The 57,671-nt window shown below is 51.6% G+C and carries 55 protein-coding genes and 1 riboswitch (2 of these 56 cut by a window edge); of the genes, 49 read left to right on the forward strand and 6 right to left on the reverse strand.

Features of this window, described 5'->3' with window-relative positions:
- From cbiD to KTH89_RS08125, 21 genes are all read left to right on the forward strand, one after another.
- Nucleotides 1-505, forward strand: the 3' end of a protein-coding gene (cbiD, locus tag KTH89_RS08025) for a cobalt-precorrin-5B (C(1))-methyltransferase CbiD (protein ID WP_238721328.1). 647 nt of this gene lie to the left of the window's left edge; only the last 505 of its 1,152 coding nucleotides appear in the window; its start codon lies off the left edge, out of view; it ends in the stop codon at nt 503-505.
- 4 nt (nt 506-509) lie between these two features.
- Nucleotides 510-1,268, forward strand: coding sequence for a precorrin-4 C(11)-methyltransferase (cobM, locus tag KTH89_RS08030; RefSeq protein ID WP_238721329.1), 759 nt, complete (start codon nt 510-512; stop codon nt 1,266-1,268).
- Entirely contained in the window at nt 1,265-2,407 is a 1,143-nt protein-coding gene (locus KTH89_RS08035) for a cobalt-precorrin 5A hydrolase (RefSeq protein WP_238721330.1), read from the forward strand. The genes cobM and KTH89_RS08035 overlap by 4 nt, the downstream gene beginning before the upstream one ends.
- Before the next feature lie 24 nt (nt 2,408-2,431).
- A complete protein-coding gene (gene cobJ / locus KTH89_RS08040; RefSeq protein WP_238721331.1) occupies nt 2,432-3,163 on the forward strand; it encodes a precorrin-3B C(17)-methyltransferase in 732 nt (243 codons plus the stop codon).
- Nucleotides 3,150-3,938 (forward strand): precorrin-6A reductase, encoded by a 789-nt coding sequence (gene cobK / locus KTH89_RS08045; RefSeq protein WP_238721332.1) that lies wholly within the window; start codon nt 3,150-3,152, stop codon nt 3,936-3,938. The genes cobJ and cobK overlap by 14 nt, the downstream gene beginning before the upstream one ends.
- Nucleotides 3,935-5,152, forward strand: coding sequence for a precorrin-6y C5,15-methyltransferase (decarboxylating) subunit CbiE (gene cbiE, locus KTH89_RS08050; RefSeq protein ID WP_238721333.1), 1,218 nt, complete (start codon nt 3,935-3,937; stop codon nt 5,150-5,152). The genes cobK and cbiE overlap by 4 nt, the downstream gene beginning before the upstream one ends.
- A gap of 29 nt (nt 5,153-5,181) precedes the next feature.
- Nucleotides 5,182-6,543, forward strand: coding sequence for a cobyrinate a,c-diamide synthase (locus tag KTH89_RS08055; protein WP_238721369.1), 1,362 nt, complete (start codon nt 5,182-5,184; stop codon nt 6,541-6,543).
- Nucleotides 6,544-6,590: 47 nt separating this feature from the next.
- Entirely contained in the window at nt 6,591-7,736 is a 1,146-nt protein-coding gene (gene cobT, locus KTH89_RS08060; protein WP_238721334.1) for a nicotinate-nucleotide--dimethylbenzimidazole phosphoribosyltransferase, read from the forward strand.
- Nucleotides 7,733-8,362 (forward strand): bifunctional adenosylcobinamide kinase/adenosylcobinamide-phosphate guanylyltransferase, encoded by a 630-nt coding sequence (locus KTH89_RS08065; protein WP_238721335.1) that lies wholly within the window; start codon nt 7,733-7,735, stop codon nt 8,360-8,362. The genes cobT and KTH89_RS08065 overlap by 4 nt, the downstream gene beginning before the upstream one ends.
- A complete protein-coding gene (locus KTH89_RS08070; RefSeq protein WP_238721336.1) occupies nt 8,350-9,114 on the forward strand; it encodes an adenosylcobinamide-GDP ribazoletransferase in 765 nt (254 codons plus the stop codon). The genes KTH89_RS08065 and KTH89_RS08070 overlap by 13 nt, the downstream gene beginning before the upstream one ends.
- A 19-nt stretch (nt 9,115-9,133) precedes the next feature.
- Nucleotides 9,134-9,463, forward strand: coding sequence for a bifunctional adenosylcobinamide kinase/adenosylcobinamide-phosphate guanylyltransferase (locus KTH89_RS08075; protein ID WP_158345787.1), 330 nt, complete (start codon nt 9,134-9,136; stop codon nt 9,461-9,463).
- Entirely contained in the window at nt 9,460-10,074 is a 615-nt protein-coding gene (locus KTH89_RS08080; protein ID WP_238721337.1) for a histidine phosphatase family protein, read from the forward strand. Before KTH89_RS08075 ends, KTH89_RS08080 begins: the two co-directional genes overlap by 4 nt.
- On the forward strand, nt 10,071-11,030 hold the full coding sequence (cbiB, locus tag KTH89_RS08085) for an adenosylcobinamide-phosphate synthase CbiB (protein WP_238721338.1): 960 nt from the start codon (nt 10,071-10,073) through the stop codon (nt 11,028-11,030). The genes KTH89_RS08080 and cbiB overlap by 4 nt, the downstream gene beginning before the upstream one ends.
- A gap of 21 nt (nt 11,031-11,051) precedes the next feature.
- Entirely contained in the window at nt 11,052-12,188 is a 1,137-nt protein-coding gene (locus tag KTH89_RS08090; RefSeq protein WP_238721339.1) for a pyridoxal phosphate-dependent aminotransferase, read from the forward strand.
- Nucleotides 12,181-13,809, forward strand: a complete 1,629-nt coding sequence (locus tag KTH89_RS08095; RefSeq protein ID WP_238721340.1) for a cobyric acid synthase — start codon at nt 12,181-12,183, stop codon at nt 13,807-13,809. The genes KTH89_RS08090 and KTH89_RS08095 overlap by 8 nt, the downstream gene beginning before the upstream one ends.
- 52 nt (nt 13,810-13,861) lie before the next feature.
- Nucleotides 13,862-14,467, forward strand: coding sequence for a precorrin-8X methylmutase (locus KTH89_RS08100; protein ID WP_238721370.1), 606 nt, complete (start codon nt 13,862-13,864; stop codon nt 14,465-14,467).
- A complete protein-coding gene (gene cbiQ, locus KTH89_RS08105; protein ID WP_238721341.1) occupies nt 14,464-15,258 on the forward strand; it encodes a cobalt ECF transporter T component CbiQ in 795 nt (264 codons plus the stop codon). The genes KTH89_RS08100 and cbiQ overlap by 4 nt, the downstream gene beginning before the upstream one ends.
- 60 nt (nt 15,259-15,318) lie before the next feature.
- Nucleotides 15,319-16,167: an energy-coupling factor ABC transporter ATP-binding protein gene (locus KTH89_RS08110; protein WP_158345794.1), complete on the forward strand. Its 849-nt coding sequence runs from the start codon at nt 15,319-15,321 to the stop codon at nt 16,165-16,167.
- 118 nt (nt 16,168-16,285) lie between these two features.
- Nucleotides 16,286-16,495, forward strand: a riboswitch (cobalamin riboswitch).
- Nucleotides 16,496-16,637: 142 nt separating this feature from the next.
- Nucleotides 16,638-17,387, forward strand: a complete 750-nt coding sequence (locus KTH89_RS08115; RefSeq protein WP_158345796.1) for an energy-coupling factor ABC transporter permease — start codon at nt 16,638-16,640, stop codon at nt 17,385-17,387.
- Nucleotides 17,388-17,708 carry an energy-coupling factor ABC transporter substrate-binding protein gene (locus tag KTH89_RS08120; protein ID WP_158345798.1) on the forward strand — a complete coding sequence of 107 codons (321 nt, stop codon included), beginning with the start codon at nt 17,388-17,390 and terminating at the stop codon, nt 17,706-17,708.
- Nucleotides 17,709-18,323: 615 nt separating this feature from the next.
- Complete coding sequence (locus KTH89_RS08125; RefSeq protein WP_238721342.1) at nt 18,324-19,127, forward strand: alpha/beta hydrolase; 804 nt, start codon at nt 18,324-18,326, stop codon at nt 19,125-19,127.
- A gap of 17 nt (nt 19,128-19,144) precedes the next feature.
- On the opposite strand, the gene KTH89_RS08130 is transcribed toward KTH89_RS08125, so the two are convergent.
- Nucleotides 19,145-19,546 (reverse strand): hypothetical protein, encoded by a 402-nt coding sequence (locus KTH89_RS08130; RefSeq protein ID WP_158345802.1) that lies wholly within the window; start codon nt 19,544-19,546, stop codon nt 19,145-19,147.
- Nucleotides 19,547-19,733: 187 nt separating this feature from the next.
- Here KTH89_RS08130 and KTH89_RS08135 point away from each other — a divergent pair, with 187 nt between their 5' ends.
- Together KTH89_RS08135 and KTH89_RS08140 are read left to right on the forward strand one after the other, a co-directional pair.
- Nucleotides 19,734-20,441 carry a sigma-70 family RNA polymerase sigma factor gene (locus KTH89_RS08135; protein WP_238721343.1) on the forward strand — a complete coding sequence of 236 codons (708 nt, stop codon included), beginning with the start codon at nt 19,734-19,736 and terminating at the stop codon, nt 20,439-20,441.
- Entirely contained in the window at nt 20,442-21,293 is an 852-nt protein-coding gene (locus KTH89_RS08140) for an anti-sigma factor domain-containing protein (protein WP_158345804.1), read from the forward strand.
- 219 nt (nt 21,294-21,512) lie between these two features.
- Here KTH89_RS08140 and KTH89_RS08145 read toward each other — a convergent pair whose 3' ends face one another.
- Entirely contained in the window at nt 21,513-22,070 is a 558-nt protein-coding gene (locus KTH89_RS08145; protein ID WP_238721344.1) for an ECF transporter S component, read from the reverse strand.
- Between the two features lie 263 nt (nt 22,071-22,333).
- On the opposite strand from KTH89_RS08145, the gene KTH89_RS08150 reads away from it, so the two are divergent.
- From KTH89_RS08150 to KTH89_RS08195, 10 genes are all read left to right on the forward strand, one after another.
- A complete protein-coding gene (locus tag KTH89_RS08150; RefSeq protein WP_158345809.1) occupies nt 22,334-22,834 on the forward strand; it encodes a hypothetical protein in 501 nt (166 codons plus the stop codon).
- Between the two features lie 12 nt (nt 22,835-22,846).
- Nucleotides 22,847-24,031 (forward strand): iron-containing alcohol dehydrogenase, encoded by a 1,185-nt coding sequence (locus KTH89_RS08155; RefSeq protein WP_238721345.1) that lies wholly within the window; start codon nt 22,847-22,849, stop codon nt 24,029-24,031.
- Between the two features lie 22 nt (nt 24,032-24,053).
- A complete protein-coding gene (locus tag KTH89_RS08160; protein ID WP_238721346.1) occupies nt 24,054-24,488 on the forward strand; it encodes a 4Fe-4S binding protein in 435 nt (144 codons plus the stop codon).
- Nucleotides 24,485-26,374 (forward strand): aldehyde ferredoxin oxidoreductase family protein, encoded by a 1,890-nt coding sequence (locus KTH89_RS08165; RefSeq protein ID WP_238721347.1) that lies wholly within the window; start codon nt 24,485-24,487, stop codon nt 26,372-26,374. Before KTH89_RS08160 ends, KTH89_RS08165 begins: the two co-directional genes overlap by 4 nt.
- A 15-nt stretch (nt 26,375-26,389) precedes the next feature.
- Nucleotides 26,390-26,638: a MoaD/ThiS family protein gene (locus KTH89_RS08170; RefSeq protein ID WP_158345817.1), complete on the forward strand. Its 249-nt coding sequence runs from the start codon at nt 26,390-26,392 to the stop codon at nt 26,636-26,638.
- A 69-nt stretch (nt 26,639-26,707) separates the two neighbouring features.
- A complete protein-coding gene (locus tag KTH89_RS08175; protein WP_238721348.1) occupies nt 26,708-27,445 on the forward strand; it encodes a HesA/MoeB/ThiF family protein in 738 nt (245 codons plus the stop codon).
- Nucleotides 27,446-27,928: 483 nt separating this feature from the next.
- The gene (locus KTH89_RS08180) at nt 27,929-29,137 is read left to right on the forward strand and encodes an MFS transporter (RefSeq protein WP_238721349.1); all 1,209 of its coding nucleotides are present in this window, start codon (nt 27,929-27,931) and stop codon (nt 29,135-29,137) included.
- 131 nt (nt 29,138-29,268) lie between these two features.
- Nucleotides 29,269-31,011, forward strand: a complete 1,743-nt coding sequence (locus KTH89_RS08185; RefSeq protein ID WP_158345824.1) for a S8 family peptidase — start codon at nt 29,269-29,271, stop codon at nt 31,009-31,011.
- Between the two features lie 253 nt (nt 31,012-31,264).
- Nucleotides 31,265-32,242, forward strand: a complete 978-nt coding sequence (locus KTH89_RS08190) for a carbohydrate kinase family protein (protein ID WP_238721350.1) — start codon at nt 31,265-31,267, stop codon at nt 32,240-32,242.
- The gene (locus tag KTH89_RS08195; protein ID WP_238721351.1) at nt 32,223-32,639 is read left to right on the forward strand and encodes a DUF2752 domain-containing protein; all 417 of its coding nucleotides are present in this window, start codon (nt 32,223-32,225) and stop codon (nt 32,637-32,639) included. The genes KTH89_RS08190 and KTH89_RS08195 overlap by 20 nt, the downstream gene beginning before the upstream one ends.
- A 74-nt stretch (nt 32,640-32,713) precedes the next feature.
- On the opposite strand, the gene KTH89_RS08200 is transcribed toward KTH89_RS08195, so the two are convergent.
- A complete protein-coding gene (locus tag KTH89_RS08200; RefSeq protein ID WP_158345830.1) occupies nt 32,714-33,109 on the reverse strand; it encodes a DUF4190 domain-containing protein in 396 nt (131 codons plus the stop codon).
- A 333-nt stretch (nt 33,110-33,442) separates the two neighbouring features.
- On the opposite strand from KTH89_RS08200, the gene KTH89_RS08205 reads away from it, so the two are divergent.
- The 12 genes from KTH89_RS08205 (at nt 33,443) to prfA (ending at nt 48,468) form a co-directional block, all read left to right on the forward strand.
- Entirely contained in the window at nt 33,443-34,498 is a 1,056-nt protein-coding gene (locus KTH89_RS08205) for a tetratricopeptide repeat protein (RefSeq protein WP_238721352.1), read from the forward strand.
- Nucleotides 34,499-35,740: a GTPase HflX gene (gene hflX, locus KTH89_RS08210; protein WP_158345834.1), complete on the forward strand. Its 1,242-nt coding sequence runs from the start codon at nt 34,499-34,501 to the stop codon at nt 35,738-35,740.
- Nucleotides 35,741-35,887: 147 nt separating this feature from the next.
- Nucleotides 35,888-38,251, forward strand: coding sequence for a ribonucleoside triphosphate reductase (locus tag KTH89_RS08215; protein ID WP_158345836.1), 2,364 nt, complete (start codon nt 35,888-35,890; stop codon nt 38,249-38,251).
- A gap of 30 nt (nt 38,252-38,281) precedes the next feature.
- A complete protein-coding gene (locus tag KTH89_RS08220) occupies nt 38,282-38,626 on the forward strand; it encodes a phenylpyruvate tautomerase MIF-related protein (protein WP_158345838.1) in 345 nt (114 codons plus the stop codon).
- A 393-nt stretch (nt 38,627-39,019) separates the two neighbouring features.
- Nucleotides 39,020-40,489 (forward strand): L-fucose/L-arabinose isomerase family protein, encoded by a 1,470-nt coding sequence (locus KTH89_RS08225; RefSeq protein ID WP_158345840.1) that lies wholly within the window; start codon nt 39,020-39,022, stop codon nt 40,487-40,489.
- 24 nt (nt 40,490-40,513) lie between these two features.
- Nucleotides 40,514-41,551, forward strand: a complete 1,038-nt coding sequence (locus KTH89_RS08230; RefSeq protein ID WP_238721353.1) for a LacI family DNA-binding transcriptional regulator — start codon at nt 40,514-40,516, stop codon at nt 41,549-41,551.
- 24 nt (nt 41,552-41,575) lie between these two features.
- The gene (gene xylB / locus KTH89_RS08235; RefSeq protein ID WP_238721354.1) at nt 41,576-43,048 is read left to right on the forward strand and encodes a xylulokinase; all 1,473 of its coding nucleotides are present in this window, start codon (nt 41,576-41,578) and stop codon (nt 43,046-43,048) included.
- A 267-nt stretch (nt 43,049-43,315) separates the two neighbouring features.
- Nucleotides 43,316-45,154, forward strand: coding sequence for a transcription termination factor Rho (gene rho / locus KTH89_RS08240; protein ID WP_238721355.1), 1,839 nt, complete (start codon nt 43,316-43,318; stop codon nt 45,152-45,154).
- 110 nt (nt 45,155-45,264) lie between these two features.
- Nucleotides 45,265-45,474 (forward strand): 50S ribosomal protein L31, encoded by a 210-nt coding sequence (rpmE, locus tag KTH89_RS08245; protein WP_158345848.1) that lies wholly within the window; start codon nt 45,265-45,267, stop codon nt 45,472-45,474.
- A gap of 128 nt (nt 45,475-45,602) precedes the next feature.
- Nucleotides 45,603-46,610: a DUF1385 domain-containing protein gene (locus tag KTH89_RS08250; protein WP_158345850.1), complete on the forward strand. Its 1,008-nt coding sequence runs from the start codon at nt 45,603-45,605 to the stop codon at nt 46,608-46,610.
- On the forward strand, nt 46,552-47,391 hold the full coding sequence (gene prmC, locus KTH89_RS08255) for a peptide chain release factor N(5)-glutamine methyltransferase (RefSeq protein WP_238721356.1): 840 nt from the start codon (nt 46,552-46,554) through the stop codon (nt 47,389-47,391). Before KTH89_RS08250 ends, prmC begins: the two co-directional genes overlap by 59 nt.
- A complete protein-coding gene (gene prfA / locus KTH89_RS08260; RefSeq protein ID WP_158345854.1) occupies nt 47,392-48,468 on the forward strand; it encodes a peptide chain release factor 1 in 1,077 nt (358 codons plus the stop codon).
- A gap of 217 nt (nt 48,469-48,685) precedes the next feature.
- Here prfA and KTH89_RS08265 read toward each other — a convergent pair whose 3' ends face one another.
- Nucleotides 48,686-49,654 carry a hypothetical protein gene (locus tag KTH89_RS08265; protein WP_238721357.1) on the reverse strand — a complete coding sequence of 323 codons (969 nt, stop codon included), beginning with the start codon at nt 49,652-49,654 and terminating at the stop codon, nt 48,686-48,688.
- 297 nt (nt 49,655-49,951) lie between these two features.
- Between KTH89_RS08265 and KTH89_RS08270 the strand changes: the two genes are divergently transcribed.
- Entirely contained in the window at nt 49,952-50,674 is a 723-nt protein-coding gene (locus KTH89_RS08270) for a hypothetical protein (RefSeq protein WP_238721358.1), read from the forward strand.
- Between the two features lie 125 nt (nt 50,675-50,799).
- Entirely contained in the window at nt 50,800-51,693 is an 894-nt protein-coding gene (locus KTH89_RS08275) for a DMT family transporter (protein WP_238721359.1), read from the forward strand.
- Here KTH89_RS08275 and KTH89_RS08280 read toward each other — a convergent pair.
- Both KTH89_RS08280 and KTH89_RS08285 read right to left on the reverse strand, forming a co-directional pair.
- Nucleotides 51,610-54,333, reverse strand: a complete 2,724-nt coding sequence (locus KTH89_RS08280) for a cation-translocating P-type ATPase (RefSeq protein WP_238721360.1) — start codon at nt 54,331-54,333, stop codon at nt 51,610-51,612. The genes KTH89_RS08275 and KTH89_RS08280 overlap by 84 nt on opposite strands.
- Nucleotides 54,334-54,499: 166 nt before the next feature.
- A complete protein-coding gene (locus KTH89_RS08285) occupies nt 54,500-55,384 on the reverse strand; it encodes an AraC family transcriptional regulator (protein ID WP_238721361.1) in 885 nt (294 codons plus the stop codon).
- Nucleotides 55,385-55,517: 133 nt separating this feature from the next.
- Here KTH89_RS08285 and KTH89_RS08290 point away from each other — a divergent pair, with 133 nt between their 5' ends.
- Both KTH89_RS08290 and KTH89_RS08295 read left to right on the forward strand, forming a co-directional pair.
- Nucleotides 55,518-57,260 (forward strand): glycoside hydrolase family 13 protein, encoded by a 1,743-nt coding sequence (locus tag KTH89_RS08290; RefSeq protein ID WP_238721362.1) that lies wholly within the window; start codon nt 55,518-55,520, stop codon nt 57,258-57,260.
- Between the two features lie 58 nt (nt 57,261-57,318).
- Nucleotides 57,319-57,671: the 5' end (the start) of a carbohydrate ABC transporter permease gene (locus KTH89_RS08295; RefSeq protein ID WP_238721363.1), read on the forward strand. Its footprint extends 529 nt past the window's final position; 353 of the gene's 882 nt are visible here — the first part of the coding sequence; its start codon is at nt 57,319-57,321; its stop codon lies off the right edge, out of view.

Below are 57,671 nucleotides of genomic sequence, written 5' to 3' on the forward strand. Positions count from 1 at the left end.
GAATTACGGAAGGGACTTTGCCTCGGAACAGCTGGGAATTGACCTGGATCCCTGTGTGAAATGCAGTAATTTTATCGGGGATACTCTGGATATGGCCTGTCAGATGGATTTTCGCAGCCTGCTTCTCATCGGGCATATCGGAAAGCTGGTGAAGCTCGGAGCCGGGGTTATGAATACCCACTCCCGGTCTGCGGACGCCAGGATGGAGACGCTGGCCGCCTGTCTGCTGCAGGCGGGAGGAGACGCACAGACGGGAAGACAGATCCTTAGCTGTATCACTACAGACGAGGCGTTGGAGATTCTGCAGGAAGCGGGAATGAAGGAAGCCGCGATGAAAGTATTGGTAAACAAAATAGAGGTTCATCTGAACCACAGAACGGGCGGGGAACTGGAAACTGGCGTGATTCTATTTTCAAATGAATTCGGATTATTGGGACAGTCACAAAACGCGGACCGGATGCTGGAGCAGTTTCGTGACAAATCCACAAAAAAGGAGAGCAGGTGACAATATGATAAATTTTGTGGGAGCGGGTCCCGGCGCAAAGGATCTGATTACGGTACGGGGGCTGGAGCTGCTCCGAACGGCGGATATCATTATCTACGCCGGGTCGTTGGTGAATCCGGAGCTTCTTCAGGAGGCGGCTGTCGGCTGCCGGATATATAACAGCGCTTATATGACTCTGGACGAGGTCGTTAAGGTGATGATCGACGGGGAACGCTCCGGGTATAAAGTGGTACGCCTGCACACCGGAGATCCGTCCCTGTACGGGGCCATCCGGGAGCAGATGGACAGGCTTGAAGAGGCGGGAATCGGCTATCAGGTATGCCCCGGAGTCAGCAGCTTTTGCGCGGCGGCAGCGGCGCTGCAGGCAGAATATACGCTCCCGGCGGTTTCCCAGTCGGTGATCATTACCAGAATGGAAGGAAGGACGCCGGTACCGGAGAAGGAAAAGCTGCATCTGCTGGCGGGACATGGCTGCACCATGGTGATTTTCTTAAGCGTAGGCATGGTAGAAAAGGTACGGCAGGAACTGCTTGACGGCGCTTACTCGGAGGAAACGCCCTGTGCTATCGTATATAAGGCCAGCTGGAAAGAGGAGCAGATCGTTCGGGGAAAGCTTAAGGAGCTGCCTCAGATGGCGCTAAACCATGGAATCCGGAAAACAGCGCTGATCGTGGTGGGAGAATGCCTGGGAGATGACTATGAACTGTCGAAGCTGTATGACGCGTCCTTTACCACTGAGTTTCGAAAGGGGACGAAAGTATGAGGCGCACGGCCATCCTGTCATTTACGGAAAAAGGCACCGGACTGAATCTATGGCTTGGTGAGAAGCTCAGGGAGGCATTCCCGGAAACGGAGATCGAAAGTTATGCGGTCAGTCGGTTTGCGCAGGGAACATGCAGGCCGTTTACAAGTGTTTCGGATCTGATGCGAGAGCTCTTTCCCGGCATGGACGGGATATTGTTCATTGGAGCGATGGGCATTGCCGTGCGAAGCATTGCGCCGTTTATAGAGGGCAAGGACCGGGACCCGGCGGTGCTGGTGATGGATGAGCTTGGGAAATATTGCGTCAGTGTACTGTCCGGACATCTGGGGGGCGCCAACGAATGGTGCCGGGAAGTCGCCGTATGCGCCGGGGCCCGGCCGGTGATTACCACGGCTACGGACTGTGAACGCCGTTTCGCGGTAGATGTCTTCGCTGCGGAAAATTTTCTGAAGGTTACTGAGATCGGTAAAATAAAGGAGATCTCCGGCAGGATCCTGGAAGGGAAAATGGTGGGAGCGGTTGCGGAAGAGGAAATATCGGGACCGGTCCCGGATGGCTTACGGGTATATTCAATACCTGCCTCTTTGCCCGATGCGGCCGGGATTCCAGATATGGAGGCCGGGAACCCGGATATAGAGGCCGGGATCTATATCGGATACAATAAAACAGCGCAGCCGTTTCCGATCACCCTGCATCTGATCCCCCGGGATCTGTTCGTGGGGATGGGATGTAAAAAGGGAATTCCCTTCCATGAGCTGGAAGCGTTTTTGAACCGGACCCTGGAGCAGCGGGGAATGGATATAGAGCGGGTCCGGGGGATTTACTCCATTGACCGGAAAAAAGAGGAAGAGGGCCTTATTAGGCTGGCGTATAAACTGAGGGTCCCGTTTGTGACATTCTCAGAGGAAGCGCTTCGGAAGGTAAAAGGAGAGTTTCAGGGCTCCGCTTTCGTGGAGCATACGGTAGGGGTGGATAATGTCTGCGAGAGGAGCGCGGTGCTTGGAAGTGAGGGCGGAGAATTAGTGGTTCCCAAACAGGCGGAAAACGGTATGACCCTGGCCGTTGCACAGAAGAAATACCGAATCCGCTGGACATGGCAGGCGGAGAAGAGATCGGATAAAGATTCCGCAGAGGAATGATGAAAGATAGAAGGAGCGGTTGAAATGTTAAGAGTGATTGGATTTGGACCCGGAGGCTACGAATATATGACGATCGAAGCAAAGAAGGCGTTGGAAGCGAGCGATCTGATTGTGGGTTATACCGTCTATACGGATTTGATCCGGGAATATTTTCAGGAGAAAGAATATTATACCACGCCGATGAAGCAGGAGACCGAGCGGTGCCGGTATGCGCTTACGCAGGCCCGGGAGGGCCGGGAGGTGGCTGTGGTATGCAGCGGTGACAGCGGCGTGTATGGGATGGCGAGCCTGCTCTGTGAACTGGCCGGAGACGAGCCGGGAACCACGCTTAAGTTCATAGCCGGAGTAACGGCGGCCTGCAGCGGCGGTGCGGTACTTGGAGCCCCTCTCTCCCATGACTTCGCAGTGATCAGCCTGAGCGATCTGCTGACCCCTATGGAACTGATCCGGCAGCGCGTCGCGTTGTGCGCTCAGGCCGATATGGTTTTGTGCATTTACAACCCGTCCAGCCGCAAACGGAAAGATTATCTGAAGGAAGCCTGTGATATCATCCTGCAATATCAGTCGCCGGATACGGTCTGCGGATATGTGAAACAGATCGGCAGAGAAGGGGAGGAGGCTGTGATCTGCACCCTCCGGGAATTGCGGGAAACACAGGTGGATATGTTTACCACCGTGTACATAGGCAGCAGCCGGACGAAGAAAATCGGAAATTGGATGGTGACTCCCCGTGGATACCGTTATGCGTCGGTATAAAGTGATTCTGTTCGGCGGCACGTCGGAGGGACGGGAGCTGTGCGGATATTTAAAGGCGCAGGGGATTCCCTCTCTGATCTGTGTGGCCACGCCCTACGGCGAAGAAGTGATCCGGGAAATCCCGGGAATACCGGAAGTCCCGGGAATGCTGGATGTACGGACGGGCCGCCTGGATATGGAAGAGATGCGTGAGCTTTTTCTCCGGGAACAGCCGATGCTGGTGGTGGACGCCACGCATCCCTATGCCGGCGCCGTTACCCAAAATATCCGCACAGCCTGCATGAACGCGGGGATCTCCTATAGAAGGCTGCTCCGCCCTGCGCAGGCGGAAGCGCGTGCTGCGCATATCATCCATGCGGCGGACACAGACAGGGCCGCGCAGATACTGGCCGGCTCAGAAGGAAATATCCTGGTAACCACCGGCAGCAAAGAGTTAAAGCCGCTGTGCGCGATTCCAAATTATGAAGAACGGCTGTATGTGCGGGTGCTTCCTGCGCCGGAAGTGCTGGAGGACTGCCATGCCTGCGGTATCAAAGGAAGGCATCTGATTGCGATGCAGGGGCCGTTCTCCGAAGAGCTTAATTATGCCCTGATCCGGGAATTCGACATCCGCTGGCTGCTGACAAAAGAATCCGGCAAGCCGGGGGGATTTCAGGAAAAGATCCGTGCGGCCGAAAGAGCCGGCATCCGCGTTCTGTTGATCGACAGGCCGGCGCAGGAAAGCGGTTATTTCCTGGAAGAGATGAAAATACAGATAGGAGAATTGGTCGGATGAGAAAAGAGATCGCGTTGGTGGGATGTGGAATGGGCACGCCCGGCAGCCTGACCGTGGAGGGAAAATGCCGGATCGAAGAGGCGGAAGTGCTGATTGGGCCGGAGAGGCTGATCAAACCTTATTCGGACAGCAAAAAGGAGATATGGGTTCAGTACCGGGCGGAACAGATCCGGGAGATCATCGGGCACTCTCACAAACAGCGTTTTGCGGTTCTCCTGTCCGGAGATACAGGATTTTACAGTAATACGGAGAATTTGAAAAATGCGCTGGAAGGTTATCCAATAACGGTAATACCCGGGATCTCCTCCCTTTCGTATTTCTCCGCGAAAATCGGTATTCCATGGGAGGACGCCTTCATCCTCAGCCTGCATGGCAGGAGAGAGAGCCTGGTCACGGCCGTGCGCAGACACAGCAAGGTATTCGTGCTGACCGGGGAGGACGCGGCAGAGCATCTGCAAAGGCTTACGACTGCGGGCTTTGGCGGCTACGGGTTATGGATCGGGGAGAACCTGTCCTACCCGGAAGAGCTGATCAGCTCCGGCCGGGTGCGGGATTTTCTGGATAAGAAATTCGAGACTCTGTGCGTACTGATGATCCTGTGGGAAAATACAGATGCAAACATAGACCGTGAGAATAAATCCTGTGTGGGAATTCCGGAGGAACGGTTTATCCGGGGGGAAGTTCCGATGACCAAACCGGAGATCCGGGCCGTGGTCATGAGTAAGCTGGCGCTTAAGGAGACCGATGTAGTCTACGATATCGGCGCCGGAACCGGTTCCGTGTCGGTGGAGATGGCCATGGCGGCTGACCGGGGAAAGGTCTATGCGGTCGAGTGCAGGCAGGAAGCGGTGGAACTGATCCAAAAAAACGCGGATTACTTCGGTCTGATGAATCTGGAGGTGGTAGACGGCATGGCTCCCGAGGCATTGGAAGGCCTGCCGGCGCCGGACGCTGCTTTTATCGGAGGCAGCAAAGGCAGACTTTCTGAGATTCTTGCGAAGCTGTTCCGGCTAAACCCGCGGATGCAGGTCGTGTTGGATGCCATTGCTTTAGAAACGGTAACGGAGGTTCTTACAATATGTACACAGATGCAGTTACAGATGGATATGGTGCAGGTTCAAGTGAGCAAAACCCGTGCGGCGGGCCGGTATCACATGATGACGGGGCAGAATCCGGTGTTTATCATCACCGTGAAACAATCCCAGGAGTTTTAAAAGAGGGAGAACCGGTTCCCAGAATCCTGATCGCCGGTACCGGAAGCGGGTCCGGCAAGACATCTGTTACCTGCGGGATTCTCAACTGCCTGATCCGGCGGGGCCATTCGGCCGCGGCTTTTAAGTGCGGGCCGGATTATATCGATACCATGTTCCACAGCCGGGTGTTGGGAGTGAGCACGGGGAATCTGGACAGCTTCTTTGCAGACCCGGATACGCTTCGGCGTTTGATTCTAAAAAACGGCAGGGAGAAAGAGATCAGCATCGTGGAGGGTGTCATGGGGTATTATGACGGGATCGGGTTTACCGATGCGGGAAGCAGCTGTGACATTGCGAAGCTGACCGATACCCCCGTAGTTCTTCTGGTTAACTGCCGGGGGATGGGATGTTCTGCGCTGGCGGTGCTGAAGGGATTCGTTGAATTCCGGCAGCCGTCTATGATCCGGGGAGTCATCTTCAATATGATGTCGGAGAGTCTGTACCCGGAAGCAAAGCGTCTGGCGGAGGAGATGGGGCTTAGCGTATTTGGCTATGTACCCAGACAGAAACAGGAACTTCTCTTTCAGAGCCGTCATCTGGGCCTGGTTACGGCGCGTGAAATTGAAAATTTCAAAGAGATCGTAGACCGGTTTTCGGATCAACTGGAGCGGACCATTGATCTTGACGGCCTGCTGGCGCTGGCACAGTCCGCGCCCCCCGTCTATAGTAAGGCAGTATCCGGCGAAACGGTTTCTGCGCCGAAAGGCAATAAGCGAACAGGGCCGTTGAGGATCGCTGTGGCGAAGGATGAAGCTTTTTGTTTTCTGTACAGAGACAACATGGACTATCTGCGGGAGCATGGCTGTGAGATCGTATACTTTAGTCCGCTTCATGATTCAGGCCTGGGGGAGAATATCGGCGGACTGATATTGAGCGGAGGCTATCCGGAGCTCTATGCGGAAAAACTGGCATCCAACGAACCGATGCGCAGCCAGATCCGGCAGCAGATCGAAAACGGCCTGCCCTGTATTGCGGAGTGCGGCGGTTTTCTGTACCTGCATGAGGAGTTAGAGGGAGAAGACGGCGTATATTATCCCATGGCGGGCGTGATCCGGGGCCGCGGCTATAAGACCGAACGTCTGCAGCGGTTCGGTTACCTGGAGCTTAAGCCGGAGTCAGACTGCCTGTTGGGTGAACCCGGTGATGTCATCAGAGCTCACAGCTTTCATTACTGGGACAGTGAAGACAAGGGCAGCGCGTTTCAGGCCGTGAAGCCGGGTAAACGAAGTAAGTGGCGGGAAGGGATCGCATCCGATACCCTGTATGCAGGTTTCCCGCATCTGTATTTTTATGGAAATGCGAAGGCCGCGGACCGTTTTATTGCGAAGGCCGGAGAGTATCATAGAAGGTAGATTAAAAATCGATCAGTATAACTTAAGGCAGGGAAAGAAGGATTGGAATGAAGAAGATACCGGAGATTACACCGGAGCAGTATGTTTTGCAGCTGGCCGGGCAGATGCCATGCGGAATCGACGAGGCGGCGGCAGCCCGGGCGGCAGAACGGTGGGACAGCATAGCCAAACCGCTGAAAGGCCTGGGGAGGCTGGAAGAGCTGGTGACTCAGATCGCAGGCATTACCGGGAATGAAAATGTGCGGATTGGAAAACGCGCGGTTATCGTCATGTGCGCGGATAATGGGATAGTGGAAGAGGGGGTCACCCAGACGGACTCTGAAGTGACCGCTATCGTCTCGTTAAATATAGCCGGAGGAACCGCAAGTATCAACCGGATGTCGGACCGGGCCGGGATCGACGTGATTCCGGTGGACATAGGAATCGCCCGGGAGATCGCCCATCCAAATCTGCGGGCAATGAAAGCTGCCTATGGCACCAGGAATTTTCTGAAGGAACCTGCCATGTCGGAACAGGAAGTCTGCCGGGCTGTTGACGCAGGAATCCGCCTGGTGCGGGAATGCCGGGAGCAGGGGTACGAACTGCTGGCTACCGGAGAGATGGGCATTGGAAACACGACGACCAGCAGCGCGCTGATTGCCGCATATCTGGGACTTTCCGCCAAAGAGACCGTGGGAAGGGGGGCGGGCCTGAATGAGGAAGGCCTAGCCAGAAAACGCAGGGTCATTGCGCAGGCGCTTAAGACTTATCCCGTGGAGCGGATGAGCCCTTTGGAGATCCTTCGGACCTTGGGGGGACTGGATCTGGCAGGGATGGCAGGCGTCTTTATGGGAGGCGCTCTTTACCGGATTCCGGTGATCGTGGATGGGCTGATCTCCGCGGCCGCCGCGCTGGCGGCCGTCCGTATCTGCCCGCAGGTGAGGCCGTTCCTGCTGGCATCCCATCTGAGCCGGGAGCCTGCGGCGGAACCGGTGATGAAGGAACTGGGGCTTTCGCCTGTCATTGACGGCCACCTGGCATTGGGCGAGGGGACCGGAGCGGTGCTGCTTGTGCCGATGCTTGATATGGCCTTGGAAGTCTACCGGGAGAACGACAGTTTCGCTGAAATCGGGATCGAAGCGTATCAGGAATATGAAGACAGCGGGAAAAACGTGGATACGGCCGGATTAGAAAGCGCAGGGGAAATAAGATGAGATGCCTGGTTACCGGCGGAAGCGCCAGCGGGAAATCTGAATATGCGGAAAACTTTGCCGTAGAGCTCTCAAGAGGCGGGCCTCTCTATTACATAGCAACGATGGAGCCCTATGGCGAGGAGGCGGACAGGAGAATCAGCCGTCATCGCAGGCTCCGGGAAGCGAAGGGATTTCAGACGATCGAGTGTTACCGGGATATCCATCAGGCGCTTGCGTTCACGCCGGACCCGGCACGAAGCACCGGATCAGCTGCGGATGCCGAAGACGGAAGCGTTGCCCCGACAGTTCTCCTGGAATGCCTTTCGAATCTGCTGGCGAACGAGATGTATGCAGGATCAGCGCTTAAGGAAGAGCCGGAGGCGTTGGCACAGCGGATCTTCCGGCAGATTCAGGAGCTGGATCAGAGGTGCAGTCACCTGGTTATCGTGACCAATGAGATATTTTCCGACGGCCATCGTTATCCGCCTGAAACGGAAGCGTATATCCAAAGCCTTGGCCTTTTGAATACCATGCTGGGAGCCTGGACGGATCAGGTGTGCGAGGTCGTCTGTTCCATTCCGGTTCTGCTAAAAACGGCAGCAGCCGCAGCGGCCTTCGGGAAAGGGGAAGAACGTTGTCAATTCTGAAATCTTGTATCATCGCCTTTGGTATGTACAGTAAAATTCCGATGCCGGGTGTTGAGTGGTCCGAGAAAAACATGCGTTACAGCATCTGTTTTTTTCCGCTCGTCGGCGCGGTGCTGGGCCTGCTTATATTCGGATTTTATACGGTTTGCGGGCTGGCGGGATTTGGCCGGGCGTTTCTGGGAGCCGGGGTCCTGACTTTGTCGGTCCTCGTCACCGGAGGGATTCATCTGGACGGATATATGGATACGATGGATGCGCTCCACTCCTATCAGCCGAAGGAGCGGAAGCTGGAAATCCTGAAGGATTCCCATATCGGCGCGTTTGCGGTGCTCATGCTAATCCCGTATGTCCTGCTGACCTATGGAGCGCTGACGGAGCTTCAGGATCAGAGGGCCTGGATTTTGTACGGATGCAGTTTTGTCTGGTCCAGGACGCTGAGCGGCCTTTCCGTCGTATGGTTTCGGGGAGCCAGGAAGGACGGACTGCTATACTCATTTTCATCCACTGCTCATAAGAGGGTGGTACGGCTGGTCCTGCTGCTTGTGCTGGCGGTTACGGCAGCTGTGATGGCGGCGGTGCAGCCGGTGCTGGGAGGCGGGATGTGCGTGGCCGGCGGCTTGTGCTTTGCCTACTACCGCTATAAGGCTTACAAAGAGTTCGGCGGGGTGACCGGCGATCTGGCAGGCTGGTTTCTGGCGTGCGCGGAACTTAGCATGCTGCTGGTTCTGGTGGTTTTACAGCGTTTCATATAGAAAGACGGGAGGATGCCGGATGCATTTATATATTGGAGGAAAGGCCCAGGGAAAACGGGCCTATGTGGAAATGGCGGAAGGCGGCGGGGCGGATATCATTTCTGATTATCAGGAAGTGATCCGGCGGCAGCTGCGGCAGGGACAGGATCCCATCGAATGCCTGAGGAAGCTTCTGTCAGAAAAACCGGATGTGGTGATCATCTGTGATGAAGTGGGATACGGCGTGGTACCCATAGAAAAAGAAGAAAGAGACTTCCGGGAAGCGGTGGGACGGACCATGTGCGAGGCAGCGCAGGCGGCCCGGACGGTGGTTCGGATCGTGTGCGGGATCGGACAGAGGATAAAATGAAGATTACAATGATCCGCCATGGGATGACGAAAGGAAATGAGGAAAAAAGATATATTGGGACCACCGATGAGGAACTGAGCCCATCCGGAGCGCGCGCGCTGCTGGATGCGAAAGAGGCGGGGCGGTATCCGGGAGCGGATCTGCTGTACGTAAGCCCCATGAAACGCTGTGTACAGACTGCGGGCCTCCTCTATCCGGGAATGGAATTTTGCCGGGTCGGCGCATGGAAAGAATGCAGTTTTGGCCTGTTCGAGGGAAAGAATTATCTGGAATTGAGCGGATGCGGTGAGTACCAGGACTGGATCGACAGCGGCGGGACGCTTCCGTTTCCGGGTGGGGAGGACAGGACGCACTTTAAGGAGAGGTGTGTCGGAGGATTTTTTCATGTGATGGGCGGGGCAGCAGCCCTGTGTGGACATGACCTGCCACAGGTGCAAAAGAGTCTGGTCATGATCGTTCACGGAGGGACCATCATGGCGATTATGGAAGCTCTGGGGGAACCTAACGGGAATTATTTTGATTATCAATGCGCCAACGGCGGCGGTTTCGAGTGCGTTTTGCGGGAAGGCGGAAACGACGGTTGGCGGCTTAAGATTGTGAGGAATTTATGATTAGTCTGATAACAGGATTTATACTGGATCTTCTGCTTGGAGATCCGTACCGGATGCCGCATCCGATACGGGGAATCGGATGGATCATTCAAAAGCTGGAACGGCGGCTTTTAAGAGAAGAAGATTCCCCGGGAACCCAGTTGTGGAAAGGGGCGGTCCTGGTAGCGGTTGTATGTCTGGTATCGGTGCTGCTTCCGGCGGTGCTGCTTTTATTGGCTTATCGGATACACCGGTATCTTGGTATGGCGGTGGGAGCATTTATGTGTTACCAGCTGCTGGCGACGAAATGTCTGAAGACGGAGAGCATGAAGGTCTATCAGGCGCTGAAGGCCGGCGACGTGGAGGAAGCCAGAACAGCGGTGTCCATGATAGTGGGAAGAGATACCGCTGTGCTGGATGAGACGGGCATTACGAAGGCGGCGGTGGAGACCGTGGCGGAGAATGCGTCGGATGGCAGTATTGCGCCCCTTCTTTATATGGCGCTTGGAGGGCCTTTGCTTGGTTTCTTCTACAAAGCGGTGAATACCATGGATTCCATGATCGGATATAAAAATGAAAAATACCTGTATTTTGGCAGAACAGCGGCCAGAATGGATGACATATTGAATTATCTTCCGTCCAGGATCAGCGGCCTGCTCATGACGGCAGCGGCTTATCTTCTGGGTATGGACGGAAAAAATGCGTGGCGGATCTTCAGACGGGACGGCAGAAAGCATGACAGCCCCAATTCCGCCCAGACCGAGGCGGCCTGCGCCGGAGCGCTGCAGATCCGGCTGGCGGGGGACGCCTGGTACTTCGGGCATAAGAAAGAGAAGCCGACCATCGGAGATCCTATACGGCCGGTATGCGCAGAGGATATCAGGCTGGCCAACCGCCTGCTGTACGGTTCGGCGGTTCTGGCCCTGCTGGCGGTGTGCGCCGTCGGTGCGGGGATCAGGATTATGATAAATATTTGATGAAAGAAGGAGTCTGCCAATATGAGACCAACGGACCAGGACAGGCACGGAGGCAATATATATAACCGACAGATCAGATATGACTTTTCCAGCAACATCAATCCACTGGGCATACCTGCGTTTGCGCTTAAGAAGCTTCAGGATGAGGCAGTCCGCTGTGAACGGTATCCGGACCCGGAATACCGCGAATTAAAAACGTCTATAGCCCGGATGGAGCAGGTTCCCCAGGAGTGGGTCATCTGCGGCAATGGGGCGTCGGAATTAATCTATGCCCTTCCAAGGGCGCTGGCGATGCGAAAAGAAAGGCCGGTCCGGGCGCTGATTCCCCAGCCCTCATTTTCCGAATACGAGCGGGCTGTTCAAGCCGCCGGAGGACATGCCGCAGCTTTTTTATTAAAAAAAGAGAATGGGTTTCGGATCACGGAAGATATTCTGGATGAACTGACGCCGGATACAGACCTGTTATGTCTGTGCAATCCGGCGAATCCCATCGGGAACCGGCTGGACGAAGCCTTGTTGGCCAAAATACTAAGGCAGTGCCGGGAAGCACAGATCGTTGTCCTGCTGGACGAATGCTTTTTACCGTTTTGTGAGGATTATGAGAGCGCAAGCGGAAAACGGGTGATAAAAGAATATCCGCAGCTGTTTGTACTCAACGCCTTTACGAAGATCTACGCGATGCCGGGGATCCGCCTGGGGTACGGCATGTGCAGCGATACAATGCTGCTGGCCGGGCTGCGGGAACAGATCCCCGAATGGAGTGTATCCCAGTCTGCCCAGACGGCCGGTACGAGCATCGCCGGATATAGGGTTCGGGAACCCCGGTGGGATTATATGAGGAGGACCAGAGAGCTGATTCGTGAACAGCGGGAGGAGATGGCCGGTAAGCTCCGGGAACTGGGCATGCAGGTATTTCCTCCGACTGCGGATTTTATATGTTTTTATAGCCGGATTCCTTTATTTGAAGAATTGGAGAAGGCGGGAATCCTGATCCGTACCTGCGGAAACTACCGGGGGCTTACCTCCGGATATTATCGGACGGCGGTCAGAAATCCGGAGGAAAACAGGGCGCTGATACGGGAAATTGATCGGATCGTAAAAACTGTGGGGAAGGACAGAAGCCTGGAACCGGGGCAGGAAGGTGAGAACTGTGGCTAAAAATATCATGATACAGGGCACGATGTCGAATGCGGGGAAGAGTCTTCTGACCGCCGGATTACTCCGGGTATTCGCCCAGGACGGTTATCGTGTGGCGCCGTTCAAATCCCAGAACATGGCGCTTAATTCCTACATAACGGCGGAAGGCCTGGAGATGGGTCGGGCGCAGGTCGTGCAGGCGGAGGCGGCCGGCGTCGAACCGTCGGTACGGATGAATCCGATCCTGTTAAAGCCGGTCAGCGACGTGGGAAGCCAGGTGATCGTATGCGGTGAGGTGCGGGGAAATATGTCCGCAGCCGAATATTTCCGCTATAAACAAAAACTGGCTCCGGTTATCATGGAAGCTTACCGTGAATTGGAAAAGGATCGGGACATTATCGTAATCGAAGGCGCGGGGAGTCCGGCGGAGATCAATCTGAAGAACCACGATATCGTCAACATGGGACTGGCAGAGATGGTGGACGCGCCGGTTTTGCTGGCGGGAGATATAGACCGGGGCGGCGTCTTTGCCCAGCTATACGGTACGGTAGAGCTTCTGGAACCGCAGGAACGGGAACGGGTCAAGGGACTGATTATCAACAAGTTTAGGGGGGACCGGGGGATTCTGGAACCGGGAATCGCCATGCTGGAGGAAAAGTGCCGGCTGCCGGTGGTGGGCGTGATGCCTTGGATCAATGTGGATATCGAGGACGAGGACAGCCTGACGGAGCGGTTCCACAGAAAGAGCAGGGCCGGGGAAGTAAAAGCGGCGGTAATCCGGCTGCCGCACATTTCAAATTTTACGGACTTTAATCCGCTGGAAACCGTGGAAGGGCTGGAGGTTGCTTATGTCTCGTCGGTGAAAGAATTGGGGGACCCGGATCTGATCCTCCTGCCGGGCACCAAGAATACCATGGGAGACCTGAAGTGGCTGCGGCAGAACGGTCTGGAGGCAGCGGTTCTTAAGTGTGCGGCGAAAGGGGTACCGGTATTCGGAATCTGCGGCGGCTATCAGATGATGGGGGAGAAGCTCAGCGATCCCTGCAAAGTGGAGTCTGGCGGACAGATGCAGGGGATGGGACTTTTGCCGGTACAGACGGTATTTGAAGAGCGGAAGGTGAGAACCAGAGTCCATGGCACGGTGTCAGGCCTTACGGGATTTTACCAGGGGCTGTCCGGAAGCTCATTTTCCGGATATGAGATCCATATGGGAACGTCGGAAATCACCGGGCCGGAAGCTTCCAAAGCCGGGGGTGCCGGTTGGAAAACGGACGGCGGAGAGTATGGAGAAGATTCTGGCCGGGCGTCTGGTTTTTCCAGGATACAGATGTCTGCCGGCGGACAGCCGGGGGCGGGAACGAATGGTTTGGAGGCAAAGGATTTAAATGTAAAAGAATTAAACATAAAAGAGGACGGCTGTGTTTATAAAAATGCGGCTGGAACCTATGTGCACGGCATATTTGAGAACAATGAATTTACAGAGCAGTTTCTGCGCCTGATATACCGGCGGAAGGGGTTATCGTTTGAAGACCGCGGGCGTGTGGATATCGAAGAGTATAAGCGCAGGCAGTATGACCGGCTGGCGGACGCGGTGCGGGAGAATCTGGATATGAAAGAGATTTACCGCATGATCGGACTATAAATCGGAAAAAGACGAGAAAAGAAGGAGGCGGTTTTGGTTGCGTTTTGATACGATGGACCCTCAAAAAATAGAACAGAGAAGTTTTGAGATCATTGAACAGGAACTTAAGCGGGAGCTGGACCCGATACAAAAACCGGTGATCAAACGGGTAATCCACACGACGGCGGATTTTTCCTACGCGGATACCCTGTGTTTCTCCCCTCAGGCGGTGGAAAAAGGGCTGGAAGCGATTCGTGGCGGCGCGTCGATCGTGACGGACACGAATATGGGAAAGGCGGGAATCAGCAAACAGACCCTGGCCGGATTCGGCGGACAGGTACACTGCTTTATGGCCGATGCGGATGTAGCCGGGGAAGCGAAGCGAAGAGGGGTCACCCGGGCGGCCGTCAGCATGGAGAAAGCGGCGGGCCTTGGAGAAAATTTTATCTTTGCCATCGGAAACGCCCCCACGGCGTTGATCCGCCTGCGGGAACTGATCGACGAAGGCCGTATTCATCCCCGCCTGGTGATTGGCGTCCCGGTCGGTTTCGTAAATGTGGCGGAGGCTAAGGAATATTTGATGGAGGCGGATGTTCCCTATATCGTCGCCAGAGGAAGAAAAGGCGGCAGCAATGTGGCGGCTGCGATCTGCAACGCCCTGCTGTATCAGTGTGTATGAGCGGGCATAGTCACAAGCACCAGGGCGCGCAGTCAATTGATTACTATGCCTACACATCCGGCATGCGGAAGGTGAACGCCTCCTTTAAAGTCCTGTTTTCTGTCACACTGCTGATTTTGTGCATTGTTTTGGATCATATCTGGGTATCCGTAACAGTGATGGCCGGCATGGGACTTTTGACTGTCTGTGCGGGAGGCTTAAGCCTCCGCCGGTATCTGTCCCTGATGAAATTTCCTGTCGCCTTTATATTGATGGGAAGCATTGCCATAGCAGCGGGCATAGCCGCCAGGCCCTATGGAGATTTTAACCTGAATCTGCATTTTTTCTATCTGTATACCTCCGGGGCGGATCTGCTGCGCGCGGCGCGGCTGGGCCTGAAGGCTCTGGGGGCGGTCAGCGCCATGTATATGCTGACGCTCTCCACGCCTGCTAGTGAAATTATCTCGGTTCTGGGGCGGGCGCACCTGCCGAAACTGCTTGTCGAGCTGATGAATATGATATACCGTTTTATTTTTATCTTAATGGATGTACAGAGCAGAATGAGTACGGCGGCAAGAGCGAGGCTTGGGTATGAGGGGTTTAAAAGGAGCTGCTATACGTTTGGGCATATAGCCGGGAATCTGCTGATCCTGTCTTTTCGGAAAGCGGGGATTTACTATGACGCCCTGGAATCCCGGGGATACGACGGGGAGCTTAAGTTTTTGGAGGAAGAGAAAAAGATTAAGGCCTGGCAGGTGTTTGCGGCGGCAGGATATCTGCTGGCGCTGACGGCCCTGGCGGTTATCTTATGAGGGAAAACACAGAAGGCCTGTAGAATATATGGCGCGGCAGATGCGCCGCTGGAGGAAAAAATGGAATCACGGCAGCAAGAGGCAGAGAGTTCTGTCATACTGGAAATCCGGGACCTCACTTATCGGTATGAAACCGGTACACAAGCCCTTGACGGCGTCAATCTCAAGATCCGTACAGGGGAGCGTATTGCGGTGCTGGGAGCCAATGGAGCGGGCAAATCCACGTTGTTTCTGAATATGAATGGGGTACTGTCACCGGATCGCGGTGAGATCTTTTTACACGGTGAAAAAGTGAATAAGAAAAATATAAACGCACTGCGCAAAAAAGTAGGGATTGTTTTCCAGGATGCGGATAATCAGATTATCGCGTCCACGGTATTGGCGGAGGTGTCATTTGGCCCCATGAATCTAAAGCTGGCCAGGCCGGAGGTGGCCAGGATGGTGGATGAGGCGCTGGATTATATGGAGCTGAACGAGTTCCGGGACAGGCCGCCGCATTATTTAAGCGGCGGAGAAAAGAAACGGGTCAGCATCGCGGATATCATCGCGATGAGGCCGGAAGTGATTATTTTCGACGAGCCAACCGCTTCCCTGGACCCGGTCAACGCCGGAATGCTGGAGGAAGTGCTGGAAAAGCTCGGATCAGAAAATAAAACCATTATCATATCCACCCACGATGTGGACTTTGCCTACCGCTGGGCGCAGAGGGTTCTGGTGGTCTGCGGCGGAAAGGTGCTACGGGACGGGACGGCATTGGAAGTGTTCTCCGATACGGAGACTCTGAAGAAGGCCCATCTGAAGCGTCCGGCCCTGATGGATATCTATGAGCTGCTGGTAGAAAAGAAGCTGGTGCCGGATCAGAAGAAATATCCAAGGGATACCGAAAATTTCAGGGATTTATTTGAGTAGGCCTGAAGCTTTGTTTTACCGGAGTGAGTAATATAAAAGAAGGCAATTCGCGGGTAGTTTTAAGACCGCTTTTGCATATAGATTACTGCGCAGCATAACTGCGCGGCAGCCCGTAAGGGCGCATGTTAAGGGAAGAGGTGCCTGCATTTCTCCGCAGGATAATAGGGAAAAGGGTGAAAAGCCCTTACGGTCCCGCCGCTGTAAGAGAAGAGTTTGTATCCGGCCCCGTATTTTCTCACGAATACGGGTATCACTGGGAAACCGGGAAGAGAGAGGAGACAGACGAAGACGCTCAAGTCAGAAGACCTGCCCTTCCTAGTTTCGTTCCGGCCGTTTGGCGCGGGGACAAACTGCGTACCAGCTACGGAAGATAGCTGGGCGCGGACGAAATCCGAAAAACCGGATTGTCATGATTCTGACGCATGTCTGGGAAATATGTACGAGGAATCATGAAAGAAAGGAGAAGAGAGATGTCAAAAAGACAAAAAAGAGCAGTAAAATTAGCAACCGTATTTGCGGCCATATTCGCCGTGGTTCCGGCTGTCAATGCGATGCATATCATGGAGGGATATCTCCCTGCCGGTTACTGTATTGCATGGGGAGTGATCTGTCTGCCGTTTCTGGTAGCAGGATTTTTCTCGCTGAAGAAGATTTTGAAGGAAAACCGAAGGGCAATGACCATATTAGCCATGTCCGGCGCATTTATTTTCGTCATTTCGTCCCTGAAGATCCCGTCCGTAACAGGGAGCTGTTCCCATATGACCGGTACCGGATTGGGTGCGATCCTATTCGGCCCCGGCGTTGTGGGGATTTTGGGGATCATTGTCCTGTTATTCCAGGCGCTTCTTCTGGCCCATGGGGGCCTGACCACTCTGGGAGCCAATACTTTTTCCATGGCTATCGCGGGACCGTTCCTGGCTTACGGAATATACAAACTTTGTCTGAAATGTAAGGTGAACCGCCGGATCAGTATCTTCTTGGCCGCTTTTCTGGGGGACATCTTTACCTACTGTGTTACCAGCCTCCAGCTGGCTCTGGCGCATCCGGCGGAAAATGGCGGCGTCGCCATATCCGCGGCTAAGTTCCTGGGCGTATTTGCTCCGACGCAGCTGCCATTGGCGATTCTGGAAGGAATTCTGACTTTGGTTATCATGATCGCGCTGGAGACCTATGCCAAAGCGGAACTGAAATCCATTGGCTTTTATAAGGAGGTAAAATAGATGAGCAAAGATACAAAACTTGTACTGATCCTGCTGGTCATAGCAGTCCTTCTGGCGGGAGTTCCGCTGTTTGCGTTAAAGGGTGCGGATTTCGGGGGTTCGGACGATGCCGGAAGCCAGATGATCGCCGAGGTCCACGCGGATTACCAGCCGTGGTTCGAGCCGGTGCTGGAGACGATCATCGGAGGAGAACTTCCGGGGGAAGTGGAGAGCTTGTTCTTCTGCCTGCAGACCGGGATTGGTGTGGGGATTATCGCCTTTATTATGGGTCGCTTTGTGGAGAGAAAGAAGCAGGAAGATAAGAGAGCTGCCGGGGAGTGATTTTACTAAGGGAGCGGAGCGGGCTGTCGCACTAACTTAGCGTTCTTCCTGGGGGGCTTCGTATGTCCGCTGCTTACGGCTTGGAACCGCGGGCGGTATAAGGGGACGCGCCGGGTGGCCGGATTCTTTTGTATCTCCCTGGGAGCGCGGAGGGCTAGCGCTGGAATACGCTAAGTGAAATCGAAAAGCCGGGTTCAGGAACCGAGCCTATTCACCAGGAACACGTGATGTGTTCCCGGTTCAGAGGCTCTTGCCCGTCGGACGTGAAGTCCGCCGTGCATCCTGAACCCGGCTTTCCGATTTCACAAAGCGTATTCGCAGCCGCCCTATGCGCTCCCAGGGAGATACAAAAGAACCCGGCCACCCGGAGCATCCCCTTATACCGCCCGCGGTTCCAAGCCGTAAGCAGCGGACATACGAAGCCCCCAGGAAGAACGCTAAGTTAGTGCGACAGCCCGCTCCTGCGTTGGTGAAGAGTGAAGTGGAGAGGTTATATTTTTTGTGGACAAAAATGGGGTGTATGTTGTATGGTAATAATTGAGTGAATTTGGAATTTGCGAATTTGGACATGTCCCAAACTGGTTTGGACATGTCCCCCTTTGGGAGGTTAAAGTGATGAAGATTGTTGAGGAAGTGCTGGACGCGGGGTCTCATGCTTATGTGACGGGGTATCTGCACGATGTTAGCGAGGAGATGGAGAATCATAGAATCAGGCCTTGTATGGTGGTCTGTCCGGGGGGCGGATATGAGATGTTGTCGGACCGGGAAAAGGATCCTCCGGCCTTTGCCTGGTTCGCGGCCGGGTATCAGGTGTTTGCACTGAATTATTCTATTAAGGAGTATGCGGGGGATCTAAGGCCGCTGATGGAATTGTCGAAAACGGTTATGATGATCCGCAGGAGAGCCGGGGAATGGCAGATTCATCCGGATCAGATTGCGGTGATGGGATTTTCGGCCGGAGGCCATCTGGCGGCCAGCCTGGGGACGCTGTGGAACAGCGGCAGGCTGAAAGAGAGAATGAACACGGAGAACGGGATGAACCGTCCGAACGCGATGATTTTAAGTTATCCGGTGATTTCCGCAGGGGAGTTTGCGCATCAGGGTTCTTTGGAGAAGGTGTCCGGAGGGGATGAGGAGCTGAAGGAATGGTTCTCTTTGGAAAAGAGGATAACCCCGGATACCCCGCCCGCATTTTTGTGGCACACCGCGGATGACGATGTGGTGCCGGTTGAGAATACCATGCTGTTTGGCATGGCGTTAAAGCGGGCGGGCGTTCCGTTTGAATGTCATATTTTCCCCAGCGGAATACATGGGCTTTCCATGTGTAACTATGACGTGGATACGAAGAATGAAAGCTGCGGCCAGTGGTTTTCTCTTGGCCTGTATTGGCTGAACCAGCTGTTTGGCTATCGGTGCTGAGGTTCGGATGGGCTGAATCAGTGATGGTTTCCGCCGTGGCTGTGATGTCCGTGGCCGGAAGTTGTCTTGGCGGTCTGCGTTGATGTGGAAGCCTGGGTTTCGGAGTGGTGGGTTTCAGAGTGATGGGTCTGTGTCTGCGAGGTGCCGGTATGGTGGGTGCCGGAGTGTTTTTGGGTACACGTGGAGTCGGTGTTTTTGGAGCAGTCTTCCGAATGGTGTCCCTCGTACCAGGTTCCGTCATGCGTGTGATCGTAGGTCTTGCTGCATCCGTTCTGCGTGCATACAGGGTAAGCCGTCGTGGCAGGAGTGGCGGAAGCGGCTGGAGCGGTCTCAGAGGTTGACGCAAGAGCGGGGATACATACAACAGCGGCGGTCAGCATACCGGTTAAAAGGAAAGCAGCGAATTTTTTCTGTAACATAAGATTACCTCATTTCATTTTTTATTTTTGACTCGCTAAAAGAATACGACTGATCAGGTGAAAAACGTAGGGTGCCGGAAAAATATTTTTGGCACCCTATAAAATATAAGGCCGGATTCGTATCTATTATATAGATGCATATCCGAGTAATCCGAATGCAGCAGAAGTAAAAAATAGGAGAACTGATGTGAATACGATAGAAATACGGGTTCAAAGCGCACAGACTGATCCCGGGGAAACCGAACAACTTATGGAGGACTATCTGCCGTTTATAAAAAAGCAGATAACCGGAATGCAGGATCTGATGTTGGAATACGACGATATGCTGAGTCTCGCCATGCTGACATTTCTGAACTGTATCAGACAATATTCACCCCAGAAGGGGAATTTCCTTTCTTTTTGCAAAACCTGTATCAAAAACCGCCTGATCGATGAGGGGCGAAAACAGATGGGATACCGCTCAAAGGTGATTGCTTTTGAACCGAAGGAGGAAGAGGAAGCCGGACAGATATCCGATGCGGAGGCGAAAGTATCCTGGCAGCTCTATGAAAAGGACCAGGAGAGGAACGCGCTGTCCGAGGAGATCCGGCTTTTGTCGGATGCCCTGGATGCCTATGGGATACGATGGGAAGAACTGCCCAGGATCTGTCCCAAACAAGAGCGTTCCAGGAAGAACTGCCTCATGATCGCCCGGGCGGTGGTGGAGAAACCTGATTATAAGAAGGAACTGCTCCGGCAGCACCGCCTGCCCCAGGCGGATCTGGCGGCGCAGCTTGGAGTATCCGCGAAGACGATAGAGAAACACCGGAAATATATTATAACCCTGGCGATCCTGCTGATGGGCGATTATCCCGGTATCCGTACATTCTTACCCAAGTACAGGGAGGTGAATTAAATGAAAGCACAGACCGGAATTGTGATGAAAATAGAAAAAAATACGGCCGTTGTCATGAAAAATGGAGGGGAATTCGTATCCATACCTGTGAGACAGGGCTGGAAGACCGGGGAAGTGATCGTGCTTCCGGAAAAAAGAAGGAGCATCAGACCTCTTTACACGGCGGCGGCCTGTCTGGCCCTGGTATTCACGCTGGGCGCCGGCAGCTTCCATTATTATTATGCCCAGACCTCTCTGGTGAGTATCGATGTCAATCCATCCATTGAGCTGGGGATCAACCGCTTCAACCGAGTAGTTGAGACCAGGGCCCTGAATCCCGAGGGGGAACAGATCCTGGCTGAACAGAGTCTGAAAAACCTCCCTTGGCAGGAGGCTGTGGATACGATTATGGGAGCGGAAGAAATGGAAGGTTATTTCAGGTCCGCATCAGACATTGTCGTCACTGTGTATGCAAAGACGGCGGACACCCAGGAAGCTATGCTGGAGGAGGTGCGCCGGTACGTTGACACCGCGTCAGCCGATTATCCGGCCCTTCAGTCGGAATGCCATGCCGTAGATGAAGATACGGTCTCAGAGGCCCATGACTACGGTGTCACTCCGGGAAAATATCTGTATCTTCAGGAACTGAAGGAAACTGACCCGGAGGTGGATATTACAGAATACACCCATCACAGCATCGAGGAACTGCAGGGGCAGATCGACGCCTGTGAATCCCACGGGGAAGGCACGAGCCATGAGGAACATAAAAAACACGCTGATGCTGTAGAAACCACGCCTTCTTCTACCGACAGCCAAAATGGCCACCACTCGCAGGAGGATTCCGGTGGAAAGGAAAGTCATCACCATGACTGAGGAGTATCCGCTAATTTTATCGGGAGAAGCTTTCTCACGGTTATGTAAATGAAAAGAATAGTCTTCCTTTCCACTGCAGTGCGATTCGCCGGAGGGCATTTAATCCATAAGAGCACTTTCCTACGGAATAAGAAAAATGGTTTCATCACTTCAAACGCTGATCATTGCGAAGTGATGAGACCATTTTCATTTCAGTCAAGTCTTTAAGCGGCGGACACATCACTTACCGGTAACCCAGACCCTCACATTAGGAATCTGATAAAGCACCGGAAACAGGATGACCGCCAGTACGATGCCGACTACGCCCTGTACAATATTGAATAAAACGCCGGCGGCAGACGCTGTAAAGGCCGCGGCCAGGGCGCTGCCGCTGATGATGGCCAGCATGGTTTCATAGAATAGATATCCGGCCACCATGAACAGTTCCCCCAAGACCCCGCCTGTTATGATACCGGCGTAGCTGCTGCCGGTGCTCCCGCTTCGGACCGCGCGGATCCGCCGGAACACCAGTCCTGCGATGGCGGCTGTCAGCGCCTTGATAATCAGGGTGCCAAGAGCAAACGACAGGTAGCCGGAGAAAATATCCGCCAGCATGGAACCGATACCGGCCGCCAGCGCGCCTCCCACCGGTCCCAGGACAATTCCGCATAATAATACCAGGCCGTCCCCCGGATGGATATAGCCGAACGTGGGGGTTGGAATTTTAATTACCATAGTAGCCGCACAGGTGAGTGCTGCCATCAGAGCGGCTACCACAAGTTTCTTTGTATCTTTCATCTAAGATCTCCTCCTTTATGCTTTGCAGTATAAAACAAATCTGGCATTATTGAAATAACCAGTTAGTATAAAAATAACCATACCAGTTTTGACTTAAAGTCCACAGAGATGATGTCGGCATACGTGCAGTTTTCCGTACCCATGCGCAGCAAAAAATACCTGGTTGACGCATACCCTTATCGAGACTATAGTTAAAGTAGAATAAAAAATTCTGCGCAGCCCGGCAAGCGGGCATGGCAGTAACCCAAGTCAGGAGGGATGCTATGAAACCAAGTAAATCAAGGAATCTGGCTACGGCCGCAAAATCCTTGTTCGCCTCCGTCATCTGTTTTTTTCTATACCGGGGAATGAAAGTCCTCTATAAGCTGGACACCCGGGTAAAGGAAGAGATTGACAGCTGGCCGGTGGGAAGGACGATCGTGTTAAGCGCTTCCTATGATGGCCCTAAGCTGTGTATGAAGCGGGTATCGTGGGGGCTGGCCCGTTTAAAGGATGTGAGCGATCCGGATATCTGCATCGCGTTTAAGAGTCTGGACGGTGCTTTCCTGGTGTTTTCCGGGCAGATCGGTACGACGGCTGCTTACGCGCAGCACCGGTTTATGGTCAAAGGGGATCTGTACGAGGTGATGTCCATCGTCCGGTGCATCGACCTGACGGAGAGCTATCTGTTTCCGCCGGTGATGACCAGAAGAATCCTGCGCAGGCTGCCGGAAAAGCAGGTCGGCAGTATCACGGTGTATTGCCGTGCAATCTTAGGAATATAAGGGAGGGGTACTATGCTGCCAAAATATTATGAATTTCAGAATTCCACGAAAATCCTGTCCGGGCAGAAGGCGCTGGAGAATATTGCCTATGAGCTGGAGGGGTTAGAGGCCGCCCGTCCGATGGTACTGTCCGACAAGGTGCTTGAAAAGATCGGTGCGCTTCAAAAGGTACTGGACGCCATGCTAAGCCAGGGGTGCCGGCCGGCCGCCGTATTCACCGATATCCCGGCGGACTCTTCCGTGGAAGTGGTGAACGAAATAACGAAGCTGTATAAACAGAACAACTGTGACAGCCTGGTGGCCATCGGAGGCGGCTCTGTAATGGATACGGCCAAGGGGACGGCGATTATGATCGCCCATGACGTGGATGACCTGTTAAAGCTTCAGGGGTGCGAATCCATGACCAGGGGAAAGCATGTACCGTTTATCACAGTGCCCACCACCTCGGGTACCGGCTCAGAGATGACGATGGTGGCTGTCATTAAAAATGAAAAGAAAGCGGTAAAGATGGAGTTTATCTCCAACCATATGCTGCCGGATGTGGCGGTGCTGGACCCCAGGATGACGCAGACCCTGCCGCCCAGAATTACGGCCTCCACCGGTTTTGACGCGCTGTGCCACGCCATGGAGGCATATAGCTGTACGCAGAAAAATCCTCTGAGCGACGCGTACGCCACGGCGGCGATTACTATGGTGCGGGAGTATCTGGTCAAAGCGGTGACAAATGGAAAAGACCAGGAGGCCAGGCTTGCTATGGCAAACGCCTCTACGATGGCGGGAGCCGCATTTTCCAATTCCATGGTCGGAGCGGTGCACGGAATCGGCCATGCGCTGGGGGGAGTCTGTCATGTTCCCCACGGAGACGCGATGACGATTCTGCTGCCGCATGTGATGAGATATAATTTGGGGAAATTGGATGAAGTCTACGGCGAACTGCTGTTATATCTGGCCGGTCCCGAGATCTACGCGGCGACCGCCAGGGAAGAGCGGGGAAAAGAGGCGATCCGGACAGTCCGCCGCCTGCAGAAGAAACTGAACCGTATCTGCGGCCTGCCTATGCGCCTTAGGGATGCCGGGGTCAATCCGGAGGATTTCGAGACAGTCGCGGTGACCGCCCTGAGGGACGGAGCGATGTTAGCGAACCCGGTGGCTGTGGATAAAGAGGACGTAATCCGGATACTGAAAAAAGCCTATTAACCGTCAGGAGGTGTCTGGAAGAATGGCATACCAGATAACAGAAGCTTGCATTGGCTGCGGCCTTTGCGCCCGGCTGTGCCCGGTGAGCGCGATTACCGGCGAGGCAAAACAGTTACATAAGATAGATCCAAGACGGTGTGTGGAGTGCGGAGTCTGCGGCCGCGCCTGTCCGAAGGAAGCGGTCCTTGACATGGAGGGAAAGAAGTCTTCTAAAGTCCCCAGAAACCAATGGAAGCGGCCTGCTATTGACACGGCCCGGTGCAGCGCCTGCTCTATGTGTGTGCAGATCTGCAGGGCCCGGGCGCTAAGAATTTCCCTGCCTGCGTACAAAGGGGATATTCGGGTATTTGCGCAGCTGGCGGATGAGAAAGCCTGCGTCGGCTGCGGCCTGTGCGAACAGAAATGTCCGCTGCACGCGATCGAAATGAGATGTCCAAAGGAAGGAGGAGCGCTGTGAGATTACCGGTTTATGCGAAAATAGATCTGACCAGGAGAAAGGCCGTCCGCTATCCGATCAATCAGGAGATGTTTGAAAAATATATCGGCGGGAAAATTATGGGTTCCAGGCTTTTATACGATTTGACATCCCCGGGCCTTGACCCTCTGTCGCCGGAGGCCGTGCTGATTATCAATACCTGCCCGGCGAACGGGACCGGAGCGCCCTCTTCCAGCCGGTTTAATATGAGCTTTAAAAATGTGATGACCGGAGGAATCGCCACCTCCAACTGCGGGGGAACATTCGGTATGATGTTAAAAAGAGCCGGTTACGACGGGCTTATCATTACCGGCCGGGCGAAAAACCCCTGTTATCTCATGATTATAGACGGGGAGATTCACTTAAAATCCGCGAAGGAGTTTTGGGGAATGGAAGCGCAGGAGGTACAGAAACAATTTCCCCAGGAATACGGCAAGCTGGTGATCGGGCCGGCGGGTGAGCATCTGGTGCGTTATGCCTGCGCGGTTTCCGGCGAGCGGGTGGCGGGCCGCTGCGGAGCGGGAGCCGTGATGGGATCGAAGAATTTAAAAGCCTGTGTGGCCTATGGAACGAAGGAGCCCTACATCTATGACCGGGAGGGCTTTGACCGGTATGTGGAGAAATGGGTCCGCTTCCTGCAGCGCCATCCGATGACCGGAGCGTCCCTTCCGAAATACGGCAGCGCCGGGCTGGTGAACAAAGCCAACGCCTCAGATGCGCTGCCCACCAGGAATTTCCGGAAGGGTTCCTACGAGAAGGCGGATGAGATCAGCGGAGAACGTCTGGCGGACACCAAGCTGGTGAAAAACAGCGGCTGTACCAGCTGCCCGGTCCGCTGTGAGCGGCGGGTGAAGGTTCACGATGTGGAAGTCAAGGGCCCGGAGTACGAAACGGTGGGGCTGTTTGGCTCGAACATTGAGAACGCGGATCTGGACGTTATCAATGAAGTGAACTATCTGGCGGATGAGCTGGGAATGGATACCATATCCCTGGGCGGCACCATTGCCTTTGCCATGGAACTAAAGGAGCAGGGGATCGCGGATTTTGGCGTGGAGTTCGGGCGTACCGACAACCTGACGGAAGTGATCCGAAAGATCGCGTATCGGGAGGGAATCTACGATGAACTGGCCAATGGTTCCAAATGGCTGGCAAAGCGATACGGACAGGAAGCGGCGGCGATCCACGCCAAAGGGCTGGAATTGGCCTCCTATGAACCCAGGCAGTCGGTTGGCATGGGCCTTGGCTATGCCACCTCGAACCGGGGCGGCTGCCATCTGAACGGGGGCTATCTGGCCCTGTTCGAGTCTGTGGGCGTCATTTCCGCCGATCCTCTGGCCACGAAGGGAAAGCCGGAGCTGACCGTCATGCTGCAAAATACGATGGAGGCCGTATCCGGGGCCGGGTTCTGCCTGTTTACCGCTTACAGCATGATTCCTTCGTTTCTTTTTCGCCTGGGGCCTTCCCACTGGTTCACGAAGTTCTGCGGAAAAGCGCTTCTGGCGGCCCGCGGGGTTCTGGGAATCATGTGGAAACTGATGCCCGGGCTTCTGCCGTTTAATTCCATGTATCTGCTGCCGCATGCCCAGACGCTTAAGCTGATCACGGGAATTTCGATGACGACCGGTAAGTTTATGCAGCTCGGTGAGAGAGGGTATAATCTGGAACGGATGTATAACTACCGGGAAGGGATGACGGCGGAAGATGACGCGTTGCCGGAGCGGCTGACAAAGACGCCGCAGGACGGCGGTAACCCGGACACTGTGGTTAAGCTTCAGGAGATGCTTCCCCGCTACTATCAGGTGCGGGGCTGGGGACGGGACGGATATCCGTCGAAGCAAAAACGCAGACAGCTGGGGCTGTATGAGTGACAGGGGGTGTGGAAAATGGCGTATCTGAAATATTATGGGGAACTGAGGGAATTGACCGGCGCCGAACAGGAGACCTATCCCGGGGACGACATCAAAGAATGCTTAAAGCATATAAAGACGGTTTACGGAAAAGAGGCATACGCCGAGGCCAAGAGAAGCCTCATTACCGTAAACGGTAAAGGAATTCTGAACACCGGTAATTACCGCACCAGGATTCAGGATCAGGACGAAATCCGTTTCCTACCCCTGTGCGGGGGAGGCTGATTCTCCTTGTTAACCGGAATAAGGGAAAGTGCGGATAGTAAAGAATCGCACTATGGAGGAAGAACGGGCATGCAGCGATATAACAGGCAGGAAAAATTAAAATATCTGCAAGGCGGCGGACAGAAGAAACTGTTCGCCGCCTCCGTGCTGTTGGCCGGGGCCGGGGGACTTGGCTGTTCGGTACTTCCGGGTCTGGCCGGGGCAGGGATCGGCAGGATCGGGATCGTGGATGATGACAGGATCACGTTTGATAACCTGAACCGGCAGTTCCTGTATACTCCCGCGGATGTAGGGAGGCAGAAGACAGAGGCGGCAGCCGCATGGCTGGCCCGGTTTTCTCCCGACATCCGGTCGGAAATTTATACACACCGGCTGACCAGGGAAAATGCAGATCTGGTAGAAGATTTCGATCTGGTGGTGGCGGCGGTGGACAATATAGAGACGAGGCAGCTTTTAAATGAGGCCTGTGTCCGCAGGGGAATCCCATTGATCGATGGCGGAATCTGCGGATGGGGAGGCAGTCTGTTCTATGTAAAACCGGGCGGGGGTCCCTGTCTGGCCTGTCTTTATCCGCAGGCTGATAAAACGGATACGGAGCCGGCGGCGTTCGGCACTATGGCCGGCATCATCGGCATGGCCCAGGCCCAGATGGCTGTGCTGGCGCTGACCGGCCATACGGAGGGATTCGAGGGAAAGTATATCTGGTTTGACGGCGTGAGGATGGAATTCCACCATACGGTAATTAAGCCCCAGAGCGGCTGCGCGATCTGTGGTGAATATGCAAAAGAGCAGGCAGGGAACGTGTGATAGGATGGTTTTGTACTGCGAAGAGAAGGATTTGTGCCGCAGACGGCCGTAGGCCGGCCGTCGGTTAGTTGACAGTTTCAGGAGTGTATGGTAGAGTTTTTCCATGAAGCGAGGTGGCACAGGATGCGCTGCAGGTTAAGCGATCAGATGAGAAGAAGAGTAAGCTCCGCACAATAAGGGAAAGAACATTGTACGGAGCCTGTATTATGATAGATTCAAGTTGCGTTTGTACAGCTCCCTGAATTGTAAACGGATAAAGGAAGGGCTGTGAAACGGTAATGGGTCCGGAAAGCATGAATTTCATGCTTTTTTGGCGTACCCATTAAAGGGACTTGGAGAATGAAAAGGCTGTCGGACAGTGGCGTCCGGCAGCTTTTTTCATTCCATAGGAAAGTGCGCCAATGGAATAAAAAGCCCTCCGGAAGATCGCATTGCGGCGGAAAGGAAGATGCCGCTTAAATTTAAATTTTAGGAGAATACAAAATGAATGAATATAGCTTACAAAAGGAATGGAAAGGGAAAACCATTCGTTTTATGACCGCCCAGACGATATCCCTGTTCGGTTCCTCCCTGGTTCAATACGCCATTATCTGGTATATTACCCTGTCCACTTCCTCGGGCATGATGATGACGATTTCCACCGCGTGCGGATTTGTACCGCAGATCCTCATATCCCTCTTTGCCGGGGTCTGGATCGACCGCTACGACAGAAAACATATGTGCATGCTGTCAGACGCGGTTATTGCAGTATCCACATTTATCCTGGCCCTGCTGTTTCTGAGCGGATACCGGAGCGTCTGGCTGCTCTTCCTTGTTTTGCTGATCCGCTCGGCGGGTACGGGAATCCAGACACCGGCCGTAAACGCGCTGATTCCCCAGTTGGTACCTGCGGAACATCTGATGAAGATAAATGGAATAAACAGCACCATCAATTCCCTGATGATGTTCCTGTCACCTGCGGTCAGCGGGGCGATTCTCTCGGTGACGTCCATAGAGGCCGCTTTCTTTCTCGACGTGATAACGGCGGCCATCGGCATCGGTATTATGTTTACCATAGCGGTGCCGCCTTTGCGGTCAAAGGATGAGCAGGGAAGCCAGGTGAAAGAATCCGTGATACAGGAAATGAGATACGGATTCCGGTATCTGAAGGATCAGCGGTTTATCCGGAATCTTCTGGTGTTTCAGATAACCGTTCTGATTCTGATCAGCCCGTCGGCGTTCTTAACGCCGCTTATGGTCAGCCGGACATTCGGGGCCCAGGTGTGGCGCCTGACCTTTAGTGAAATGACGTTCAGCGCCGGCGCCGCTGCCGGGGGCCTGCTGATCGCGGCCTGGGGCGGATTCCGCAGCCGGATGCGCACTACGGTGCTGGCCGGATTCCTCTATGGGATTCTGATGATCGGGCTCGGCGTATCGCCGGTGTACCCGGCCTACCTGATATGCAACTTCCTGATTGGAGTGACGATGCCCTGTTACAATGCGCCGATCAATGTGCTGATACAGGAGAAAGCGGACCCTGCCATGCATGGCCGGATTTTCAGCTTTATGCAGATAACCAATGCCTGTGCGCTGCCGTTTGGAATGCTGGTATTCGGCCCTCTGGCGGACGTGACCAGGATACAGAATCTGTTGATCTTCGGAGGGACCGCGGTTTTATGCTGCACCCTTTACACAGGGAAAAAGATCGCTTAGGAGCTTTATAAAAGCTGTTGTGCGCGATGTGTGAAAAACGGACGGAAGATTTTTGACGGGCGCTACTATTTTTTCTGGCTTCGGGGCATATAATAAAGGCATAACAATACGAAAAAGGGCTGCAGGATCTTATGAACGATCAAAAAATCGAAAATCTGTTAAATCTGGCGCTGGACGCCACGGAAGTTGAGAGGGAACGGTCGCTGGAACTGGATGTGGGTTTTGATGAACTTACCCGGACCTGGGAACTGATCGTAAAGTACTCAGGCGATATCGGACGGCTGGCCAGAGAAAATGAAGAGATCACAGTGGTGGAAATGTTGAATAATTTTGCGGTTGTGACGGTGCCGGAGCATCTGATTGACCGCCTGGCCGATCAGCCGGAGATCGAATACATAGAGAAGCCGAAGCGGCTATTCTTCGCGGTGAACCAGGGGAGAACGGCATCCTGTATACCTCCGGTTCAAAACGAAAGGTTCCGGCTGTTCGGGCAGGGAGTTCTGGTGGCTGTGATCGACAGTGGTATCGATTATACGCATCCTGATTTCAGAAATGAGGACGGGACTACAAGGATCGTAAACCTGTGGGATCAGACCGTTTCCGCAGGACCCGCCCCGGAAGGGTATCTGATCGGAACCGAATACTCCGCGGAGCAGATTAACGAAGCGCTGCAAAAAGCGACGCCGCAGGAACAGTACGCGGTGGTGCCCAGCCGGGATCTGAGCGGTCATGGAACCCACGTGGCCGGGATCGCGGCCGGAAATGGGAGGGCGAGCAGCGGTGTCTACAAAGGTGTGGCGTCCCAAAGTGAGCTTTTAATCGTTAAGCTTGGAAATCCAAGGGCTGATTCGTTTCCCAGGACAACCGAGCTGATGCAGGCAGTGGATTATGTGGTCCGTAAGTCCATAGCGCTTGGAACACCGGCGGCCATCAATATCAGTTTCGGGAATACCTACGGGTCTCACAGCGGTACTTCCCTGATCGAGACTTATCTGAATAATGTCTCCAATCTGGGCCGGACCGCCATCTGTGTGGGAACCGGAAACGAAGGGGCGGCAGCCGGACACACCCAGGGAGTATTGACGGAAGGAAACCCGCGGGATATCGAATTTTCTATTTCCAATAATGAGACCGCGATGAATCTGCAGATCTGGAAATCCTATGTGGATGAGGTAAATATCGCCATCGTCCACCCGTCGGGAATGGAAGCCGGACCGATTCAGCCCTTTCTGGGTCCCCAGCGGTTTGTAATGGGGGGGACGGAGCTTTTGTTATACTACGGAGAACCCAGTCCATACAGCATTTATCAGGAGATCTATATCGATTTTCTTCCTAGAGAGCAGTATCTGGACAGTGGAATCTGGAAGATCCGTCTGGTACCCGAACGAATCGTGTCCGGCCGTTACGATATGTGGATGCCAAGTGAAGGCGCGCTGAATACCGGCACCCGCTTCCTGACTCCTACGGAAAATATAACCCTCACCATTCCTTCCACGGCTTCCGGCGTCATCAGCGTCGGCGCTTACGATTCCAGAAGGCGCACTTACGCTGCCTTTTCCGGGCGGGGCTATACCTGGATGACGAACCAGCCAAAACCGGATCTGGTCGCTCCCGGCGTGGATATCATGAGCGCCGCTCCCGGAGGGGGATATACCTCACGATCCGGGACGTCTATGGCTACCCCTTTTGTATCCGGTTCCGCCGCGCTGCTCATGCAATGGGGGATTGTGAATGGCAACGATTTGTTTCTATATGGAGAGAAGCTGAAAGCATATCTGCAGCGGGGGGCCAGAGAACTGCCGGGATTTACGGAATATCCGAATTCACAGGTTGGGTATGGAGCGCTGTGTGTGAGAGACAGCTTGCCGGTGTGAGTTGTCAAGCATACGAGGATGAATATGGATGTTGAAAAAATGCTTATTTTAATTCCAAGTGAAGAACATAAGCGAGGGATGCTAAGACAATATCAAATGATGACCGGCATTTGAACGGCATTTGAACGGAACGAAAACACTTTGACACATGGTACAGGATTCGCTATAATAAAAGTGTTTCATTAAAGCATTTTGTATAAGTGGATTTACTGTGAATTTGTCAGGGGCAGTAAACGCGCTGCTTGAGGAAAAAATGAAAAATATTGTGGAGGATGAAGACATGGATGTGATTTGTGTAGGGGAAATGCTGATTGATTTCATACCGGGCGCAGAGCCTTGCAGCTACGTAAAAAATGCGGGAGGCGCACCGGCCAATGTGGCCATCGCGGTGGCCAGAAACGGCCTGGACTCCGGATTTTGCGGAAAAATGGGGGATGATGATTTCGGCAGATTTCTGGCAGACACGCTGAGGGAAAATGATGTGACGGTCCTGTGCCCGGAATTGACCAGGGAGGCGGTTACCACTATGGCGTTCGTTACACTGTCCGGGAACGGCGAGCGCACGTTTACCTTTGCCAGAAAACCGGGAGCGGACATGCTGCTCACAGTGGAAGACATCGACCGGGCAGACCTGGACGCCACGAAAATGATTCATGCCGGTTCCTGCTCCCTTTCCAAGGGAAGTGCTTCCGATGCCACCGTCTATGCGCTGAAGAGAGGACATGAAAAGGGAAAAATCGTAAGCTTTGATGTGAATTACCGGAATGTGATGTGGGATGATGATCAGGAAGCGGCAGCCAGAAAAGTATTTGAAATTCTCCCCTATGTGGATCTGCTGAAAATATCGGAGGAAGAAGTGGATATGGTAGGCGGGGAAGAGCATATTGCCCGGCTGATGGAGCAAAACCGGATCGCCCTGGTTGTGGAGACTCTGGGGGCGGAGGGAGCGAAATGCTTCTTCGGCGGCAAGGTCTTAAGAATTCCCGGACGAAAAGCCAAAGCGGTGGACGCCACCGGCGCGGGAGACGCGTTCTGGGGCGGGTTCCTGTCCAGCCTTTTGATCCAGGGAGTGGACCAGATCGGTAAATTGGATGAAGCGAAGCTGTTGAAGGCGATGGAATATGGAAACGTCAGCGGATGGATCTGTGTGCAGAGCAAGGGGGCGATCTCTTCCCTGCCGACAAGGGAGCAGATTGAAGCGGTATTGAATCATGATGCAAAAACTAAGTGAAGACCAAAAAGAAAGATTCTATAAGGCGGGGATATTGCTGATCCTGCCGGCAGGTTTGCTTGGCTTTCTTTTTCTGCATCATTTTGGCGGGCTGCTGGCCGATCTGTTTCCGGCATGTCTTTTCCGCAGGCTGACGGGTTTTTACTGCCCGGGCTGTGGAAATACCAGGAGTGTGCTGGCTTTGCTTCACGGGGATATCCTCACGTCGCTTCGCTACAATATCACTCCTGTCGTGTTGGGAACCGTGCTTGGCCTGCTGTATGCGGAAGGGCTTACTTATGCATTCGGACGTTACCGGAAGATCCTTCCTCGGGACAGCCGGTTTTGGTGGGTCGTGCTGAGCCTTATGTTTTTGTATTTTATAGTGCGCAATTTTTTCCCATATCTTATACCATAAGAGTGGATGAAAAATTTCCTTGAAATAAAAAGGACCGGATAGCTGTACCGGTCCTTTTTCCTGTTCAGTTGTTATCAATACAAGCTGTTGACGTCATATCCCATGTTAGCCAGATAACTTACTGCTGCTACACCTACGATAAGTAAAACGATCGCCAATACTAATGAAATAATAGATGTAACGATACCTGCAATCGCCATACCTCTTCCGGGCGCCTGTTTTCTTAACGCGATGATACCTAAGACGAGGCCGATGATTCCGGTCACAAAAGCCGCATATACGTAGCAGCAGGATACTACGATTGATACGATACCCAGAACCATGGATGCAATAGACATTCCTTTTCCACCCTGGGGCTGTTCGGGTTCATAATACGACTGAGGCTGCTCATATACCGGCTGATCGAATTGAGGCTGTTCAAAGGTCGGTTGTTCCTGTGTTTCTGGTACCTGATTGTTGTTTTCGTCCATTATGATATCCTCCTCATAAATTTAATGACGCTTTCATACTATCATAATTATTTTGAATTTACAATAAATTGGACTCGACTGAATCTAAATTTTTCCTTAAGATTTGTCGGATAATAGGCAGAAAGTGCTGAAAAAGGCGGGGTTTTCGCCAAAAAAAGACAGTCAGACAAAGAGATTCCCCGTGTCCGCGGGGGCAATAATGCCGGAATTTACGGTTCTGGCAAATTTCATCTATTTTTCCGGGGAAAACTTTGCTATAATGAAAACCGTAGCAGGAAAGATAACGATCCTGTTCTGATTTAGGAAGCTTTAAAGGAACTACTGGAGGTTATTATGAAAAGATTTATTACTTTGTTATGGATTGCCGTGGCGGTGTTTATGCTGTCCGGCTGCTCTAATACAAAACAGGAAATGGAATTGACGTACCGGGATCAGGGAATTAAGCACATGAACGCCGGGGATTACACAGCGGCAGTCACATCTTTTACCAAGGCGTTGCAGCAGGCGCCGGGCCGGGTACGGGAGCTGGAATTGGATATTTCCTATTATAAAGCGGCCGCTCAATATAAGAGCGGTGATTTTGGCGGGGCGATTGACACCTACACGAATCTGATCGATTATAAAGCAAGCGCGGATCTTTATATTTTACGGGGATCCGCCTACATCGGCACCGGTGAGACTGAGAAGGCTTATGCGGATTTTGACCAGGCGATGGAAATGGACGGGAAAAATTATGAATCCTATATCCGCATCTACGAATCCCTGGCCCAAACGGATGCGGAGAAAGCAAAGGGGTATCTGAATGAAGCTTTGAAGCTGGAGGGAAAGAAGGATAAAGATTACCTGAACCGGGGCGAGATCTATTACTATCTCGGCGATTACCAGAATGCGGAAAAAGAGCTGAAAGAGGCTTTGAAGAAAGAGAACATGGAAAGCCTTCTCTATCTGGGCAAAACCTACGAGGCGGTGCAGGATCCGGACACCGCGTTAGATTACTACCAGCAGTATCAGGAAAAAGGCCGGGAGAGCCAGGAAGTCTATAACATCATGGGCATGTGCAAAATGAATAAAGGGGATTACGAAGGAGCCCTGCAAAGTTTCCAGGCCGGACTTGCCATGACAGACGGCACCGCCTTCCGCCAGACGCTTCTGTTTAACGAGGCGGTGGTGTACGAATATCTGCTGGATTTCGACACGGCGGCGGCTAAGATGGCTGCTTATCTTGAGGAATTCCCGGACGATACGAAAGCGCAGAAAGAAAATGAATTTCTTCAGACCAGACGGACAAAATCCGCCGAGGAGGGCGATAATCCGGAAGAAAGTGGAGATACTGATGAAGGAGACGGCCAAGATCCGGGAGGACAGGATGGCGAAGGCGGAGAGGCATAGATGATAGAATTTGAAGAAATTAAGGAAAAAGTGATTTTAGTCGGGGTATCCTTAAACGACGGGGATGACACCCAGGACTCCCTGACAGAGCTTGAGGAACTGGCATCCACGGCGGGCGCGCAGACGGTGGGCGTGTTGATTCAGACGCGGACCCAGATCCACCCCGGGACCTATCTGGGGTCCGGAAAATTAGAAGAGCTCTCGGAGTTGATATACGAGACAGAAGCCACCGGTATCATATGTGACGATGAACTATCCCCGGCACAGCTGCGGAATATGGAAGACGCGCTGGACACCAAGATCATGGACCGGACGCTGGTGATCCTGGATATTTTCGCCAAGAGGGCGTCCACCAGTGAGGGAAAGATCCAGGTGGAGCTGGCCCAGTTGAAATACCAGCTGGCCAGGCTGGTTGGGCTTCGAAGCTCCCTGTCAAGGCTGGGAGGCGGAATCGGCACCAGAGGGCCGGGAGAGAAGAAACTGGAAATGGACCGGCGGCTGGTAAAGGAGCGCATCGCACAGCTGAACCGGGAATTAAAAGAAGTCAAGCGCCACCGGGAGGTTACGCGCAGCCAGAGACAGAAGAACCGGATTCCGGTAGCCGCCATCGTGGGTTACACCAATGCGGGAAAGTCAACGTTACTGAATACGCTTACCGGCGCGCAGGTACTGGAAGAGGATCAGCTCTTTGCAACGCTGGACCCCACTACCAGGAGCCTGACCCTGCCCAGCAGACAGCAGATTCTGCTGACCGATACCGTGGGGTTTATCCGCAAACTGCCCCATCATCTGATCGAGGCATTCCGCAGCACATTGGAAGAGGCGAAATATGCGGATATCATACTACATGTTGTGGATGTGTCTAATCCACAGGTGGAAAAACAGATGTATGTAGTCTATGAGACGCTGGCGGACCTGGGGATCGCGGGCAAGACCATCATTACCCTGTTTAATAAACAGGACAGAATGGATACCCCCGTTAATATACGCGATTTTAAAGCGGATAAAACATTGAAGATTTCGGCCAAAACCGGCGAAGGCTTAGAACAGCTGAAGGAAACCTTAGATGAGGTGCTTCATGAGCGCCACATGCTGTTGGAACGGGTATTTCCCTATGAGAAAGCGGGGCTGATCGCACTGATCAGAGAGCAAGGCGGACTCATCAGCGAGGATTATCGGGAAAACGGGATTTATGTAAAAGCATATGTGCCCAAAGAGCTTTATGCAAGAGTTTCTGGGTGATTATCGACACTGACACTATATTTTGTATGAAACTTATAAAACATACAAGATATAGTGTTTTTCTATTGACTCCTCCTGGGAAATCTGCTACAATTTGATTGCTGACGTAAAGAGATTAATTGATGACATGGGAAGGATGAGAGTGAGATGTTTCGTGTAGTAAAGAGAGACGGCGAAGTGGCAGATTTTGATCTGGCCAAAATCAGTGGCGCAGTTCAGAAGGCATTCACCGCAACGGAAAAAGAATTTAATCAGGATATTATCGATTTGCTGTCCCTGAGAGTGACGGCAGACTTTCAGTCTAAGATCAAGGACAACCTGATTCACGTGGAAGATGTGCAGGACAGTGTGGAGAAGGTATTGGAACAGGCCGGCTACACCGATGTGGCGAAGGCTTATATTTTATACCGGAAGCAGCGGGAAAAGATCCGGAATATGAAGTCCACGATCCTGGATTATAAGGAAATCGTTAACAGTTACGTAAAAGTGGAAGACTGGCGTGTAAAAGAGAACTCTACCGTAACCTATTCGGTAGGCGGACTGATCTTAAGCAACTCCGGAGCCGTGACCGCCAATTACTGGCTGACCGAGATCTACGATGAGGAGATCGCAAGCGCCCACCGGAACGCGGATATCCATCTGCATGATTTGTCCATGCTGACCGGATACTGTGCAGGATGGTCCTTAAAGCAGCTGATCGAGGAAGGGCTGGGAGGCATCCGCGGCAAGATTACTTCCTCTCCTGCGAAACATCTGTCCGTACTGTGCAACCAGATGGTAAACTTCCTTGGTATTATGCAGAATGAATGGGCCGGCGCTCAGGCTTTCTCATCCTTCGATACCTATCTGGCGCCCTTTGTTAAAGTAGATAACCTGAACTACCGGGAAGTAAAAAAATGTATTGAATCCTTTATCTACGGCGTGAATACGCCCAGCCGCTGGGGTACCCAGGCTCCTTTCTCCAATATTACGCTGGACTGGACCGTGCCCAACGATTTGGCGGAGCTTCCGGCTATCGTAGGCGGTAAGGAGATGGACTTCAAATACAAAGATTGTAAGATGGAAATGGATATGATCAATAAGGCCTTTATTGAGACGATGATCGAAGGCGATGCCAATGGCCGGGGCTTCCAGTATCCGATTCCCACCTACTCGATCACCAGTGATTTTGACTGGTCCGATACGGAAAATAACCGTCTGCTGTTTGAGATGACTGCGAAATACGGAACCCCGTATTTCTCCAACTACATTAACAGCGATATGCAGCCCAGCGACGTCCGCAGTATGTGCTGCCGTCTGCGTCTGGACCTGCGTGAACTGCGCAAGAAAACCGGCGGATTCTTTGGCTCCGGCGAGAGCACCGGAAGCGTGGGCGTGGTAACCATCAATATGCCCAGAATCGCTTACCTGGCCAAGAACGAACAGGATTTCTACAAGAGACTGGACCGGATGATGGATATCTCCGCCAGATCCTTAAAGATTAAGCGGGAAGTGATTACGAAGCTTTTGAACGAAGGCTTATATCCTTACACCAAACGTTACCTTGGAACCTTCGACAATCATTTTTCCACGATCGGCCTGATCGGTATGAACGAAGCAGGCTTGAACGCCAGCTGGCTGCGCAAGGATATGACTCACGAAGAAACCCAGGAATTCTCCAAGCAGGTATTGAACCATATGAGAGAACGGCTGGCCGACTACCAGGAAGAATACGGTGACCTGTATAACCTGGAGGCAACACCCGCGGAATCCACCAGCTACCGTCTGGCGAAGCACGACAGAAAACGCTGGCCGGATATCATCACCGCAGGAAAAGAAGGGGATACCCCTTATTATACCAACAGCTCCCATCTTCCGGTGGATTATACGGCGGATATCTTTGACGCGCTGGATATCCAGGATGAACTGCAGACCCTGTACACATCCGGAACCGTATTTCACGCATTCCTGGGAGAGAAGCTTCCGGATTGGAAAGCGGCGGCATCCCTGGTGCGTAAGATCGCGGAGAATTATAAGCTTCCCTATTATACCATGTCGCCTACCTACTCGATCTGCAAGACCCACGGCTATATCAGCGGCGAGCACTTTAAGTGCCCTGAGTGCGGTGCCGAAGCGGAAGTTTACAGCCGGATCACCGGGTATTACCGGCCGGTACAGAACTGGAACGAAGGAAAATCCCAGGAGTACAAGAACCGTACCCTGTACGATATTGACAATTCCTGCATGAAGAGAGTGCGGACGAACATTGTAACGGTATCCAAAGAAGATGTGACGGTCACTCCGGCTCCGTCCATGAAATACCTGTTCACCACCAAGACCTGCCCGAACTGCAAGATCGCCAAAGAGATGCTGTCAGACGAACAATATGAGCTGGTGGACGCGGAAGAAAATGCCGAACTGGCCAGAAAATACGGTGTCATGCAGGCTCCCACCCTGGTGGTGGTAAACGGTGAGGATACTCAGAAATACGTAAACGCATCCAATATCAAAAAATACGTAGACAAAAAATAGGAGCGCTTGAAAAAATAGGAGTGATGAAGCATGCCCTGCATAAATGTTAAGACTAATGCGGAGATAAGCAGCGATCAGGAACAGAGGTTGAAGGAGCAGCTGGGCCGGGCCATATCTTGCATTCCAGGAAAAAGCGAGAGCTGGCTGATGATCACCTTTGAAGATCAGGTACATATGTATTTCAAAGGAAAAGCCGACCAGAGAATGGCGTTTGTGGAAGTGAAAATCTACGGCAGCGCTTCCGCAGAAGATTACGACCGGCTGACCGGAGAGATCACAAACATACTGGAAACAAATCTTGGTATTCCCCCGTCACAGATCTATGTGAAATACGAAGAGGTCGCCTATTGGGGATGGAATGGCAATAATTTTTAATCACGCAATGGACTTAGTCCCGCGAAGCCCGCGCTATGCGCAGCTTCGCGGGCTTTTTACAAACGGCAAGCACGAAGGGAGGGGACTGGCTCCTTTCGGCAGTAAAGCAAGACCGTAAGAAACTACGCAGAGAAAGGTGCCTGTCCCCGGATGCCGGCCAGTTCAAGAAGTCTCCAAAACTTCAATCCGCATATTGCCATAATCAAACTTTCTAAAACCCATCAAATATCCATAAAATATTAATCAAAAATATAATGAAAACTATAATTACAAGGTAAAATTACAATAATGATTGACAACATTCCCAAACCGAGCTACTATTATAATAATAAATGTGCTCGAGCACAAACCCAAACAACACCCAAACCAAAAGTAAGAAAAGGAGCAAAGAACATGAACAATCTACCAGTTGTAAAAGCAGGAATCGTAGCAGTATCCAGAAACTGTTTCCCCATGTCGCTGTCAGAGAACAGGCGGAAAGCGGTAGTGAAGGCTTACCGGGAAAAATATGGCGATATCTATGAATGCCCCACCTGCATTGAGACAGAAATCCATATGAGAAAAGCCCTTGCCCAGGTAAAGGAAGCCGGATGTAACGCGTTGATCGTCTATCTGGGGAATTTTGGCCCTGAATCCGCGGAAACCTTGCTGGGAAAAGAGTTCGGCGGCCCGGTCATGTACATAGCGGCGGCGGAAGAGACCGGCGATAATCTGGTGGGAGGGCGCGGCGACGCCTACTGTGGAATGCTGAATGCCAGCTATAATCTGGATCTGCGGAATATAAAAGCCTACATTCCGGAAAATCCGGTTGGAGATGCGCAGGACTGCGCGGACCGGATCGCCGAATTCCTGCCTATCGCCAGAACGATCATCGGACTGCGGAACCTGAAAGTGATTGGATTCGGTCCCAGACCGCAGGATTTCCTGGCCTGTAACGCTCCGATCAAACAGCTTTACAACCTGGGCGTGGAGATCGAGGAGAATTCAGAGCTGGATCTATTTGAGGCCTATCACAATCACGCCGACGATCCGAGAATACCGTCCGTAGTACAGGAAATGGAAGCAGAGCTGGGAGCGGGCAATAAAAAGCCGGAGATTCTGGCCAAGCTGGCGCAGTATGAGGTTACTTTGCTGGATTGGGTGGAGGAACACAAAGGCTCCAGGGATTATGTGGTAATCGCCGGGAAATGCTGGCCGGCTTTTCAGACCCAGTTCGGGTTCGTTCCCTGTTATGTAAATGGACGCCTGACCGCTAAGGGCATCCCCGTATCCTGTGAAGTGGATATCTACGGTGCTCTAAGCGAATTCATCGGAATGTGCATCAGCGAAGATACCGTGACTCTGCTGGATATCAATAATACGGTTCCCAAAGATATGTATGAAGAAGAGATCGCCGGAAAGTATTCCTATGGGCTCAGCGACACTTTTATGGGATTCCACTGCGGAAATACGTCTGCGGGTAAACTGAGCTTCTGCGAGATGAAATATCAGATGATCATGGCCCGGACCCTGCCGGAGGAAGTGACCCAGGGAACGCTGGAGGGAGATCTGGTTCCGGGTGAGATCACCTTCTACCGTCTGCAGAGCACTGCGGATGCGAAATTAAAGGCATATGTGGCCGAGGGTGAGATCCTGCCGGTAGCGACCAGGTCCTTCGGCGGAATCGGAGTGTTCGCGATCCCAGATATGGGAAGATTTTACCGCCATGTGCTGGTAGAGAAACACTATCCGCATCACGGAGCGGTAGCCTTCGGACATTTTGGAAAAACCCTGTTCGAAGTATTCAAATATCTGGGAGTGGAGGATATCGGGTTTAATCAGCCCAAAGAGATGAGATATCCCTCGGAAAACCCCTTTGCATAGCAGAATATAACGGAGACGGGACATATGTCGGTGACAATCAAACAGATCGCGGAAAAAGCGGGTGTATCCAGGGGAACCGTGGACCGGGTCATTAACAACCGTGGACATGTCAAACCTGAGATCGAAGAGCGCGTACAAAAGATCGCCAAAGAACTGGGTTACCGGCCCAATGCGGCCGGTAAAGCCCTGGCGGCCCGAAAAAAGAATTTTATCATAGGTGTGATCCTGTGTGCCAGGGGGAATGAATTCTTTGACGATATCTTAAAAGGGATCAAGGGAGCGGAGCAGGAGGCAGCCGAGTTCGGCATTCAGGTAGTGGTAAAGACCATGAAGGGATACCAGGTGGAGGAGCAGCTCCGGCTTATGGATCAGCTGGAAGAACAAATTCATTTTCTCATCCTGAATCCGATCAATGATGAGAGGATAGCCGGTAAAATCAATGAATTGTCGGAAAAAAACATACCGGTCATTACCGTAAACACGGATATCGAAGGCAGCCGCAGACTCTGCTACGTGGGCTGCGACTATCTGAAAAGCGGTCGGACGGCTTGCGGTATCCTGGGTATTGCGACAGACGGCAAAGGCCGGGTAGGTATCGCAACCGGTTCCGTAAAAATCCTGGGCCACAATCAGCGGATCAGAGGCTTCTATGAGACACAAAAGAAAAGATTTCCCGAACTTAATATTCTGGACATTGTAGAGACGGAGGATGACAAAGAGACCGGCTATACCCAAACGCTCCTAATGCTGAACCGGCATCCCGAAATAAACGCGGTATATATAGCGGCGGCAGCGGCCGATGGGGTGTGCCGAGCGGTGTCCGACTGGCAGAGCGGGAATACGGAACTGCCCCACCCTATTAAAATAGTCGGCAGCGACCTGACGCCGTCCATATCAAAGCTATTGAAAGAAGAAAGAATTCTGGGCACCATCTGCCAGCAGCCCTGGACCCAGGGCTATCAGTCGGTTACGCTGGCCGTTCACTATCTGGTCAACGGGCAGAAACCGGCCAGAGAATATTTTTATATGAAAAATGAAATAAAAATACCGGAGAATCTTTAGCCGGAAAATAAAAAGGAGGATATTATGCTCTATATAGGTATTGATCTGGGAACTTCGGCGGTTAAATTACTGCTTATGGACGCGAAAGGCAGCATCCGGAAGATTGTATCCCGTGAATATCCCTTATATTTCCCTCACCCGGGATGGTCGGAACAAAACCCGGAGGACTGGTATGAGCAGACGATAGAGGGGATTCGGGAACTGCTGGCGGATACGGACAAAGAACAGGTAGCCGGTATAAGCTTTGGGGGCCAGATGCACGGACTGGTAATTTTGGATGAAAATGACCGGGTGATCAGACCGGCTATCCTCTGGAACGACGGCCGGTCCATCAAAGAATGCGAGTACCTGAATGGCGTGATCGGAATGGAAAAACTGACCGGCTATACCGCCAACATCGCGTTTGCCGGTTTTACCGCCCCGAAACTTCTGTGGGTTAAAGAAAACGAGCCGGACAACTTTAGCAAAATCTGTAAAATCATGCTTCCCAAAGACTATCTGGCTTACCGTTTGACCGGCGTCTTCTGCACGGATGTATCCGATGCTTCCGGCATGCTGCTCTTTGATGTCAGAAACCGCTGCTGGTCCAAAGAAATGGAAGAAATCTGCGGAATACGGGAAGAGCAGCTGGCCCGCGTATACGAAAGTTATGAAAGCGTCGGCACGGTCACGAAGGAAATCGCCGATACGCTGGGGCTGTCTCCTTCGGTAATCGTGGCCGCGGGGGCAGGGGATAACGCTGCCGCAGCGGTGGGGACCGGAACCGTAGGCGACGGTATGTGCAATATATCCCTGGGGACTTCCGGGACGATCTTTATTTCCAGCAAAAACTTCGGAGTGGATGCTCACAACGGTCTTCATTCCTTTGCCCATGCCGACGGGCATTATCACCTTATGGGCTGCATGCTCAGCGCCGCATCCTGCAATAAGTGGTGGATGGATGAGATTTTAAACAGCAGCGATTACCAGGGGGAACAGGACAAAATACCGGCGCTTGGCCATAATCACGTGTTTTTCCTGCCCTACCTGATGGGAGAGCGTTCCCCGCATAATGATCCCAATGCCAGAGGAACCTTTATCGGGATGACCATGGACACCACCCGGGCCGACATGACCCAGGCGGTCCTTGAGGGGGTAGCCTTCGCCCTTCGCGATTCCCTGGAAATCGCCAAAGACCTGGGCATCCGTATAGAGCGCACCAAGATCTGCGGCGGCGGCGCAAAGAGCCCGCTATGGCGGCAGATGATCGCGGATATCCTCAACCTGAAGGTAGACCTGATCGAGGTGGAAGAGGGGCCTGCTTACGGTGGAGCGATACTGGCGGCGGTGGCCAACAAAGAATTTGAGTCCGTTGAGGACGCTGCCGAAAAACTGATCCGCATTACCGCCACCATAGAGCCGGATCCGGAAACCGTGGACCTCTATGAAGAGCGCTATCAAAAATTCCGTAGGATTTATCCCGGACTTAAGAATATTTTTAAAGAGATTGTCAGATAACGGATCTCAAAACCCGGGCTATCAACTGGGCCTCTGAACCGACAGCACCTAAGGTGTTCCCGGTTCAGAGGTTTTTGCCCGCTTGTGCCTTTTTTGCGCCTGTTCCGTTCGGTAAAAGGTTCGGTAAAGGAAAAACCGCTTGTCAATTCTACTTCCTGTGTGTATAATGAAAATAATTGGAAATTAAAGTCATAGTCGTTTCTGACATGAATCCCAGCATGTAAACCAAAACGGTAATACAGAACAGAATAAATAAAGGAGAATAGCATGAATCGGGAAAAATACGAATCGTTATCATTGGCAGCGCTGAAAGACATTGCGAAGGCCCGCGGCATGAAGGGGACTTCCGGGATGCGTAAAGGCGACCTGATCCAACTGATGCTTGCAGAGGATCAGAAGGCGGAGGGGGAGCCGGCCACGGCAGCCGGACAGGAGGAAGCCGCACAGGAAAAAGAAGAAATGAAACAGGATAAAGAAGAAAAACAGGCGGAAAAGCCGCTGAGCGAGACGAAGAAGAGAGTCGTGTCCAGCCAGCAGCGACCGCGATATAAGAATCAGTCCAGGATAGCGGTAAGAACTCAAACGCCGTCCAGGGAAGAGAACGGAAATCAGACGGCATCCAGGGAAGAGTCAAGGAATCAGGCTCCGTCCAGAGAAGAGACGAGAAATCAGGTTTCTTCCAGGGAAGAGACGAGAAATCAGGCCCCTTCGAGAGAAGAAACAAGAAATCAGACCGCATCCAGAGCAGAGGAGCGAAACCAGGCTCCGTCCAGGGAGGAGTCAAGGAATCAGGCGCAGTCCAGGGAAGAGGGAAGAAGCCAGAACCAGTTCAGAGAAGATTCAAGAACTCAGGCCCAGTCCCGGGAGGATGTAAGATTCCAGACACAGCCTGAATCCAGGGAAGAGAAGAGGCAGGATAACCGCGAGGACAGGCAGGACGGCGAGAGCAGGGCGAATGTCCCGGATATGGAACAGCTGGACAGCGGTGTTACAGCCAACGGAATACTGGAGGTACTGCCGGACGGCTATGGATTCATCCGGTGCGCCAATTATCTTCCGGGAGAGAACGATGTCTATGTATCCCCATCTCAGATCCGCAGATTTAATCTGAAAACCGGTGATATCTTATGCGGAAATACCAGGATTAAAACCCAGCAGGAAAAGTTCAGCGCGTTACTTTATTTAAAGAGTATTAATGGCTTTCATCCTTCAGAGGCAAACCGCAGATTTAACTTTGAAGATATGACGCCTATATTCCCAAATAAGAGACTGCGTCTGGAAAGATCACAGTCCAGCATTGCTATGCGGATTGTGGATGTGATTTCCCCGATCGGTAAAGGACAGCGCGGTATGATCGTCTCCCCTCCGAAGGCAGGTAAGACAACCCTGTTAAAGGATGTGGCCAAGTCGATTATCACCAACAATCCGGAAATGCATCTGATTATCCTGCTGATCGACGAACGGCCGGAGGAGGTTACGGATATCAAGGAAGCGATCGAGGGACAGAACGTGGAAGTGATCTATTCCACTTTCGATGAGCTTCCGGAACATCACAAACGGGTGTCGGAGATGGTGATCGAACGGGCGAAGCGCCTGGTGGAACACAGGAAAGACGTGGTGATCCTGCTGGACAGCATAACGAGACTGGCCAGAGCCTATAACCTGACGGTGCCGCCCAGCGGAAGAACGCTTTCCGGAGGTTTGGACCCGGCGGCCTTGCACATGCCAAAACGCTTTTTCGGCGCCGCGAGAAACATGCGGGAAGGGGGAAGCCTTACGATTCTGGCTACCGCCCTTGTGGACACGGGCAGCAAGATGGACGATGTGGTATATGAGGAGTTCAAAGGAACCGGTAATATGGAGCTGGTTTTGGACCGAAAGCTGCAGGAAAAACGGATTTTCCCGGCCATCGACATTCAGAAGTCCAGCACCAGAAGAGAGGATCTGCTCCTGACCAGGGAAGAGCAGGAAGCGGTCTATCTGATGCGGAAGGCGCTGAACGGCCTGCGGACCGACGAAGCGGTGGAAAATATCCTGAATATGTTTGTACGGACCAAGAATAATATGGAGTTTGTACAGATGGTGAAAAAAACAAAATTTATTTAAGAAAAACTTGCAATCAGCTCGTGGGTATGATACAATATGAAAGCTGTTTATAAGTAACGTATGTAAGATCCCCTAAGGGGACAGAAAGTAGATATAGAGAGGTGAAAACAATGAGAGAAGGAATTCATCCGACATACCATCAGGCTACGGTAACCTGCAACTGCGGAAATACTTTTGTAACCGGATCCACAAAGAACGAAATCCACGTGGAAGTTTGTTCCAAATGTCATCCGTTCTACACCGGACAGCAGAAAGCGGCATCCGCTCGCGGACGTATCGATAAGTTCAACCGTAAGTATGGCATGAACGAAAACAAATAAGGCAGATAGAGAAGGTTGAGGTTATTTAATCTCAACCTCATTTTTTAAGGAAATGAAAGGGAGTTTCGCAGGGAACTCTTTTTTCCGTAAAATGTATGGCGCAGTTACGGGCCATAGGAGGAAAACATATGAAATCTTCAGGAATCGGCGGGCAGGCAGTGATCGAGGGTATCATGATGAAGCATGGTGATGAATACTCTGTTGCCGTGAGAAAGCCCGATGGAGAGATAGAATTACAGATCAGCAATTATGAAGGGGTATTAAAAAACTCACGGATTAAGAAGTGGCCGTTTATCAGAGGCGTCTTTGCGTTTATCGATTCTCTGGTGTTGGGAATGAAGACATTGACCTTTTCGGCCAGCTTTTATGAAGAAGAGGAAGAAGCCCAGGCATCCAAGGCGGATCAGGTCATGGAAAAGCTGTTCAAAGATAAGGCGGAGAAGGTAGTCATGGGACTGGCCATCGTTCTGTCGGTAGTATTGGCAGTCGGGATCTTCATGGTACTGCCGCTATTGATAGCCGGCTATTTTAAGAAGTACATTATTTCCTATACGGTGCTTGCTATTATAGAAGGGGCTATCCGTATTATTCTGTTTATATCCTATGTAGCGCTGATTTCCTGTATGAAGGATATCAAGCGGGTCTACATGTATCACGGAGCCGAACACAAATGTATCAACTGTGTGGAACATGGAAAAGAACTTACCGTGGAGAATGTGCGCAGCAGTTCGAAGCAGCATAAGCGCTGCGGCACCAGTTTTCTGTTGATGGTTGTCATTATCAGTGTGTTTTTCTTCATGTTTATCCGGGTGGATTCGCCGGTGGTGCGTCTGCTCAGCAGAGTCCTGCTGGTGCCGCTGATCGCCGGAGTGGCTTACGAATTTATCCGCCTGGCCGGTAATACGGACAATAAGCTGATCGGGATCCTGAGCAAACCGGGCCTCTGGATGCAGGGACTGACGACGAAGGAGCCGGATGACAGCATGATCGAGGTGGCGATCACCGCTGTGGAGGCTGTTTTTGACTGGAAAGCATATCTGGCCGAAGAGTTCGGCGCAGAACAGTTGGGAGATAAGCATGACGTTTCAGGAAGCAAAGATATACGGAGAAAAGAAGCTGGCGCAGTCACAGATTGAGGAATACCGCTTTGACGCATGGTATTTGCTGAATTACGCTTCCGGACTCACGAATGCGCAGTATCTGCTGCACCAGCGGGAACCTATGGACGACGGTATGTGGGAGAATTATGACCGGCTTCTGGATGCGCGCTGCGGACACATTCCGCTCCAGCATCTGACCGGAGAACAGGAATTCTACGGCCTGCCCTTTCAGGTGGACCGGCGGGTGCTGATTCCAAGACAGGATACGGAAGTCCTGGTGGAAGAAGTGAAGCGGAGGCTGTCGCCTGGCATGAAGGTACTGGATCTATGTACCGGTTCAGGGTGTATTTTATTAAGTTTATTATATGGAAGAAATGACTTGCTCGGCGTTGGCACGGATCTATCCGCGGAAGCGCTGGAAGTTGCGAAAGCGAATGCAGAACGGCTCGGCGTGGAGGCGTGCTGGCGGCAGGGAGATCTATTCGAACCGATAGACGGAACCTTCGATCTGATTGTCTCGAATCCCCCCTATATCCCTACGGAAGTGATCAGTGGCCTGATGCCGGAGGTCAGGGAATATGAGCCCTTATCCGCGCTGGACGGCGGAGCCGATGGAATGGATTTCTACCGGAGGATCGGAGCCGAAGCGGGCGATTATCTCACCCCGGGAGGATGGCTGTATCTGGAGATCGGATACGATCAGGGTGAAGCGGTGTCTTCTCTGTTGAGCGGGCATCATTATGAAGAAGTCCGGGTAATTAAGGACCTGGCAGGCTTGGACCGCGTAGTGTGCGGGAGATTAAAGGAGGAATTATAGATGTTTGACAGACTGGAAGACTTATTGATACGGTTTGAAGAAATCATGAGCGAACTGAATGAGCCTTCGGTAGTCAATGATCAGAATCGTTTCAGGACGCTGATGAAAGAGCAGAACGATTTGGCGCCGATTGTAGAGGCCTATAAGGAATATAAGAACTGTAAGCAGAATATCGAGGACAGTCTCGCAATGCTGGAGGAGGAATCCGACGAGGAGATGCGGGAGCTGGCTAAGGAAGAGTTAAATGAATCCAAGGACAGGATGGCGCAGCTAGAGCACCAGCTAAAGATCCTGCTGCTGCCCAAGGACCCTAACGATGAAAAGAATGTTATCGTTGAGATCAGGGCCGGCGCCGGCGGAGACGAAGCGGCGTTGTTTGCTGCCGAGATATACCGGATGTATGTCCGGTTCGCGGAGCGGAACCGCTGGAAAACAGAAATGATCAGTGTGAATGAGAATGGAATCGGCGGTTTCAAGGAAGTCATTTTTATGATTACCGGCCAGGGCGCATATTCCAAATTAAAATACGAGAGCGGCGTGCACCGGGTACAGCGGGTGCCCGAGACCGAATCCGGCGGCCGTATCCATACTTCGACCATCACCGTTGCGATTATGCCGGAGGCGGAAGAAGTGGACGTGGAGCTGGATATGAACGACTGTAAATTCGACGTGTTCCGGGCGTCCGGAAACGGCGGCCAGTGCGTCAACACCACAGACTCTGCCGTGCGTCTGACCCATATCCCCACCGGAATCGTGATATCCTGTCAGGATGAAAAGTCCCAGCTGAAAAATAAAGACAAAGCGCTGAAGGTGCTCCGGTCCAGACTATACGAACTGGAGTTGGCGAAAAAACATGACGCCGAGGCGGAGGCCAGAAGAAGCCAGGTTGGAACCGGGGACCGTTCCGAGAAGATCAGAACCTACAACTTTCCCCAGGGCCGTGTAACGGACCATCGGATCAAGCTGACCTTACACAAGCTGGATTCTGTGCTGGACGGGGATCTATACGAGGTCATCGACAGCCTGATCGCGGCGGACCAGGCGGCGAAGCTGAGTAATCTGCAGGAGGCCTCCTGAACGTAGACGTATTGAAGTAAAACAGTTTAAATACGAAGAGGACTTTCGTCTCAATGGTGATAAGACGGTAAGCCCTCTTCGTATTTAGACTGTTTTTCCACAGCCCCTTTTGATTGCTTAAAAGCAGTGGCAGTACTTCTTGATATATCTTTATCTTACTTATTATCTTACCTGGTTTTAAAAAAACATCACTGCAAATATGGATTATGTATACTCTTTACTTTCCAAATTCTTTGTGCAAAACCTTCTGCAGCTCCAAAACCCACTTGATGGCTGTTCTGTTGGGGTGCGGCATACTGACCACAAGTGTCTTTTTTCCTGTCCTCGCATTTTTCGTCCAATAATACCATAAGTTTGGCTCTGCCTCATCCGCTCTTTTTTCCGGATTGTACCAATTGCTTTTTGGTTCTTTTAGCAGAATATCATGTACGAAGTCAGATACCAGATTCCATCCGCCTGTAATTATGAGATCCGGCTTATATAATCTGATCTGCCTTGCCAGTAAAACACGATCGTCTTTTGCAATTCTCTTTACCTCACTTTTGTCAGCAGTATTCCCGCCGGCGTATTTCTTAATATTCATAACAGCAAAATTATGTACGGCATCATCCAGAACTGCTCTTGGAACATATTCTATGAACTCATCTTGAAATATAACATTCATCCATCTGGCAACATTATTCCAAGTTTTATAATAAGTCCGGCTTCCTCCACAGAATAAGAAGTCCGATAGACTTGTAGCCAATTCATTGGTTTCTTTTAAAATGACAAGGATACGTTTTCCGTCAGGCATGGTGAAATAACGACCATAATCAACTACACCATCCGGATTAAACTTATCATACTCAGGGTGTATATTCTGCCACCATTGCCGCCATTCCTTCATCAAAGCCTTTTCGTCCCGATACACAGTAATTGCTTCCAACCATTGCTCCAATGAAAAAGTATAATAGACCGTATCATCAACCGAACCTGCTTCTAACCGATACGATTGTATATCCTTCCACGCTTTAGCAGGAATTCTATCTTTTACAATGATAACAATATCTCCACAGGCTGCTAAGACAGCTTCATACTGATATGTCACATCACTGACAATACCGCTGACAGCAAATTTTTCTTGTACAAATTCCATTTCATCTGGCTGCACTCCGAGTGTCAGTACCTTATTATTTCCATCGATCATACTATTTTCCTCATATCTCTCTGACATTTCAGCAATTACATCATTTAGAGAATACCACTTTCCGGCAAATACCGCCACAACACCTTATGAAAGCCAAATAAAAAAGAGCATGATGGGTGAACCAAGCAGCAAAAATTGTAGAAAAAGGTTGAAAAATCTGTGAAATGAAAAGAGAGCATTTACTTTTATAGAAGAACATGATTATAATAGTTGTTAAGGCTGTTATGCAACGGACAGCAAAAGAGGATGGGCTTGGACCGTGCACGCGGGTTATGCTGAGGAAAGGAATGGATATGTATGCCGAAGGAAACGATAGAGAAAACAAAGCTGGAAGATGATGCTTTGTTATATCAGAAGCGGGAAGAAAAGAAGGACAGGGAGAAATTCAAGGAGCTTGACGGAAAGGGAAAATTGCAGTTTTTCCGAGATTACTATCTGGTAAAAGTGCTCATTGTTGTGATAGCGGCGGCCCTCCTAGGTTCCGTTATTTATACGATGGTAAAGCCGAGGCCGGAAGCGGCTCTTAACGTCGCGGTGGTCAATGATCAGTGGGAGGAACAGGCGCGGGAAGATTTTAAGACCGATCTGCTGGACTATCTGGGACTGGATGCCGGTAAGAATACCATCGAGGTCATGGATGCGCTGTGGATTAACGAGGATGGATCGGATATGGCGACCCGGACGAAGCTGATGGTGAATATCTCCGCGGGAATGGTGGATGTGATGATCGCGGACCGGGAACAGTTTTTAAGCTACGCGGAACAGGGACTGTTTGTGGATCTTTCTGACAAATTGCCTGCGCAGCTGGATCAGAAGCTGGACGGGCAGATACTGAAAAGCGGTGTGATAGAAGAAGAGGGGCAGGAGCCCACAGGAGAGTACAGCGTCGGGATATCGCTGGAGAACAGCGGGATATACGGATCTTTGACTAATCAGGCGGAACCGATGTATATCGGAATCACAACCAGCACGAAGAACATGGAAGACGCTGTGAAAATGATTCAGTATCTCTTCCAGTAACGCCAGAGCATTGTAAGAGCCGCAAGGGACTGTTGTACAAGGGGATTTGCCGGGGGCATCCCTTTTACAGCGGCCCTTTTGCTGTCTTGATATATTCGAAGAAGGATTGGAAAAAGAGGGAGAAGATGGAAGAGCTTAACATGGAAAACGAGAAGAAAACGCAGATAATGGGCCATACGCTGGCCTGCCTCACAATAATTGTATGGGGAAGCACCTTTATTGCTTCCAAAATTATGCTGGATTATTTCACACCGGCTCAAATTATGGTTATGCGCTTCGGGATGGCTTATGCCGTTCTGGCGCTGCTCAGCAGAAAATTTGAAAAACCGAAAAGCTTAAAAGATGAGCTTGGAATAGCCGGTTTGGCTGTGATGGGAAGCACGCTTTATTTTCTATGCGAAAATGTTGCCCTGACTTACACGCTCACATCCAATGTGAGCATCATTCTGGCTGCGGCTCCGATTTTTACGGCCGTATTGGCTCATATTATGACCAAAGATGAAAAGCTTAAGAAGTCTACCTGGAGCGGGGCGCTGATTGCATTAGCCGGAGTAATGCTGGTGGTGTTTAACGGGACCTTTGTGTTAAAACTAAACCCATTGGGCGATCTGCTGACTGTGCTGGCGGCTCTGTGCTGGGCAGTTTATTCCGTGAATCTGAAAGCTTATGTAAAGCGTTATGATAATCTGGTGCTGACCAGAAAAATCATGTTGTATGGATTCCTGACCACACTGCCCGTGGTGATCTTCCAGGGCGGTGCATTCAACCTGCCGGCGCTTGCCCGCCCGGATGTGCTGGTGAGCCTTCTGTTCCTGGGATTGCTGGGCAGCGCGGCAGGTTATGTGACATGGAATGTGGCGGTGAAATCGATCGGAATCATTAAAACGAATAATTATATTTATCTGAATCCATTTGTAACGATGGTGGCGGCCTGGTTAATTTTGGGAGAAAAGGTTTCCTACATGGGATTCGCCGGAGCCGTTCTGATCATCGGCGGAGTGTTTCTTGCGGACCGTTAGGTATGTAGGGATCAGCATGATTTCATGGGCCCACAGCGGCAGGGAGGCCAGGCAGAGAAGGCGGCCCCACTCGCCATGGGAAAGTTTGGCAGTGCCGAACATGGTTACTAGGGTGGGAATCTCTGTTACGGAAAACTGCAGCAGGAAGCCGAGAACAAAGGACAGGATCATCAGTTTATTGTTGAACAGTCCGATCTTGAATACGGATTCCTCCACATTGCGCATACCGATCGCATGGAAGAGCTGGGAGAGGCCCAGTACGGTAAAGGCATAGGTCTGCGCTCTGGCCAGCAGTTCCGGTACAGCCAGAACCGTCATAATATTTGTCATGGTAAATTCCGCGTGGTTGGCCTGCAGGTAGGCATAGGGAATCGTCATAAAGGCAACCAGGCTGATCAGGGCAATCAGTGTGCCGTAAAACAGGGTGCAGAACAGCCCCCCGTGGGCGAAGAGATTTTCCTTCGGATTCCGTGGCGGCCTGGACATCAGCAGCTTCTTGTCGTTTTCGTCCACGCCGAGAGCCAGAGCGGGCAGGGAGTCTGTGATCAGATTGATCCACAGGATGTGGCTGGCTTTCAGAGGACTTGGCAGACCGATCAGTATGGATAAAAACATGGTAATGATCTCCCCGAAGTTGGAGGAGAGTAAAAACAGTATGGATTTCTTTATATTTTCATAAATCCCCCGTCCTTCGGAGATAGCCTTTTCAATCGTGGCGAAATTATCGTCGGTCAGAATCAGGTCGGAGGCGTTCTTGGCCACATCGGTGCCGTTCATTCCCATGGCGATTCCAATATCCGCGGTTTTCAGGGAGGGGGCGTCGTTTACACCGTCTCCCGTCATAGCCACGATATTGCCAAGAGATTTAAAAGCTTTGACAATCCGAACCTTGTGTTCGGAGGATACTCTGGCGAAGACGGTAATATTCTTAATCTTGGAAGGCAGTTCCGCCTCCGGTATCTTATCTAACTCCGCGCCTTCGATACACTGTTTGGGATGATCGGCGATTCCGATATCCCTGGCAATGGCGTAGGCGGTGTTGACATGATCGCCGGTGATCATCACCGTGCGCACCGAGGCGTGCCGGAACTGCTGTACCGCGCCGTAGACTTCCGGCCGTACCGGATCCATCATGCCGACCAAGCCGACAAAAGTCATGCCCTTTTCCACAAGGGAGGTGCTGTCCCGGCGCATGGAGAGGGCCAGGACCCGCAGGGCATCCGCCGACATGTGATTCATAGCGGATAGGATTTCTTTCCGGTGTCCGGCGGTCAAAGGCACAGTTTTTCCATGCAGAAGAATATGTGTGCAGCGCTCCAGTATTACATCCGGGGCCCCTTTGGTATAGGAGACGGTGGTGCCCAAGCTGCGGTGCATGGTCGTCATCATTTTCCGGGAAGAATCAAAGGGAAGTTCATTTATCCGCGGCATTCGGTGCTCCAGCACAGGTTTGGATTTATGGCATTTGATGCCCAGTTCCACCAGGGCCAATTCGGTAGGGTCGCCGATCCTTCTGGAATCTTCCACGGTAGCGTCGCTGCACAGAACCAGTCCTTCCACCAGATAACGGTATTTCTCATCGTCCAGTTCTTCGGTCGTATGAAATTCCAAGTTTACAAAGCTTCGGACCACCGTCATTTTATTCTGGGTCAGGGTTCCGGTCTTGTCCGAGCAGACGATGCTCACGGCCCCGAGAGTTTCCACCGAAGGGAGCCTCCGGACGATGGTATGTACCTTAACCATACGTGACACACTGAGCGCCAGTACGATGGTGACGATGGCCGGAAGCCCTTCCGGAACCGCCGCCACCGCCAGAGATATAGCCGTAAGCAGCATATCGAAAACATTCCGGTGCTGGAGGATCGCGATACCAAATAATGCCACGCACAGGAAAACCGCGACGATACTGAGTAGTTTACCAAGGTCAGCCAGCCGCTTTTGCAGCGGGGTTGGCTCATTATGGGCGCGGGATATCATACCCGCGATCCGGCCGATCTCCGTGTGCATTCCGGTTGCGGTGACTAAGCCGCTGCCTCTTCCATATACGATATTGGTAGACATATAGGCCATATTCCTGCGGTCGCCCAGAGGCAGTTCCTTGACGGCCAGAAAACCGGAATCTTTTTCGATCGGATGTGATTCTCCGGTGAGAGCGGATTCCTCGATCTTCAGGCTGGCGGAGGAAATGAGACGCAGGTCCGCGGGAATCTGCCGGCCGGCTTCCAGGATTACCAGATCACCCGGCACCAGTTCCTCGGACGGTATCTCATAGGTCTGTCCTTCTCTTTTTACTAAAGCGCTGGGGCTTGTCAGCTTTTTCAGCGCATCCAGCGCTTTTTGCGCCTTACCTTCCTGAATGACGCCGACAATGGAGTTCAGCAGGATTACCGCCATGATGATGATCGTGTCTCCGAATTCCCGAAGCAGCATGGAGACTCCCGCTGCAACAAAGAGAACAAAGATCAGAGGTTCGTTCAGCTGCTCCAGAAACATCTGGGCAGAGGATTTGGGCTTTTCCTCCGCCAATGCGTTTTTTCCATATTCCTGTAATCTGGCCGCCGCCTCCACTTCTGTCAGCCCGGCGGAGGTATTGGCTCTTAGGTCTTTTGTAAGTTCCTGTATAGGTTTCCTTTCGAACATCGTCCACACTCCTTTTCCTTATGCACTAATGTATGCGGACAGGTTGTGGAATATGTCCAAGGTTGGAGGAAGTACTGTAAAAATCCAGTGCATTCCTAATGCTTTAGCAGTTACCGGCAGGTGGAGGTGGTCAGATAGAAATAGAATTTCCGGAAGGTAACACATGTCACAGAAACTCATTTCGGTATTCGCGGGGGGTGATACCAAATTTGTCACGGAATGAACGGTTAAAATAGGAGATATTATTGTATCCAATCATCAAGGCAATATTCATAATGGGATCCCGGGTTTCGGATAAAAGCTTGGCGGCCAGATCCAGGCGAAATTGGGTAATATATTTATTGCAAGGCAGTCCTACATATTTTTTAAAGGTATTCATGAAATGACAGGGACTGAAGCCAGTCAGATCAGCCAACTTGTCAATACTAAGATCATCGCTGTAGTGTTCTTCGATGTATTTTAAAGCAATACGAATTTTTTCTTCATTTTCCCGGATTACTGGCCGGGATTTTTGTATGGATAGAAAGTTGTGGTGGAACAGGAGATAAAAAAAGTGCAGGAGTAATTCTTTTAGTCGGAGCTCATAATAGGGTTCCTTATTTATATAGCAACTTTTCATATTGAGAAAGCAATGTTTCAAATCTTTGTGACCGGGCTGGCTGGGCCTTATGATTTGAATGAAACAAAGCTCTCCTTCGAAGATGGGGTTCAGGTAATTTAAGGAGGTGACTTCAGGGAGTGCAGAAGAAAGGAAGCCTGGCTGGAAAACAAAGCTGTCAGTTACAAAATCCAACTGCTCCATCCGTTGTCCAGAATGCATTACCCGGGGGGATATAATGATGATATCGTTTTTTTCAATGATGTATTCTCTGGAGTCTATTCGGTAGAGACCTTTGCCGCTTTGTGCCAGAGTGATCTCAAATTCGTTGTGCCAGTGCATGGGAAAGCTGGATATTTTCTGGGAATAGGGCATGTGGTAGAGCTTGAGAGGAAGAAGTCCGATGCGGTGATCTGCTTTCTCTTTAAACTGTGGATTATTAATTTGAATCATATTTGGTGATCTCCTATTATAAAGTATAGAATTATGTTATTAAATCGCAATATAATACAAGAAATATATAAAATATTATATTATAATATTATACATCAAGACAGGGCGCCCTGCAATAAAATGGAGGATATTGATGGAAAAAAACTGGTGGAAAGAATCTGTGGTCTATGAGATATATCCCAGAAGTTTTTATGACAGTAATAAGGATGGGATCGGAGATCTGGAGGGAATCCGGCAGAAGCTGCCTTACCTGAAAGAACTCGGAGTAGATATCCTGTGGCTTTGTCCTATTTATGAATCACCCAATGATGATAACGGATATGATGTAAGTGACTATCAAAAGATTATGACAGTATTCGGTACAATGGAGGATTTCGAACGACTGCTGGAGCAGGCGCATCAAATGGGATTGAAGATCATGATGGATATGGTGCTGAATCATACATCAGACGAGCATGTGTGGTTTGTGAACAGCAGGAAGTCCCGCGACAATCCGTACAGGGATTTTTATATCTGGCGTGAAGGGAAGGAGGGAAAGGAACCGAATAACTGGAACTCTTTGTTCGGAGGCTCTGCATGGGAGTACGATTCACATACCGAAATGTATTATCTGCATCTGTTTTCCAAGAAGCAGCCGGATCTGAACTGGGAAAATGATAAAGTGAGAGAAGAGATCTATCAGATGATGAACTGGTGGTGCAGCAAAGGCATCGACGGTATTCGGCTGGATGTTATTAGCGATATTTCAAAAAAACCGGGACTACCAGACAAAGAGTTCGCGAAAGATGTTAGCCCTTACTGCCACGGACCACGGGTTCACGAGTTCCTGAGGGAAATGAACCGGAAAGTTCTATCGAAATATGAGCTGTGTACGGTGGGACAAACAGATGATGTGACAACGGTTGAGGCCCTGCAATATGCAGGATATGACCGGCGCGAATTGGACATGGTTTTTCAGTATGAACTGGATTCTTTTGGTAATGATGGGCCATATGGAAAATGGAACGATGAAAAGATTCCACTTCGTATCTTGAAAAATATAGTGACAAGATGGCAGACAGAGCTGGAGGGGAAAGGCTGGAACACACTCTGCTTGGAGAGTCATGATTCTCCAAGGGCGGTAACAAGATACGGCGACGATAAGAGGTATCGCTGCGAATCGGCGAAGATGCTAGCGACTTGTTTTTATACGTTGCAGGGAACACCGTTTTTGTTCCAGGGACAGGAATTGGGAGCGACCAATGCAAGATTCTCCAGTTTGTCGGATTATAAGGATGTGGAAGTTGGAAACTTTTATAGGGAACTGGTGGATACAGGGAAACTGACAGAGGAACGTTTTTTGGAATTGGTTCAATTCCGGGGACGAGACAACGTAAGAACGCCAATGCAATGGGATAGTGGGAAACATGCAGGGTTCACAGAAGGAACGCCATGGCTGAAGGTCAATCCGAATTACCGGGAAATAAACATATTGGATCAACGGAAGGATCCCGATTCTGTATATTCATACTATAAAGAATTGCTTGCCCTTCGAAAACGCTATGACGTATGGATTTATGGAAAATATGAAGTACTGGAAGAAGACCATCCTTACATCTTTATGTATACCAGAACACTGGCTGAGGAACAGCTTCTGGTTATCTGCAATTTTACAGATCAGAAGGTATCGGTTCTGATTCCTAAAGAATACCGGAAGGATTTCCTGAAAAATAGACTTCTGATCGGGAATTATAAGGTTTCCAAGGATGAAATAGGTGTTAATTCGGAAAGCGGCAGTGCTGTCGAGAAAGAATTTTTGTTCAGGCCTTATGAGGCCAGAGTATACTGGCGGGAAATGGATGAAATTACCAGAAACGAACAAGATGATTTGAGGTAAGATCAATGTAAATACCAGATCTGGATTTTGGGCAGCTCAGTGGAAGGGAAGAAGGAAGATGCGGAAAAAGAGGGTAGGAATCGGGGCACATTTGTTATTCCTTGGACCTGCTTCGGCAGTATTTATTATAGCGATTGTAGCTCCGTTTGTGATCAGTATTATATATTCTTTTACGGACTGGAACGGAGTTTCTAACGAGATATCTTTCATAGGATTTAAAAATTTTGCAGCCATATTAAATGGGAAATCTACATTTCTGGAGTCATTCTGGTTTACATTTTCCATCACATTTGTCAATGTGATTCTGGTAGTTGTGACAGGAACGGCCGCTGCAGTTGTACTGACCGCGCGCGTGCCATTACGCAATATGTTCCGGCTGGCGCTGTATCTACCGAACACAATCGGTGGTAT

Origin of the sequence: Diplocloster agilis, assembly GCF_019042275.1 — a bacterium.
GTDB lineage: Bacteria > Bacillota > Clostridia > Lachnospirales > Lachnospiraceae > Diplocloster > Diplocloster agilis.

Coding starts and splice junctions, on each gene's coding strand:
- cbiB (WP_238721338.1), top strand. CDS start 10,071: ATGATTAGTCTGATAACAGGATTTATACTGGATCTTCTGCTTGGAGAT.
- KTH89_RS08120 (WP_158345798.1), top strand. CDS start 17,388: ATGAGCAAAGATACAAAACTTGTACTGATCCTGCTGGTCATAGCAGTC.
- KTH89_RS08075 (WP_158345787.1), top strand. CDS start 9,134: ATGCATTTATATATTGGAGGAAAGGCCCAGGGAAAACGGGCCTATGTG.
- KTH89_RS08225 (WP_158345840.1), top strand. CDS start 39,020: ATGAACAATCTACCAGTTGTAAAAGCAGGAATCGTAGCAGTATCCAGA.
- KTH89_RS08065 (WP_238721335.1), top strand. CDS start 7,733: ATGAGATGCCTGGTTACCGGCGGAAGCGCCAGCGGGAAATCTGAATAT.
- KTH89_RS08175 (WP_238721348.1), top strand. CDS start 26,708: ATGCAGCGATATAACAGGCAGGAAAAATTAAAATATCTGCAAGGCGGC.
- KTH89_RS08270 (WP_238721358.1), top strand. CDS start 49,952: ATGCCGAAGGAAACGATAGAGAAAACAAAGCTGGAAGATGATGCTTTG.
- KTH89_RS08190 (WP_238721350.1), top strand. CDS start 31,265: ATGAAAAATATTGTGGAGGATGAAGACATGGATGTGATTTGTGTAGGG.
- KTH89_RS08140 (WP_158345804.1), top strand. CDS start 20,442: ATGAAAGCACAGACCGGAATTGTGATGAAAATAGAAAAAAATACGGCC.
- rpmE (WP_158345848.1), top strand. CDS start 45,265: ATGAGAGAAGGAATTCATCCGACATACCATCAGGCTACGGTAACCTGC.
- KTH89_RS08080 (WP_238721337.1), top strand. CDS start 9,460: ATGAAGATTACAATGATCCGCCATGGGATGACGAAAGGAAATGAGGAA.
- KTH89_RS08265 (WP_238721357.1), bottom strand. CDS start 49,654: ATGATCGATGGAAATAATAAGGTACTGACACTCGGAGTGCAGCCAGAT.
- KTH89_RS08275 (WP_238721359.1), top strand. CDS start 50,800: ATGGAAGAGCTTAACATGGAAAACGAGAAGAAAACGCAGATAATGGGC.
- KTH89_RS08130 (WP_158345802.1), bottom strand. CDS start 19,546: ATGTTACAGAAAAAATTCGCTGCTTTCCTTTTAACCGGTATGCTGACC.
- KTH89_RS08150 (WP_158345809.1), top strand. CDS start 22,334: ATGAAACCAAGTAAATCAAGGAATCTGGCTACGGCCGCAAAATCCTTG.
- KTH89_RS08200 (WP_158345830.1), bottom strand. CDS start 33,109: ATGGACGAAAACAACAATCAGGTACCAGAAACACAGGAACAACCGACC.
- KTH89_RS08155 (WP_238721345.1), top strand. CDS start 22,847: ATGCTGCCAAAATATTATGAATTTCAGAATTCCACGAAAATCCTGTCC.
- KTH89_RS08280 (WP_238721360.1), bottom strand. CDS start 54,333: ATGTTCGAAAGGAAACCTATACAGGAACTTACAAAAGACCTAAGAGCC.
- KTH89_RS08180 (WP_238721349.1), top strand. CDS start 27,929: ATGAATGAATATAGCTTACAAAAGGAATGGAAAGGGAAAACCATTCGT.
- KTH89_RS08170 (WP_158345817.1), top strand. CDS start 26,390: ATGGCGTATCTGAAATATTATGGGGAACTGAGGGAATTGACCGGCGCC.
- KTH89_RS08230 (WP_238721353.1), top strand. CDS start 40,514: ATGTCGGTGACAATCAAACAGATCGCGGAAAAAGCGGGTGTATCCAGG.
- cobK (WP_238721332.1), top strand. CDS start 3,150: ATGCGTCGGTATAAAGTGATTCTGTTCGGCGGCACGTCGGAGGGACGG.
- cbiE (WP_238721333.1), top strand. CDS start 3,935: ATGAGAAAAGAGATCGCGTTGGTGGGATGTGGAATGGGCACGCCCGGC.
- rho (WP_238721355.1), top strand. CDS start 43,316: ATGAATCGGGAAAAATACGAATCGTTATCATTGGCAGCGCTGAAAGAC.
- KTH89_RS08115 (WP_158345796.1), top strand. CDS start 16,638: ATGTCAAAAAGACAAAAAAGAGCAGTAAAATTAGCAACCGTATTTGCG.
- KTH89_RS08100 (WP_238721370.1), top strand. CDS start 13,862: ATGGACCCTCAAAAAATAGAACAGAGAAGTTTTGAGATCATTGAACAG.
- KTH89_RS08250 (WP_158345850.1), top strand. CDS start 45,603: ATGAAATCTTCAGGAATCGGCGGGCAGGCAGTGATCGAGGGTATCATG.
- KTH89_RS08220 (WP_158345838.1), top strand. CDS start 38,282: ATGCCCTGCATAAATGTTAAGACTAATGCGGAGATAAGCAGCGATCAG.
- cobJ (WP_238721331.1), top strand. CDS start 2,432: ATGTTAAGAGTGATTGGATTTGGACCCGGAGGCTACGAATATATGACG.
- cbiQ (WP_238721341.1), top strand. CDS start 14,464: ATGAGCGGGCATAGTCACAAGCACCAGGGCGCGCAGTCAATTGATTAC.
- prfA (WP_158345854.1), top strand. CDS start 47,392: ATGTTTGACAGACTGGAAGACTTATTGATACGGTTTGAAGAAATCATG.
- KTH89_RS08215 (WP_158345836.1), top strand. CDS start 35,888: ATGTTTCGTGTAGTAAAGAGAGACGGCGAAGTGGCAGATTTTGATCTG.
- KTH89_RS08185 (WP_158345824.1), top strand. CDS start 29,269: ATGAACGATCAAAAAATCGAAAATCTGTTAAATCTGGCGCTGGACGCC.
- KTH89_RS08125 (WP_238721342.1), top strand. CDS start 18,324: ATGAAGATTGTTGAGGAAGTGCTGGACGCGGGGTCTCATGCTTATGTG.
- prmC (WP_238721356.1), top strand. CDS start 46,552: ATGACGTTTCAGGAAGCAAAGATATACGGAGAAAAGAAGCTGGCGCAG.
- xylB (WP_238721354.1), top strand. CDS start 41,576: ATGCTCTATATAGGTATTGATCTGGGAACTTCGGCGGTTAAATTACTG.
- KTH89_RS08090 (WP_238721339.1), top strand. CDS start 11,052: ATGAGACCAACGGACCAGGACAGGCACGGAGGCAATATATATAACCGA.
- KTH89_RS08035 (WP_238721330.1), top strand. CDS start 1,265: ATGAGGCGCACGGCCATCCTGTCATTTACGGAAAAAGGCACCGGACTG.
- hflX (WP_158345834.1), top strand. CDS start 34,499: ATGATAGAATTTGAAGAAATTAAGGAAAAAGTGATTTTAGTCGGGGTA.
- KTH89_RS08205 (WP_238721352.1), top strand. CDS start 33,443: ATGAAAAGATTTATTACTTTGTTATGGATTGCCGTGGCGGTGTTTATG.
- KTH89_RS08195 (WP_238721351.1), top strand. CDS start 32,223: ATGATGCAAAAACTAAGTGAAGACCAAAAAGAAAGATTCTATAAGGCG.
- KTH89_RS08285 (WP_238721361.1), bottom strand. CDS start 55,384: ATGATTCAAATTAATAATCCACAGTTTAAAGAGAAAGCAGATCACCGC.
- cobT (WP_238721334.1), top strand. CDS start 6,591: ATGAAGAAGATACCGGAGATTACACCGGAGCAGTATGTTTTGCAGCTG.
- KTH89_RS08110 (WP_158345794.1), top strand. CDS start 15,319: ATGGAATCACGGCAGCAAGAGGCAGAGAGTTCTGTCATACTGGAAATC.
- KTH89_RS08160 (WP_238721346.1), top strand. CDS start 24,054: ATGGCATACCAGATAACAGAAGCTTGCATTGGCTGCGGCCTTTGCGCC.
- KTH89_RS08145 (WP_238721344.1), bottom strand. CDS start 22,070: ATGAAAGATACAAAGAAACTTGTGGTAGCCGCTCTGATGGCAGCACTC.
- KTH89_RS08290 (WP_238721362.1), top strand. CDS start 55,518: ATGGAAAAAAACTGGTGGAAAGAATCTGTGGTCTATGAGATATATCCC.
- cobM (WP_238721329.1), top strand. CDS start 510: ATGATAAATTTTGTGGGAGCGGGTCCCGGCGCAAAGGATCTGATTACG.